This window comes from Marisediminitalea oceani (assembly GCF_003731635.1).
In the GTDB taxonomy this organism is placed as follows: Bacteria; Pseudomonadota; Gammaproteobacteria; order Enterobacterales; family Alteromonadaceae; genus Alteromonas; species Alteromonas oceani.
Genome location: NZ_RCUA01000016.1, coordinates 6,159 through 50,833 on the forward strand (window position 1 = coordinate 6,159; position 44,675 = coordinate 50,833).

40 protein-coding genes are annotated in these 44,675 nt (G+C 49.2%); 16 read left to right on the plus strand and 24 right to left on the minus strand.

Translation table 11 applies throughout. The features are described 5' to 3' along the window. Window positions 1-209: 209 nt before the first annotated feature. From ruvB to aspS, 5 genes are all read right to left on the minus strand, one after another. The gene (gene ruvB, locus D9T21_RS05860) at window positions 210-1,214 is read right to left on the minus strand and encodes a Holliday junction branch migration DNA helicase RuvB (RefSeq protein ID WP_123324145.1); all 1,005 of its coding nucleotides are present in this window, start codon (window positions 1,212-1,214) and stop codon (window positions 210-212) included. A gap of 62 nt (window positions 1,215-1,276) precedes the next feature. Continuing rightward, window positions 1,277-1,909: a Holliday junction branch migration protein RuvA gene (gene ruvA, locus D9T21_RS05865; RefSeq protein ID WP_123324146.1), complete on the minus strand. Its 633-nt coding sequence runs from the start codon at window positions 1,907-1,909 to the stop codon at window positions 1,277-1,279. A gap of 43 nt (window positions 1,910-1,952) precedes the next feature. After that, complete coding sequence (gene ruvC, locus D9T21_RS05870) at window positions 1,953-2,474, minus strand: crossover junction endodeoxyribonuclease RuvC (protein ID WP_241155643.1); 522 nt, start codon at window positions 2,472-2,474, stop codon at window positions 1,953-1,955. Further along, a complete protein-coding gene (gene nudB / locus D9T21_RS05875) occupies window positions 2,471-2,911 on the minus strand; it encodes a dihydroneopterin triphosphate diphosphatase (protein WP_123324148.1) in 441 nt (146 codons plus the stop codon). The genes ruvC and nudB overlap by 4 nt, the downstream gene beginning before the upstream one ends. Then, complete coding sequence (aspS, locus tag D9T21_RS05880; RefSeq protein WP_123324149.1) at window positions 2,911-4,674, minus strand: aspartate--tRNA ligase; 1,764 nt, start codon at window positions 4,672-4,674, stop codon at window positions 2,911-2,913. The genes nudB and aspS overlap by 1 nt, the downstream gene beginning before the upstream one ends. A gap of 196 nt (window positions 4,675-4,870) precedes the next feature. Between aspS and D9T21_RS05885 the strand changes: the two genes are divergently transcribed. After that, entirely contained in the window at window positions 4,871-5,758 is an 888-nt protein-coding gene (locus tag D9T21_RS05885) for a DUF72 domain-containing protein (RefSeq protein ID WP_123324150.1), read from the plus strand. Window positions 5,759-5,765: 7 nt separating this feature from the next. Here the strand turns inward: D9T21_RS05885 and D9T21_RS05890 are convergent, their stop codons facing one another. The 5 genes from D9T21_RS05890 to D9T21_RS05910 all read right to left on the minus strand — a co-directional run bounded on the left by D9T21_RS05890 (window position 5,766) and on the right by D9T21_RS05910 (window position 11,040). Next, a complete protein-coding gene (locus D9T21_RS05890) occupies window positions 5,766-7,109 on the minus strand; it encodes a hypothetical protein (protein ID WP_164464587.1) in 1,344 nt (447 codons plus the stop codon). Between the two features lie 248 nt (window positions 7,110-7,357). Then, entirely contained in the window at window positions 7,358-8,698 is a 1,341-nt protein-coding gene (locus D9T21_RS05895) for a sigma 54-interacting transcriptional regulator (RefSeq protein ID WP_123324152.1), read from the minus strand. Then, window positions 8,695-9,276, minus strand: a complete 582-nt coding sequence (locus tag D9T21_RS05900; RefSeq protein ID WP_123324153.1) for a hypothetical protein — start codon at window positions 9,274-9,276, stop codon at window positions 8,695-8,697. The genes D9T21_RS05895 and D9T21_RS05900 overlap by 4 nt, the downstream gene beginning before the upstream one ends. A 2-nt stretch (window positions 9,277-9,278) precedes the next feature. Beyond that, a complete protein-coding gene (locus D9T21_RS05905) occupies window positions 9,279-10,736 on the minus strand; it encodes a sensor histidine kinase (RefSeq protein WP_241155639.1) in 1,458 nt (485 codons plus the stop codon). Between the two features lie 55 nt (window positions 10,737-10,791). Further along, window positions 10,792-11,040, minus strand: coding sequence for an EF-hand domain-containing protein (locus tag D9T21_RS05910; protein WP_105936062.1), 249 nt, complete (start codon window positions 11,038-11,040; stop codon window positions 10,792-10,794). Window positions 11,041-11,423: 383 nt separating this feature from the next. Here D9T21_RS05910 and D9T21_RS05915 point away from each other — a divergent pair, with 383 nt between their 5' ends. Together D9T21_RS05915 and D9T21_RS05920 are read left to right on the plus strand one after the other, a co-directional pair. Beyond that, entirely contained in the window at window positions 11,424-12,581 is a 1,158-nt protein-coding gene (locus D9T21_RS05915; RefSeq protein ID WP_164464588.1) for a TonB-dependent receptor, read from the plus strand. Further along, on the plus strand, window positions 12,581-13,006 hold the full coding sequence (locus tag D9T21_RS05920) for a hypothetical protein (protein WP_123324156.1): 426 nt from the start codon (window positions 12,581-12,583) through the stop codon (window positions 13,004-13,006). The genes D9T21_RS05915 and D9T21_RS05920 overlap by 1 nt, the downstream gene beginning before the upstream one ends. Here the strand turns inward: D9T21_RS05920 and D9T21_RS05925 are convergent, their stop codons facing one another. The 4 genes from D9T21_RS05925 to D9T21_RS05940 all read right to left on the minus strand — a co-directional run bounded on the left by D9T21_RS05925 (window position 13,007) and on the right by D9T21_RS05940 (window position 17,638). Continuing rightward, complete coding sequence (locus D9T21_RS05925) at window positions 13,007-15,025, minus strand: putative bifunctional diguanylate cyclase/phosphodiesterase (RefSeq protein WP_241155640.1); 2,019 nt, start codon at window positions 15,023-15,025, stop codon at window positions 13,007-13,009. A gap of 75 nt (window positions 15,026-15,100) precedes the next feature. Next, window positions 15,101-15,541, minus strand: coding sequence for a tellurite resistance TerB family protein (locus D9T21_RS05930; protein WP_123324158.1), 441 nt, complete (start codon window positions 15,539-15,541; stop codon window positions 15,101-15,103). Window positions 15,542-15,638: 97 nt separating this feature from the next. Beyond that, a complete protein-coding gene (locus D9T21_RS05935; RefSeq protein WP_123324159.1) occupies window positions 15,639-17,315 on the minus strand; it encodes a fused response regulator/phosphatase in 1,677 nt (558 codons plus the stop codon). A 20-nt stretch (window positions 17,316-17,335) separates the two neighbouring features. After that, entirely contained in the window at window positions 17,336-17,638 is a 303-nt protein-coding gene (locus D9T21_RS05940) for an STAS domain-containing protein (RefSeq protein WP_105936067.1), read from the minus strand. Window positions 17,639-17,773: 135 nt separating this feature from the next. Between D9T21_RS05940 and D9T21_RS05945 the strand changes: the two genes are divergently transcribed. From D9T21_RS05945 to pheA, 3 genes are all read left to right on the plus strand, one after another. Further along, window positions 17,774-18,100 carry an SUI1 family translation initiation factor gene (locus D9T21_RS05945; protein ID WP_123324160.1) on the plus strand — a complete coding sequence of 109 codons (327 nt, stop codon included), beginning with the start codon at window positions 17,774-17,776 and terminating at the stop codon, window positions 18,098-18,100. A 57-nt stretch (window positions 18,101-18,157) separates the two neighbouring features. Beyond that, window positions 18,158-18,958 carry a response regulator gene (locus tag D9T21_RS05950; protein ID WP_123324161.1) on the plus strand — a complete coding sequence of 267 codons (801 nt, stop codon included), beginning with the start codon at window positions 18,158-18,160 and terminating at the stop codon, window positions 18,956-18,958. Between the two features lie 222 nt (window positions 18,959-19,180). Then, the gene (pheA, locus tag D9T21_RS05955) at window positions 19,181-20,365 is read left to right on the plus strand and encodes a prephenate dehydratase (protein WP_105936070.1); all 1,185 of its coding nucleotides are present in this window, start codon (window positions 19,181-19,183) and stop codon (window positions 20,363-20,365) included. Window positions 20,366-20,420: 55 nt separating this feature from the next. Here pheA and D9T21_RS05960 read toward each other — a convergent pair whose 3' ends face one another. The 3 genes from D9T21_RS05960 to D9T21_RS05970 form a co-directional block, all read right to left on the minus strand. Next, window positions 20,421-22,745 carry a methyl-accepting chemotaxis protein gene (locus D9T21_RS05960; protein ID WP_123324162.1) on the minus strand — a complete coding sequence of 775 codons (2,325 nt, stop codon included), beginning with the start codon at window positions 22,743-22,745 and terminating at the stop codon, window positions 20,421-20,423. Between the two features lie 81 nt (window positions 22,746-22,826). Next, window positions 22,827-23,978 (minus strand): bifunctional chorismate mutase/prephenate dehydrogenase, encoded by a 1,152-nt coding sequence (tyrA, locus tag D9T21_RS05965; RefSeq protein WP_123324163.1) that lies wholly within the window; start codon window positions 23,976-23,978, stop codon window positions 22,827-22,829. Window positions 23,979-23,981: 3 nt separating this feature from the next. Then, complete coding sequence (locus D9T21_RS05970) at window positions 23,982-25,073, minus strand: 3-deoxy-7-phosphoheptulonate synthase (RefSeq protein ID WP_123324164.1); 1,092 nt, start codon at window positions 25,071-25,073, stop codon at window positions 23,982-23,984. A gap of 332 nt (window positions 25,074-25,405) precedes the next feature. Here D9T21_RS05970 and D9T21_RS05975 point away from each other — a divergent pair, with 332 nt between their 5' ends. Genes D9T21_RS05975 through D9T21_RS05995 form a run of 5 tightly spaced genes read left to right on the plus strand, consistent with a single transcriptional unit; the run spans window position 25,406 to window position 30,494 of the window. After that, complete coding sequence (locus D9T21_RS05975; RefSeq protein WP_123324165.1) at window positions 25,406-26,083, plus strand: ABC transporter ATP-binding protein; 678 nt, start codon at window positions 25,406-25,408, stop codon at window positions 26,081-26,083. After that, window positions 26,080-27,069: an HlyD family secretion protein gene (locus tag D9T21_RS05980; protein ID WP_123324166.1), complete on the plus strand. Its 990-nt coding sequence runs from the start codon at window positions 26,080-26,082 to the stop codon at window positions 27,067-27,069. The genes D9T21_RS05975 and D9T21_RS05980 overlap by 4 nt, the downstream gene beginning before the upstream one ends. Continuing rightward, window positions 27,059-28,057, plus strand: a complete 999-nt coding sequence (locus D9T21_RS05985) for an HlyD family secretion protein (protein WP_123324167.1) — start codon at window positions 27,059-27,061, stop codon at window positions 28,055-28,057. The genes D9T21_RS05980 and D9T21_RS05985 overlap by 11 nt, the downstream gene beginning before the upstream one ends. Beyond that, a complete protein-coding gene (locus D9T21_RS05990; protein WP_123324168.1) occupies window positions 28,054-29,238 on the plus strand; it encodes an efflux RND transporter periplasmic adaptor subunit in 1,185 nt (394 codons plus the stop codon). Before D9T21_RS05985 ends, D9T21_RS05990 begins: the two co-directional genes overlap by 4 nt. Beyond that, the gene (locus D9T21_RS05995) at window positions 29,238-30,494 is read left to right on the plus strand and encodes an ABC transporter permease (RefSeq protein WP_123324169.1); all 1,257 of its coding nucleotides are present in this window, start codon (window positions 29,238-29,240) and stop codon (window positions 30,492-30,494) included. Before D9T21_RS05990 ends, D9T21_RS05995 begins: the two co-directional genes overlap by 1 nt. 1,122 nt (window positions 30,495-31,616) lie before the next feature. Here D9T21_RS05995 and D9T21_RS06000 read toward each other — a convergent pair. Continuing rightward, the gene (locus tag D9T21_RS06000; RefSeq protein ID WP_123324170.1) at window positions 31,617-32,558 is read right to left on the minus strand and encodes an RDD family protein; all 942 of its coding nucleotides are present in this window, start codon (window positions 32,556-32,558) and stop codon (window positions 31,617-31,619) included. A gap of 225 nt (window positions 32,559-32,783) precedes the next feature. Between D9T21_RS06000 and D9T21_RS06005 the strand changes: the two genes are divergently transcribed. Together D9T21_RS06005 and D9T21_RS06010 are read left to right on the plus strand one after the other, a co-directional pair. Further along, a complete protein-coding gene (locus D9T21_RS06005) occupies window positions 32,784-33,863 on the plus strand; it encodes a serine hydrolase domain-containing protein (RefSeq protein ID WP_123324171.1) in 1,080 nt (359 codons plus the stop codon). 77 nt (window positions 33,864-33,940) lie between these two features. Beyond that, complete coding sequence (locus D9T21_RS06010) at window positions 33,941-34,669, plus strand: glucosaminidase domain-containing protein (RefSeq protein WP_123324172.1); 729 nt, start codon at window positions 33,941-33,943, stop codon at window positions 34,667-34,669. A gap of 25 nt (window positions 34,670-34,694) precedes the next feature. Here D9T21_RS06010 and D9T21_RS06015 read toward each other — a convergent pair whose 3' ends face one another. The 5 genes from D9T21_RS06015 to rpsP all read right to left on the minus strand — a co-directional run bounded on the left by D9T21_RS06015 (window position 34,695) and on the right by rpsP (window position 37,243). Next, entirely contained in the window at window positions 34,695-35,201 is a 507-nt protein-coding gene (locus tag D9T21_RS06015; protein ID WP_123324181.1) for a maltose acetyltransferase domain-containing protein, read from the minus strand. Between the two features lie 102 nt (window positions 35,202-35,303). Next, window positions 35,304-35,663, minus strand: a complete 360-nt coding sequence (gene rplS, locus D9T21_RS06020; RefSeq protein WP_070174949.1) for a 50S ribosomal protein L19 — start codon at window positions 35,661-35,663, stop codon at window positions 35,304-35,306. A gap of 18 nt (window positions 35,664-35,681) precedes the next feature. After that, window positions 35,682-36,443 (minus strand): tRNA (guanosine(37)-N1)-methyltransferase TrmD, encoded by a 762-nt coding sequence (gene trmD, locus D9T21_RS06025; protein WP_123324173.1) that lies wholly within the window; start codon window positions 36,441-36,443, stop codon window positions 35,682-35,684. After that, window positions 36,444-36,965, minus strand: coding sequence for a ribosome maturation factor RimM (gene rimM / locus D9T21_RS06030; RefSeq protein ID WP_123324174.1), 522 nt, complete (start codon window positions 36,963-36,965; stop codon window positions 36,444-36,446). A 26-nt stretch (window positions 36,966-36,991) separates the two neighbouring features. Further along, complete coding sequence (gene rpsP / locus D9T21_RS06035) at window positions 36,992-37,243, minus strand: 30S ribosomal protein S16 (RefSeq protein WP_123324175.1); 252 nt, start codon at window positions 37,241-37,243, stop codon at window positions 36,992-36,994. Between the two features lie 271 nt (window positions 37,244-37,514). On the opposite strand from rpsP, the gene D9T21_RS06040 reads away from it, so the two are divergent. From D9T21_RS06040 to D9T21_RS06050, 3 genes are all read left to right on the plus strand, one after another. Further along, window positions 37,515-39,248 carry an ABC transporter transmembrane domain-containing protein gene (locus tag D9T21_RS06040; RefSeq protein WP_241155641.1) on the plus strand — a complete coding sequence of 578 codons (1,734 nt, stop codon included), beginning with the start codon at window positions 37,515-37,517 and terminating at the stop codon, window positions 39,246-39,248. A gap of 110 nt (window positions 39,249-39,358) precedes the next feature. After that, window positions 39,359-40,417 (plus strand): efflux RND transporter periplasmic adaptor subunit, encoded by a 1,059-nt coding sequence (locus tag D9T21_RS06045; protein WP_241155642.1) that lies wholly within the window; start codon window positions 39,359-39,361, stop codon window positions 40,415-40,417. Continuing rightward, window positions 40,410-43,517, plus strand: coding sequence for an efflux RND transporter permease subunit (locus tag D9T21_RS06050; RefSeq protein ID WP_123324177.1), 3,108 nt, complete (start codon window positions 40,410-40,412; stop codon window positions 43,515-43,517). The genes D9T21_RS06045 and D9T21_RS06050 overlap by 8 nt, the downstream gene beginning before the upstream one ends. Window positions 43,518-43,713: 196 nt before the next feature. Here the strand turns inward: D9T21_RS06050 and D9T21_RS06055 are convergent, their stop codons facing one another. Continuing rightward, entirely contained in the window at window positions 43,714-44,541 is an 828-nt protein-coding gene (locus D9T21_RS06055) for a MipA/OmpV family protein (protein ID WP_123324178.1), read from the minus strand. Between the last annotated feature and the right edge of the window lie 134 nt (window positions 44,542-44,675).

Here is a 44,675-nt window from a genome sequence, read left to right on the forward strand (position 1 = left end):
AAACCTGTGCAACCAAGCCTAGCCAGAAAGCCTGACAGTCTTGCTGAGTGGGCAAACTACTATGCGAATTGGTATTAACTTTATCTATGCCACCCACGTTTGCGTTCATTCGCTATCCTCCACTGATACGATATTGTCATCGTTATAGTAGATACGCTGGCAAATTAAATATTGATTAAAATCAGACTCTGGTTTTATTGGGCAGCAATTTAGCCGCCCACCTGAAATCCCAGATGCAGATAAGCGCGTTGGGTGGCGATGCGCCCGCGCGGGGTGCGCTGCAGGAAACCCTGTTGAATAAGAAAGGGCTCAATAACGTCTTCTATGGTTTCTTTTTCTTCACCAATGGCCGCAGCGAGGTTTTCCAGGCCCACCGGACCGCCATCAAATTTTTCGATAATCGCATTCAGCAGCTTGCGGTCCATGTAGTCAAAGCCTTCTTTATCCACATCGAGCATATCCAGTGCGGCAGCAGCTACCTGACCATTCACCGTACCATCAGATTTAATCTCAGCGTAGTCCCGCACCCGGCGTAGCAGCCGATTGGCAATACGCGGCGTACCACGAGACCGCTTAGCCACTTCAAATGCACCGCTTTCGTCCATTTCCAGTTGCATGTAATGAGCACTGCGGGCAACGATGTCGGTGAGATCTTTTACCGAATAAAACTCCAGTCGCTGAACAATGCCAAACCGGTCTCTGAGCGGTGAAGTTAGTGAGCCAGCCCTGGTGGTCGCGCCTACCAGGGTAAAAGGGGGTAAGTCCAACTTGATGGAGCGGGCTGCCGGCCCTTCGCCAATCATAATGTCTAACTGATAGTCTTCCATGGCCGGATAGAGTATCTCTTCCACCACCGGGCTCAAGCGGTGAATTTCGTCAATGAACAGTACATCGTTGCGCTCAAGGTTAGTCAGCAGTGCCGCCAAATCCCCGGCCTTCTCGAGTACGGGCCCGGACGTAGTTTTAATATTGACACCCATCTCATTGGCCACGATGTTAGCCAGTGTAGTTTTGCCTAGTCCCGGCGGGCCAAAAATCAGCAGGTGATCGAGCGCGTCTTCACGACGACGGGCAGCTTCAATGAAGATTTCCATCTGATCGCAGACATGTTGTTGCCCGGTATAATCCTGCAACAGCTTAGGCCGAATCGCCCGGTCAATCACGGCATCTTCGTCGCTTTCACTGGCAGATATTAAACGGTCTGCTTCAATCATTTATTGTTCTCTCTATCACTGCTGATATTTATTGCTGAATTCACTTCGCTACTGCCTGGCGTTTACAGAGCGGCTTTTAGCGCCTGTCGGATCAGGGCTTCGCTATCCATATCGTCCTGATACACCGCATTCACCATTTTGCTTGCCTGCGGCGGTTTATAACCTAACGCCACCAATGCGCTCATGGCTTCTTCTTTTACGTCGCTGAGTGCCACAATAGCGTTTTCGCCGCCATTGTCGATACCGCCAGCAACAAGCAGTTCACTGCCGGAAGTTTCCAGATTCTGAGTAAACTTAGCAAGCCGGTCGCGTAGCTCTACAACTAATCGTTCTGCAGTTTTCTTACCGATACCAGGCAGCTTGGTCAGCGAAGTTACATCTTCGTGCTGAACCACCTGTAAAAACTGCTTGGCTGACATTCCTGACAAAATGGCCAGTCCCAGTTTTGGCCCCACGCCATTGGCCTTAATCAGTTCACGAAACAGGCCACGTTCCAGTTTATCGGCAAAACCGAATAGCAGCTGGGCATCCTCACGCACCACAAAGTGCGTATATAAGGTGCAGGTTTCTCCCACTGCTGGTAATTGGTAAAAACTGGTCATGGGCAGTTGCAGCTCATAACCCACACCGCCCACATCTACCAACACATCTGGTGGTACTTTTTCCAATAGCTGGCCGTGAATACGTCCAATCATGTTATTCTTTTACTCCGTTTTTGCTTTGCCTGCTGTGAGGCGTTTACCGCAACCGGCCACGCACAGTTTTACGGGCCTGCCCGGCTAACTTCACCAGGTTTTGCTCACTGTGGGCATGGCACAATGCTACTGCCAGCGCATCGGCCGCATCGGCCTGCGGCGTGCCGGATAACCCTAACAAGTGTTTAACCATGTGCTGCACCTGGGTTTTATCTGCACCACCAGTGCCTACCACGGCTTGCTTTATTTGCCGCGCGGAATATTCTGACACATTTAAACTGGCCTGCGTTGCGGCAATCATCGCCGCTCCCCTGGCATGGCCCAGCTTTAACGCTGAGTCCGGGTTACGGGCCAGAAACACCTGCTCAATGGCCAGGCAACCTGGTTTAAACTGCTCGATTAACTCACTCACACCAATAAAGATTTTGTCCAGACGCGGCGCCAGTGGTTTATCGGTTAAACGAATACAACCGCTGGCAACATAATGCAATTTGCCCTGATGCCGACGGATTAAACCATAACCGGTAACGCGAGAACCTGGATCTATACCCAGTATTACCATTATTTTGACTCAGGTACAAATGCCAGAATGGCAGCTTGATTAGAAGGTGACCAAACACGCTCTGCCGCAACGGACTTTTCTACCCATTCGTAAGCGGAATGTTCGGTTAAAATGATCGGTGCCTGACTGCTGATTTGTACCACGAACACGTATTCTGTGTTTACAAAGGCATCGGGGGGATAGCGGTAGCGCCACTCGGGGCGGATCTCATACTGATTAATATGCTGGCAATCAATAATGTCGCCTGACTCGGGAGACAGCACAACGCCGGTTTCCTCAGCGACTTCACGGTAGGCTGTGGCGAGCGGCAGCTCGCCTTCTTCGATGGTGCCGGTCACCGACTGCCAGAAATCTGCATCATCATTGCGCTGCATAATAAGCACCTGGTTGTGCTCATTGTAGAGCACAACCAGGACCGACTCGGGACGCTTATAAGCCATTATTCGGCGTCTTTCTTCACTGTTGCGATGGCTAAATCGGCCAGTTGCTGCGGATTAGCCGGGCTCGGCGCATCGGTTAGCGGACAAGCGGCAGTGGTTGTTTTCGGGAACGCCATCACATCACGGATAGACGTAGCGCCGGTCATCAGCATCACCAGACGATCGAGGCCAAACGCCAGTCCAGCGTGTGGTGGTGCACCGTAGCGCAGCGCCTCCAGCAGGAAGCCAAATTTCAGCTCGGCTTCTTCTTCATCGATACCCAGAATGCTGAACACTGCCGATTGCATGGTCTGGTCGTGGATACGTACCGAACCACCGCCTAATTCAACACCGTTTAACACCATGTCATAGGCATCAGACAAAGCGGTAGCAGGCGCTTCTGCCAGTTGCTCCGGGGTTAAGTTGCGCGGCGCAGTAAACGGATGATGCAGCGCGTGCAACTGACCATCGGCTTCTTCGAACATGGGGAAGTCAACCACCCATAGCGGACGCCACTCACCTTCCAGCAACTCAAAGTCTTCACCCAGCTTCAGGCGCAGTGCGCCCATGGCTTCGGTAACAACCGTTGCATTATCAGCGCCAAATAACAGAATATCGCCATCTTCAGCGCCGGTACGGGCAAGAATTTCATTAACGATTTCAGCGTTAAGGAACTTAAGGATTGGCGACTGTAAACCATCCAGGCCGTTAGCTTTTTCGTTCACTTTAACCCAGGCCAGGCCTTTCGCGCCGTAAATGCCAACAAACTTGGTGTACTCATCAATTTGCTTACGCGACAGCGACGCACCGCCCGGGACGCGGATAGCGGCAACGCGTCCTTTCGGATCGTTAGCCGGACCACTGAACACTTTAAAGTCAACGTTGGCCAGCAAGTCTGCCACATCGGTCAGTTCCAGCGGGTTACGTAAGTCCGGCTTGTCACTACCAAAGCGCTGCATCGCTTCGGCGTAGGTCATTTGCGGGAAGTCGCCTAAGTCCACATCGAGCATTTGCTTAAACAAATCGCGGATCAGACCTTCGGTAATAGCCATTACGCCATCGGCACCTAAAAAGGTGGTTTCGATATCGATTTGGGTAAATTCCGGCTGGCGATCGGCACGTAAATCTTCGTCACGGAAACACTTAACGATTTGGTAATAGCGGTCCATGCCCGACATCATCAGCAATTGCTTAAACAATTGTGGTGACTGCGGCAAAGCAAAGAATTCACCTTTGTGGGTACGGCTCGGTACCAGATAATCACGAGCCCCTTCCGGCGTAGCTTTGGTAAGGATTGGGGTTTCGATATCCAGAAAACCTTCGCCTTCAAGGTAACGGCGTACTGCTGCGGTCACCTTGGCGCGAAACTGCAGTTTGTTGCTCATTACCGGGCGACGCAGATCAAGATAACGATAGCGCAAACGCTGCTCTTCAGAGTTTTCCTGGTTCCAGTCCAGTGGTAACACGGCAGACTTATTAAAGATTTCCAGGCCAGTACCAAGAATTTCCACTTCACCGGTGGTCATTTGCTTATTTACCTGGCCTTCAGGACGAGCGCGCACCGTACCGGTTAACTTGATACAGAATTCGGCACGCAGTGTATTGGCCAGCGCCTGCACTTCAGGTAAATCAGGGTCAAAAACGACCTGTACTAAACCTTCGCGGTCGCGCAGGTCGATAAAAATCAGGCCACCCAAGTCGCGGCGTTTGTTTACCCAGCCACACAGCGTGACTTCTTGTCCAATATAAGATGCGTTAATTTTCCCACAGTAATCTGTGCGCATGGTCTTCGACCCCTAATTACTTTGTTAGCTATTTTGTCGTTGCGTGAAGGTGCTGGCTATACCGACCTGAATCTACCGATAATCACCTGATTATTCCTTTACCTGCTTTACCGGCATGAGGATAATGACCGCCAACGCGTCTGTTATGTTTTAAATTTAAGGCCGCATAGTATAAACAAATGCTACCCAAAGCCCAATGACAAATATCCACTCAACAAGCACATTAGGCCCTGTTTTTATCGGTCTTCCTCAATGGCAGCACAGCAGCTGGCCAAAACGCTGGTTTGCTAACCGATCCGGCACGCAACTGGCCGATTACGCCAGGCAGTTAAACAGTGTTGAGGGGAATACCACATTTTATCATCTCCCCTCACCTCAAACCGTGGATAACTGGGCAGCGGCAACACCAACAGACTTTCGCTTCACCTTTAAATTTCATAGTGACATCAGTCACAAAAGCAGCTTACAACATTGCGACACCCTGGTAACGGAGCAACTTAACCTGCTGGCCCGCTTAGAGCATCGGCTGGGCCAGGTAATGCTGCAGTTACCCGCCGGATTCGGTCCTGCTCAGCTACCGGTGCTGGAGTCATTCCTCAAACGTTTATCGCCAGCTTTCAGCTATGCCGTTGAGGTTCGTCATCTGGCATTCTTTGCGAAAGGAGAAGAAGAAAAAGCCCTCAACAGGCTGCTCATGGCGCATGGCGTTAACCGCGTGATAATGGATACCCGGGCTTTGTTCACCGGGTCAGAGGATAGTGCGCTGACAGCGGAAGTACGTACCAAAAAACCACGGGTGCCCGTTAATGTTATTGCTACCGCCGAACAACCGGTGATGCGCTTTGTGGGTAACAATAACGATCAGGACAATGCAGCTTGTTTGCAACCCTGGATAGTTAAATGTCATCAATGGCGGGAACAGGGTAAATCCTGCTATTTATTCTTTCATCGTCCCGACAATCAGGACGCCCCCTGGCTGGCTCAGCAGTTTATTGCTGCTTATAATCAGCGTTTTCCGGATTCTGCCCTGCCAGCACTCCACTTTGCTCCCAGCCAGGATGACCTGCAGAGCCAGCTATTCTGATCAACCTTTAAGTACGCGAGCGCGAACTGCGCCGGCGACGTGAAGATTGCTTCTGGTTTTTGAGACGAATATAGAAGTAGCTTAAAACGGCGATGATGCCCATCAGTAAGCCAACAATAACAATTAACAGGTTATTAAATGTGGCTTCTTTGCCTACCGCTTCTTTCTCACTTTCGAGCGTTTGACTAAGCGACAGAATTTCCCGTTGAGTGCTCCGCTGCATGGCCGCAAAATCCTGCGAGATTTGATCCATGGTGAGGCTTAACACTCGGCTGCGCTCGGCGTCCATCCAGGCAATCAGCTCTTCATAGGCAGATGTAATACCGGCGATATTGTTGTTTGCTGCGGCAAGGCCAACCTGATTGAGTAAATGCTGGCGGGTTGTCAGATAGGAAAGTAACACGCCTTCGTCGCTGTCATCGGTTACCGACTCCTGCAATGCCTTCGCTGCAGACAGGTTACCGGATTCAATCAGATAGGTAATCTTGTTCAGGGTATAAAGTTTAGGTGCAACCAGTTGCGGGTGTTGTTCCAGCCAGTCTTCGATTTTACGGTTCCAGCGCACCACCAGATCCATATTCTGTTGCTGCACATTAACATGCATAAGCCAGTAGCCAGCAATAAACTGCCCTTTAATACTGCCACTTTCCGCACTTTCTTCCAGTAGCGTCAGAGCAACCGTCTCCATGTCCTGCCACTGATTATCTGCTGCCATAATGGCCAGTAACTTATCGTGTAACGCTAAACCGGCTTCGCCACCAACATCTTTTGAAAAGTCGACTAACTTAGTCACTTTCTCCAGTGCCCTGTCAAACCACTGCATGGCTACCAGTAACTCAATTTGCTGATTCACCACTTCACGCCAGCTAACGTAGTTACTCTGTGCCCAGAACGCTTCCTGCGCCTGATTAAAGTACTCCAGCGCCGACATGACATTGCCGGTCTGAATATCTGCCAGACCAATATCAAATAAGATTTGTGCTTTATCTTCATCGGATAAACGACGTGATAGCAGGCCAAGCAACTGTTGCTTGCTAGACTCAACGTCATCGGGGGAAGCGATGGCCTGATAGCGGAGTTTAGCCCGCAGGGTAAAAGCCTGTGAACGATAATCCTGACGTCTGACAGCTGTGGTCAGCACTTCATCGGCCATGCTGCGAACCGGTTCAAAGTTTTCCTGTTCGGCCGTAATTAATAGCTTATAAGCCAGAATAGCGTTTTCGACTGCGTCAGCGTGCAATGCATTGGCGCTGGCGAGTAATTCATTAATTTGGTCGATTTGCTGATTGGCGGGCGTATTTTTCGCGCGGATGATGTCATTTAACCGGGTGACAATCTGTGATTCTTTCATTGCCTGAGCCTGGGCAGGCTGCCCACAAACAATAACAATAAAGCTTGCTACAATAATCCAGATTTTAATACGTGGTTCCATCACTAGCGGTCAAAAGTTAGTTATCGTCCAATATCGACACACTATCCCACGACTGACTCACTTTGCCAACCCAAAAATGGGCGCTGTTTACGATTTATTAACTACCGGATGGCGGACCCGGAAAGCCGGAGAAAGCAATGTCCCCCGGCGTGACCAGATAATTCAGCCTAGCGGAAGTCGCCGGCGTCGAGGTTATGTTTTTTCATCAGCTTGTGCATATCGGTGCGGTTACGACCGGCCAGTTCTGCTGCACGGGTAACGTTGCCATCAGTCATTTTCAGCAACTTAAACAGGTATTTCTGTTCAAAGGCATCGCGGGCTTCGGTCAGGGTTGGCCAGCTCTGGCGAGTAGCAGACAGGGCCTGCTCGACCAGATGCAGTGGCACCACAGGCGTTTGCGTTAGGGCCACACACTGCTCCACCACGTTAACCAACTGGCGCACATTACCCGGCCAGTCACTTCTAACCAGTAACTGCATGGCATCTTCTGAAAACTGGGTCACTTTTACACCGTGGCGCTCAGCGCTTTGTTTAAGCAGGCTGCGGGCCAGCAGCGGAATATCTTCACTGCGTTGTTTAAGTGCGGGTAATTTAAGATTAACCACATTCAGGCGATAGAACAGGTCTTCCCTAAAACTGCCCTCTTCCATTTCCTTGTGTAAATCTTTGTGCGTAGCAGAAATCACCCGAACATCTATATCCACCGACTTACTGCTACCCACCGGGCGGATCTGACGTTCTTGCAGTGCACGTAATAGCTTCACCTGCAAAGTCATGGGCATATCGCCGATTTCGTCGAGGAACAAGGTGCCGCCGTGAGCTTCTCTGAACAGGCCCTGGTTAGCGGTAACAGCGCCGGTGAATGCGCCTTTTACGTGACCGAATAACTCTGATTCCAGCAGGTTTTCCGGCAGCGCACCACAGTTAATCGCCACAAACGGGTAATCCGAACGGTCGCTGGCGCGATGAATGGCATTGGCCAACAGTTCTTTACCCGTACCGCTGGCGCCGGTAACCAGTACACTGACTTCCCGCTTGGCAATGCGGTAAGCCTGGTCGAGGACATGTAACATATCGGGTGAGCGGGTAATAATTTCCTTGCACCACTCACCCGGCTCGGCAGCTTTTGAATGTTGCAGCGCTTTGCCCAGCAAATCCCGTAATTTATCGTGGTCTACCGGCTTGGTTAAAAAGCCAAATACGCCGCGCTGAGTTGCTTCAACGGCATCAGAAATGGTGCCATGGGCGGTCATCAGTATTACCGGAATATCAGAACGAATGGCCATAATTTCTTCAAACAGACTGAGGCCGTCCAGCCCCGGCATTCGCAGGTCACTTAACACCAGATCAAAGGTGCCGGTGTTAATTTTTTTGAGGGCTGCCTGACCATCTTCAACCGCGGTTACCTGAAACCCCTCGCTTTGCAAACGAATGGTCATTAAGCGTAACAGGCTCTGGTCGTCATCGACCAAAAGAATATGCGATGGCTGCTCTGCGTTATCACTCACTGCTGTGTCTCCTCTTCCTGACTCATCAGGTTTGATTCGATATTGAGTAATGCCTCAAGCTGGGCTTTTAACTCATTAATTTGGTTTTCCTGGGCCTTAATGGTTTTATCCTGGCCGTTATTCATTTTGCTAAGCAATGTCACTGCCGACTCAAACTCCAGCATGTGTTCACTCGGTTTATGAATAATCGCCTTCATGCGCTGCTGATTGGCTGGCGATAACGCCGGCAGCAGTTGTTCAAACCAGTGCTGAGCGCGCAATCTGGCTTTGTAGGGTGTATTAACCGGCTGCGATAAAATCACTTTTTGCAACAACATATCCGGGGCATCCCCGAGCTGCTCAATTAGTGATTCCCGTTTTGGCCAGGTCATCTGATCGACCTGCGCCCAGTAATCAAGCCAGAAGCTTAAATCACAGCGGGCCGGATCTAACTGCGCGTCTGACTCAAACACACAATCTTCATTGGTCAACTCTACAGCCGGTTGATAGTTGTCAGACTGAGTCTGCGGTTCCTTGTCCGGTGTTAACGTACAACCGGTTAAAATGAGAGCTGCACTCAGGGCAGCAAAGTGCTTCATTGTTATTGGTCTTCCTGCTGAGGGATTACAACCCGAAAACAAACTTCGGCGTAATCGACATCGATCACATTTACTTCTCCGTGCATGATCCTGGCGCAATCGGCCACAATGGACAATCCCAGTCCGGTGCCGATTACATTATCGTTCCGGACACCATCACCCCGCACAAAGGGTTCAAATAAATTATTAATTTTCTCCGGCGGTATTTTGCTACCGTGGTTCGCTACATCGATTAGCGCGGTATCATTTTCAACAGTCACCCGGATATAAATGGTTCTGTCTAACGCGCCGTGAGCCACCGCATTAGACAACAAATTATCGAATATACGGCGCAACAGCTCAGCGTCTGCGGTGATCGTGCTGGCTTCAATATTCACCGCTAATTTATGGTTCTGCAAGGCCAATTGATAATCTTCGATACACTGACTAACCATTTGGTCCACATCCACGCGGGTAAAACTGGCCTGGGCTTGCTGCAACAGCAGATTGTAATCCAGCAATTTCTCAATCAACGTGTTTAACCGCGACGTACTGCTGGCCAGTAAACTCATTACCTCTTGCTGGGGTTCGGATAATGCCCCGACCGTGCCATCGGTAAGTAATGCGCACCCTTCCTTTATACTCGCTAACGGGGTTTTTAATTCGTGAGCGGCGTGTCTTAGCAGCGCAGTGCGAATATGCTCCAGCTGCGCCAGGCGCTCACCCAGCCAGTGAAGATCTTTCTCTACACCCACCAGTTCTTTTGGAGCCCTGGTCGACAGCGGGGGTAATCGGCCCTGTTGTCTGGCAAGCATGCGGATAATTAATTTTAACTTACGCACCGGGTTGATAACCAGCTGACTGCCTAACAAAATCAGCGCCAGCGATACCGACACTAACAATGCGCTCAGCCAGGACTGTTGTGCCTGCATGTCCGCCACGTCCTGACGTTGTAAAGTTAAGCGCGCCTCAATGGCATCATCAACACTTTCATGGACATCCACCAGCGCTGTGCGTAATCGCCCAAGCCCGGGCGTTAAATCGGCCTCGCTGGTAAATGCCGTAAAGGATTTAAGTTCTGCCAAAACGGTATTAACCGATTCACAGCCATCTACGCTCACTTCAGCATCACATAGTGCCGCATAGCGTTCATCAAAGCGCGTCAGGGCATTTTGTACCAACCGTTCCGCGACGTCGTTTTTAAGTACCTGGTACTGGCGCAGAGCACGCTCAAGCACCACACTGGCACTTTCGAGTTGTTGCACTTTAGAGACGATCCCCGCGATTTGCTGAGTTTCATCAATTGTCATCCGGCTGACTCTGGTTAAGTCAGTGTGACTTTGCCACAACAAGGCGGCCAATGGGATGAGGGCAACTAAAAAGCTGCCAATAATGAGCTGACGTAACGACCCTAAACGCAAGAGCGAACCACTATCAATTAAACGTGACGCAAGCATCGCATAGCGTTGAGAGTTCGACAACGTGTTAACGCCTATTTGGCAAATTCACCGGACTAAATGGCTGCAAAACGCGGATTCACACTGACAGCGACAGTACTTCACGACCATAATCTGAGCTAATTAATTCGGCTTCACTGATTTTGCCATCTTCGTTGATGTCAATGTCACCAAACTCGCGCAACAAATCGGTGTTTTTTACCGCTTCACGCAGGGTAATAAATCCATCGTCGTCTGAGTCCATTTTTTCCATGAATTCCTGACTGGTTGGAATCGCTGCTGCTGAAAAGGTGGTTACCGCTGCTAAGGCCAGAATAATAGTACGCATGGCTGTCTCCGCTTATTGTCTTTATTCGGTTATGTCATCTGACTAGAGCAGAACTCGTACCAAAACGTTATTTTTATTAATTTTCAATTACTTACCTCAACGCTGGCGACATTACAGCGCTCTGATAACACTTTTTTGTTGCCATTAAGCAACAGTATTTTGTAAGAAAAGCCCGCTCACTTTGCAGCGTTTTTGTAATGACGGTAAAGCCACTAAGCTTATTTCAAGGCTCGCAGCCATGCACATGCAGCAAATAAAGCCGCGTGTAAACTTGTGAAAACCCAAGGCTTGGATTACTTTTAATGCATTAGTATGTTTGGTAAATGATAATGTGGTTTAAAAAGCATTTATCTCCTGTTGTCTGCCTGCTTAGCACCCTTTTTATGGTCGTTCCCGCTGCAAGTCAGGCAGACGTGGAGCTCGCTTCCGGTTTTAAAGTGTCCGGCTTCGGCCGTGTTATTGGCGGTTATCTGGATACCGGTGATGCCGCTTATCTTGATTATACCGATGAGACTAAATTTGACAGTCAGTCACTGGCTGCGTTGCAGATTGACTGGCAGGCGACAGATAAACTCAGCGTTACCTCGCAATTACTGGCTCATAGTAACTCTGCCCTGGAGTCCGGTGTTGAGTGGTTATACCTGACCTACCAACTTAACGACAACTGGCAGATCCGTGCCGGAAAACAACGTACTCCTTTTTTTCACTATTCCGACGTGCGCAATGTGGGTTTTGCTTACCATTGGATAAACCCACCACAACAGCTCTATAACGGAGTACTGTTTCCTACCTATGAGGGGGTGAATGTTAATTACCGGTTTGGTAACGAAGACATTCAGGCATCCATTGAAGCGTACTGGGGCAGTTACAATGATGAATACGAAATTGCCGATGTAAAAGTTAAGCCTGACGTAACTAACCTGCATGGTATTATTGGGCGAATAAATCGTCAGAATCTCCAGTTTACGCTGGCTTTTCACCGTGGGGATATCGATGTCACTCTGCAAGAGCTTACCGACTTTATATCGATACTTCGTGCAGTCGGCTACAGCGTGTCAGCTGATTCACTATCGCCTGTAGGGAAGGTAGAAGTCTTAACCACCGGGCTGTCTTATCACAGTTTTGACTATTTTATGGAAGCAGAGGTGATGAAACTAGTGGGTGAACCATCAGCATTTCCGGACATGCTTAGCGCCTACCTGACAGCCGGCATTTACAGCCCCCCCATGACTTACCATTTAACTCTGGCGACATCGTCGGTTTCATATCCGGAGCCTACTAACGAGATCCCCCTGGGTCTCTCACCTGAGTTAGACGTATTATCGACAACATATGAATCGATATTTGACCAGTTTAATCGTGATTCCCTGAACAGTCTTGCCATTGGCATGCGCTACGACTTTAATGCCCACTTTGCCATCAAAGGCGACATTTCTTTCTTACGTGGACAAGGTCAGCAACGGGCCTTTTTTGAAGTTAAAAATGCCAACTTCGACAATTCTGCCACGCTTTACCAGGTGGCTTTGGAGTGGGTATTCTGATGAAGCGCTTACTCCTTATTACCTGTCTGTTAGTAAACAGTATTATGGCTCACGCTAATAGTAATGACCACGTGATGGTTGTTACTCATCGCGACTCATCCATTAATACTATCAGTAAGTCGCAATTGAGAAACCTGTTTATGGGCAACCTGGCTTTGCCAGACGTAACGCCCATAGCACTGTCGCCGGGCGAAATGGCCCGCTCTATTTTTAATATCAGGGTTATCGGACTCACCGAGTCACGGATCCAGGCATACTGGGCTCAAATGCGCTTCAGCGGTCGGCAACAACGGCCAGAAACCGCAGACAGCATCAATGAGCTGATTTTAATGATAGAGTCATCAACAAACACCATAGGGTATCTGCCGGAGGGCACGCCATTACCGGAAGATATAAAGGTGATTTATCGTAGCTCTGTGCAGTAGCTAACCAGCCTGACGCTGATAGTCCGGTTGGTTTTTAATGTCGGCCAGTGGCCGGGGTTTGCTGAACAGGTACCCTTGTACTGTGTCGCAGCCTAATGCCTTGAGATATTCCCACTGCGAAATGGTTTCCACACCTTCGGCGCAAATCTTCAGTGACAGTCGCCGCGCGAGATCGATAATCGAGATGGTCACCAACCGGCTGCGTTCAGAGGTATCCAGCTCCATCACAAACTGACGGTCAATTTTGAGGGTATCTATCGTAATCTGGGTCAGATAACTTAGCGACGAATAGCCGGTACCAAAGTCATCAAGCGCGATGGTACAACCAAGATTGTGTAAGCGCTTAAATAAGGATTCGCTGGTCTCAAAGTTATCCAGGTAGGCAGACTCAGTCACCTCAAACTCGACGTTCTCCGGGTTAACTGAATGAGCCTGAAAGGCATTATATATCCAGTCAAATAACTCGCTGTGGCGCAAATCGTGCACTGAAAGGTTTATTGCCAGACGAATTTTCGGTGAATAAATGCTCATCAGCTCGGCCAGCTCTTTACTGGCCTGATTAAGTACCCATTGGGTGATAGCGGTAATTTTACCCGCCTGTTCGGCAACCAGGATAAACTCAGAGGGCATAACCGGCCCCAGCTCAGGGTGGTGCCAGCGAATAAGCGCTTCAAGCGAATCTATCTCGCCATTGAGGTTAATTTTAGGCTGATAATATAAGCTGAACTGGTTTTCTTCTATCGCCGCCTCAATGCTGTTGGCAATCAGGATCTTCCGCTTATGAGACTCCGACATCTCAGGGCTGAATATTGTGTAAACACCCCGCCCCCGCGCTTTTGAGCGATACATCGCAAGATCGGCATTACTCACCAGTTGACTGAGGTCATAACCGGCTTCGCGGGCTTTTGCCACGCCAATGCTCACGCCAACTCTCAGCGACAGGCCTTTTAGTTTGAAAGGTTCTACAAATGCCGACAACACCCGCTCCGATACGGTGGCCATATTCAGCTCGGTAACATCGCGATCCGGGATGATTAAAAACTCGTCGCCCCCCAGCCGGGCGAGAATATCACCGTCACGAAGAATGGCTTTCACCCGTTCAGCTACTTCGATAAGGATCATATCGCCGGTTTCATGTCCTAAGGAGTCGTTGATACCCTTAAAGCCATCAAGGTCGAAAAACATCAGGATCAGGTCGCTGTCTGCTCGCTTCGCCCGGGACAGTTCAATCCGAATCGTGTCCATTACAAACTGCCGGTTTGGCAAACCGGTCAGGCTGTCAAAGTTGGCCAGCCGGGTCATGGTGACCTGCTGCTCCATCAGTGTTTGAGTTTGCTGTTGGTTTATTGATAATTCATCTTCTATGGTCGCCATCAGGCGGTTGATATGTTCACCAAGGCGTTTGATTTCAGAGGTACCCTGCACATCATGACGGGAGGTGTAATCCTTGGAATCGATAACCATCTGAGTAAACCGGGATAACAGCTCCAGCGGCTTAAATGAGCGCCGGAGCATGATCAAAGAAAGGAAGATGGTCGCAGTAAGAAGCAGTACCACCCAGGGTGTTGTTCTGAAAATTAACGAACGGCGGCTTTCTGACAGGCTGGTGTTCAGATCATTTACGATCAACAAATAACCAACCGGGAATGCCTGTTCACCAATCCGTTCAAGACTAATCAGCTTGCCCTGTTCAATGTTAATTCCCAGTTCATAAACAGACGGGTCAATCGGCGGGTCCTGTAACCCCTGCTCAGTACGACGTGCGCCACGCCCTACGTAATGTTCAACCTGGTTATACTCGTTGTCATAAATGGTGGCATTAATCACATTGTTGTAGGGCTCCAGCCTCAACAAGACGATACTCAGCGCAAAACTGTCCCGCTCTGTCTGCTCCATGTAGGGCACCAGATCGTTTGCCATATTACGGGTTAACGCGAACAGGTTGTTCTTCTGCGATTCGAGAAATAGCTCTTCATGTTCAGCAACAGCGAGCCAAAGCACCCATGTTGAAGATGACATCACAACGATGCTCAATATCACGGCCATCGCCGTTCGGATACTACTGAACATTATAAAGGTTATCTCATCATTATCTTATTTCGTAGATTGCGCTTCCAGCTTGGCCTTAATGAAACGGCTATGTGGAATATAAAGCAGGTCGGCAATCTTACGTATTATATGTTCTTCATCCGGGCTCAGCGTTGCATCTGCGTAAGCAATCTGCCATAACCCTCTCATCACCCGCTCCTTGTGCTCTGCACTCATTCCCTCATTTAATGCTTTGGTAAACTGTACTAAATCTACGGCCTCTTCAGAACGTTTTTCACCCACACTGACAATATTTGTTATCTCTTCTTCAGTCAGATCAAAGTTTTCGCGAATTAATTGCTTAAGTGTAGCCAATTCACGCTCATCCGACAGGCTATCTGCTCTGACCACCTCACTCAGTAATGCCGCTGTAGCTATCTCCACCTGATGGGGGCTCTGGCTGTCTTCTGGTGAATCTTTAAACAAATTCAGGATGGATTTCAACATGCTTTACTCCACTTTGCTATTGTCCATTAGTTCATTAATTTGACCGCGAACTGAGCCAGGAAATCTCTCGTTAATCCTGCGTTTTGTAGCACTTAACCTAACTGGGGATATCGGCATCATCAATAACGGGAGTGATGGGTAGTATCACTTTGATTTGCTTGCCAGAATTGGATATTTGTAAGGACTGACATAATTCTCTTATAAGGACGAAACCGCGACCAAAGGTTTCATCTTCGCAATTATTAAGCGATGCAGTGTCAAAACCAGGGCCACTATCCTGCATACTAATTTCCAACACGTTATCTGGCATCAGCCGCTGCGCTGTGATCCAGATATCGCCCTGCTCCAGCTGCTCAATCCTTTCCCTGCGCTGTTCATAATATTCAATGAACCCTTCCGGTTCGGCTTTCAGGTCTGATGATAAGCCCAGAATGCCATGTTCAATAGCATTATTGGTAAGCTCGGTGATAACGGTAAACAGCTCAGAACGTATCGCGGCCAGACCCGGGATACTGTTTACGATAGCAACGACCTGGTCGATCACCTGCGCGTCTTTAATGTGTTGCGCGGTTAAATGAAAAGACAGATTAAACGGGATCGGCTCAGCCAGCAGCTCAGGAAGTTTAAACTGGAATGGCCGGCTCTTGAACAAGACAATTGTAATATCATCTTCTGCCGCCGCACCGGCGCGATAGAGTTCTGCCTTATCGACCAATAACTGGGCATTTACCTGGCTGTTGCGGGTAAACCACTGTTCCACCCCTTCTTCACCAAGCATCCCTAACTCTTTATGATGACTCTCCATCAGGCCATCAGTGTAGAGCAATAATGTATCGCCCCACTCGGTTTCAAAATACTGTGTCTGGTTATCAAATTCGTGCTCTTCGAGAATACCCAGCGGCATATGCTGAGGCTCAATTAACAGCCGAATTTCCTGTTCAGGAGTTTTCACCGCCAGCCTGGGCAAGCCACCACTCCACAAGGTAAAGTTTTTGCCATTAGCATGAATCTCGAGGATGCTGGCTACGCAAAACATATCCGCGGGTAATAAGTTAATCAGCAAACGATTAAGCCTGGAGGCCATCTCGCCCACAGCCAGGCCTTTTAATGTCATGGCCGTAAACAGCTGGGCCACCGGTATAGCACCAATCGCCGACGCCAGACCATGGCCGGTAAAATCGCCGATAAACAAATAAACGCCGCCCGACGGGCTTTGCTCACACAAAAACAGGTCGCCGTTAAATTGCGCTTCGGGCTGAGTATAAAAATCGAAGTAATCCGTAGTTATCGCATCGCGACCAATGGCATTATCAAATATATGCTCAACAATATGGTGATTTCTTTCCACTTCCAGTTGGAAATAGGTGAGCGACTGGTTTTTATCCTGAATTTCCAGACTCAGCCGCCGGGTTCGCTCATGGGCTTTTACCTTGGCATGCAGGATGATTTTCTCAAAGGGTTTGGAAATAAAATCATCGCCGCCGCTTTCCAGGCATTTTACCAGGCTTTGTTCATCATCCAGACTGGTAATAAACAAGATAGGTAAATAACAATCCGGTGACGAAGCTTTGATTTGCGGGGCTGCTTCAATGCCCGACATCCCCGGCATGATAACATCGAGCAAAACAATATCCGGCCTATGCTGCCGGGCAACTTCAACTGCTTCGCGGCCATTGCCGGCTTCGATAAAATCACTGTAGCCTGCTTCACTGAGTATTTCCCGCAGCATAATGCGGTTGATCTCTTCATCATCAACTATCAGGATTTTTACCATGCAGAGGCCACTACTCGTTTTTACTGAATATCAAACTTTTTATTAAATCGCGAAATCTGCAGGATCCGCGCAATTTGCGGCCGGGTATTCAGGATTCGGTAGGTTAACTGGCGTTCTGCCAGCACTTTTTGCATATTCAGCAACATGCCCAGAGCCGAACTGTCCATATACTGCGTGGCCGATAAATCAATGTCGATTTGGTTTACCCGGGGGTCGAGATCCTCGTAAGTATTACGAAACTCGGTGACCAGCGAGAAGTCGAACCGCTCACCAATTTTAATGTTGAAGGTCGAATCATTGACAACTTCAGCTTTTATACTCATTTGTGCTCCCACTCACAACTGGCGTTTGCTACTATTAATACTAGCAACGCGTTAATTTATCCACTGCAGAATAAGTTGTTACAACCACTTCGGCTTATTTGATTGTAGTCCAGTTTTAAAGAGTTACAGCAAAGTATGCAAAATTCGAGACTCGTTTACAGCACTGATGGCGGTAAAGTCGATCAGTCCCGGCAAGCTGCGGATACCCGCTCGGTTAATAAAGATGGAATCGCCCGTATTCAGCGCGAGACCAAAGGTCGCAAAGGTAAAGGGGTATCTATTATTACCGGGCTCGACCAAAATGCTGATGAATTAAAAGCGCTATGTACTGTACTGAAGAAAAAATGTGGCTGTGGTGGCGCGGTTAAGGCCGGCACCATTGAGCTGCAAACTGACGCCCGGGATAAAATTCAGCAATTACTCGAACAGCAGGGTATCAAATCCAAAGTGGCAGGAGGCTAGTACAAGCCTCATAGCCCAACAGAATAACAACCAGAATAAACAATAAAGAGAATTTGAATGGAAAAGTTATCAATCTCAGACCTGAATATCGTGTTGGTAGAGCCTTCCGATACACAGCGCAAGATTATTTCCGGCATGCTCACCAAAGAAAACGTGAAGCAAATCGACACTGCAGCCAATATTGCTGAGGCCAGAAAACTGGTAGAGCTGCACGGTGCCGACCTGATTGTCAGCGCCATGTATTTTGAAGACGGCACGGCGCTGGATTTACTCAAATTTACCAAAGAACATGCTTCCTACAAGCACATTCCGTTTATGCTGGTATCCAGTGAGTCGCGCACCAGCAAGCTTGAAGAATTTAAGCAAGCCGGCGTAGCCGCTATCCTGCCGAAACCTTTTGAAACCATCCATTTGCACCGGGCACTGAATGCCAGCCTGGATTTGCTCAACACCGACGAACTCGAACTCGACCTGTTTGACATCCATGAAGTTCGCGTCCTGTTGGTAGATGACAGTAAGCTGGCCAGAAATCATATTCGCCGGGTACTGGAAGGCATGGGCCTGCAAAAAATTAAAGAGGCAGAAAATGGCGCCATGGCCCTTACGCTGATTAAAGATGAGCAATTTGATTTGGTGGTTACCGATTACAACATGCCAGAGATGGACGGCCGTGAATTATCGGAGTTTATTCGTTTTAATCCGGAAACATCCCATATCCCTATTATTATGGTGACTTCCGAAGCCGCTAACAGTGTTCATATGGCCAACATTCAGCAAACCGGCGTGAATGCTTTGTGTGACAAACCCTTTGAACCGGCGGAAGTGAGAACCATGTTGGCCGCTTTGTTAAGCGACTAACTCTGTCAAGAACTGCCCATGAATAATATTACCTCACGCGTAAAAATGGGTTGACAGTCAGCCAGTGGCGAAATAAAGTACCGGTATGAAATTATGTAATCCGAACATCATCGCTCGCTTCTTCGTGTTTATCACCTTCATCTGAGGGAGGATACGTAGCGCGTGCGAACAAACCTCCCCTACGGGAGGTTTTTTTTTGCCTGAAGTGTTAAGAGAGAAATTATGTCTGCCCCTGAATTAGATCAAATTAGAGAGCGCATCACTGCGCTGGATACCGAGCTACTCAGCTTGTTATCTGAACGTCGCGGCCTGACCAACCAGGTTGCTGAAACCAAAATTAAACACCATATTCCGGTGCGCGATCAGGCGCGGGAAGAGCAACTGCTCATTCGGCTGATTAAAGAAGGTCAGCAAAAAGGACTGGATGCCCACTACATCACGCAGATTTTTCATGTGATCATTGAAGACTCAGTACTCAACCAGCAGGCGATGCTGGCCGAACGGGCCAACCCGGGCAGCGCCCTGCCCCTTAACCGTGTAGCGTTTTTAGGTGATCGCGGCTCATACAGCTACCTGGCCACCCAGAAATACTTTTCCCGTCGCCCTGGCGACTTGTTAGAGCTGGGCTGCCAGAGCTTCCGCGAAGTAGTGGGTAAAGTAGAAAACAACGAAGCTGACTATGCAGTACTGCCGGTAGAAAACACCACCTCAGGCAGCATTAACGAGGTTTATGACCAACTGCAGAATACCGAATTAAGCATCATTGGCGAACTGACTCACGCTATCAAGCATTCCCTGCTGGTGGCAAAAGAAACCACGCTGGCCAACATCAAAACGCTCTATGCACACCCTCAGGTGTTCACTCAGTGCAGTCACTTCCTGGCCGAACTGGGCAATGTTGAAGTAAAAACCATGGATGCCACTTCTTCGGCCATGTTAAAGGTTAGTGAGCTGAATCGTGACGATGTGGCGGCTATCGGCAGTGAAGCTGGCGGTAATCTGTATGGCCTGTTTGCCATCAAGTCGAACCTGGCTAACCAGAAAGAAAACCACAGCCGTTTCATAGTGGTGGCCAAACAGCCGGTAGTAGTGCCTTTACAGGTACCGGCTAAAACCACTTTTGTTATGTCAACCGTGCAAAAGCCGGGGGCTCTGGTTGAGGCCTTGATGGTGCTCAAGGAAAACAACATCAACATGACCAAACTGGAATCCCGTCCGATCCCGGGTAACCCATGGGAAGAGTTATTTTATATTGACGTGGAAGGGAACACTCAGGATGGGCCGGTACAGAGCGCATTGATTGAGCTTAAGCGCATCACCCGTTACCTGAAGGTGCTGGGTTGCTACCCGAGTGAAGAAATTAATCCCACTAAGGTTGCGGCTTCAAAGGCGCTGACAGCGGGCTAATTAACTCAAACAACGGGGCGCTCTGCTGCAGCAGAACGCCCCGTTTTATTACTGCTTATACTTTAAAGCGAGACACCATGGTGCGGGTATGACTGGCAATACCGGCCAGCTCCAGTGACGCACTGCTGATTTGCGCTGCCCCTGAACGTACTTCCGTAGATAAAGCGTTCACTTTGCTGACACTGCCGAGCACCATACGCGAGGTTTCATCCTGTTCGTGCGTTGCCTGTGCCACCAAATCTGCCATTTCCTGCACCTGATCAATTGTTGCGCTTAACTCCTTCATGGCTTTAGTCACCAGCTCCACCAGATGGATCCCACCGCTGGCCGCCGCTTCGGCTTTTTCCATGGCCTGTACCGATTTTACCGATGAGAGATTCATTTTCTCCACCAGGCGACCAATTTCTAAGGTGCTTTCCTGCGAGCGGTTAGCTAACGCGCGAACTTCATCGGCTACTACCGAGAAGCCTCTGCCCGCTTCGCCAGCTCTGGCGGCCTCGATGGCAGCGTTAAGTGCCAGCAGGTTTGTCTGGTCGGCAATGCTGGTGATCACGTTTAGCAAGTCGGTGATCTGACCCACTTCATCTTTCAACGAGCTGATAACATGAGAAGAGTCTTTAATGAGCTTTACCAGCAGCTGGATATTATCGGCCACATAATCAGCACGTTCCTGGTTTTCCGACAAGCTGGAAGTGGCCTCGACACCGTGGTCCCGGCTCTTGGCTGTAGACTTTGCCACCTCAGCTACGGAGCTGGATAATTGTGCAATGGCTTCATCCACCAGTTCGGTTTGTTGTACCTGGTCTACCGCATTCTGCTCTGACTGCTGGGTAACGGCGCTTAACTCTTCAGCTGCTGAAGCCAGTGAATCCGCATCGTCTTTCACCTGAGCAATAATGGCGCGAATTTGACCGATAAAATGATTAAATGGCTCAATAATCCGGTTAATTTCGGGGATATTCGACTTTTCCAGCACTATGGTTAAATCTCCTTCGCCCGACGCTAATGCCTCACAAGCATCACCCACCTTATGGAGCGGTTTAACCAGACGCCCGGCCAGCCAGATAGCGAGGATTGCAGCCACGCCGGCAATCATTATCACCGCGAATACAGTACCGCTAATCAGTTTATTACGCAGCGACACGGCAGGTTCCAGCGCCTCTGCAACATCTATTTCGGCCAATAAGGCATAATTGTGTTCCCCTATGTTTATAGGCGAATAATAAGAGAAGACTTCCACACCACGATAATCGGTGATCTTGTCGAAGCCAGACTGCCCGGCCAATGCTTTACTTACCGCTGATGTGGTAACCGGTTGGATACCCACGGTGGTTTCGGATTGTTTTACCTGTTGTGCTACATTTGGCAGGCTGGTTTGCAATGCGGCAAAATAGCCCTCGGGGTCTTCCAGAAAGAAACGGCTCTCTGTAACCAGGGTATTTTGTCTCGCTACAATATAAGTTTCACCTGAAGCCCCGAGACCAGCACTCTGCCACTCCTCACCATGAGTCATAATGTGACTGATTACATCCAGCGGGATCTGATAAATCAGCACCGCTATAGTATTGCCTCCGGCATCCACAACTGGCGATGAAACAAAGCCTGCCATGGCATTGTAGGAAGGCAGATAACTATCGAGACTACTATGTTTTACACTGTCGGCAGTGCCTGCCTGCAATGCCTTGCGAAAGGCATCACCTATACCGGTATTGGCATAAGGGCCGGTTTTTACACTGGTCGCAAAGTCCAGCTCCTTATACACCGAATAAACAATATTGCCGGTCTGCGCATCAGCGATAAAAATATCGTAGTAACCAAATTCTTTTAAAAAGGTTCTGAAGTAGTCGTGATACTGTTCGTGCAGAACCGCATAGTCAGTGCCATTGGCCAGACTATATAAGCTGTCTTTCTCGCCAATAGGAAATGCTGAACCGGCAATAAAATCATACTGCAGCGCTCGGGTGTTGGCAGACAGTGGTTCAACTAAAGACAACGGCCGTGGCAGGCTCTGGTTATTACGCTGTTGGTAAAGACTGGCAAAATCTTCACTGTAGTAGGCATTCAGCGAGTTCTGTTGGCTGCTACTTAGCGGACTACGCTGCGAAGTATACTGATTGAAAGCGCTGATAAAAGCGCTGGCGGCTTGCTCCACCTGTGACTCAGACGACATAATGCGGATCTGGCTGTCGACGGTATTAATATATCGCCTTATGGCATCGCCGGTCTGGCGATTTTCAATGCTGAGCTTTTCCTCAGCGACCGTGGTAAGTGCCTCGCGGGACTCACTAACGCCTAATTGCAGCGCAACAACCGCCATAATCAGGATCCCAACGACTACCAAAGGAATGATAGTCAGCAATAAACGTAACTTTAAGGTCATGGCGAACACATCCACTCAAACCAAAACAATAATGCAGTGCTTTGTTATCTTTCGCCGGCCAGGATATTACGCTGTTTAGAATCAGGTTCTCAGCATTTGATCATCATCAGCTTTTAGCAAAAGGCGTTTACTATCTATCAGGCAAGTTTTTGCATAATCACCAAACCACTCACCAATTTCGTTGAACTGGCGGATAAATTCGGCTTTGTCTCCTTTGTCCAAAATGGACAATGCTTCGCCAAAACGTTGGTGGAAGCGTTTCAATAATAAAAAGTTTTCAGGATTATTAAAGATAATATCGGCATAAAGTTGCCCGGATTGAGCAAAAAGTCGTCCAACCATCGCCAGTTCCAGCCTGTAGATAGGTGAACTGAGCTGAGTAAGCAGATTAAGGTTGGGGTTTTCACCGGCCAAATGGGCACCGTAAACAAAGGTATTGAAGTGGCGCATAACCTGAATAAACGCCATGGCTTTGTCGTGTTCCTGCGCAGTGACCTCAAACAGCGTAGCACCCCAGGTTTGCATTTGCCCCAGTAGCCAGCTGTAATGCGACGCTCCGCGTCCGTGACATACCACCACAACCTGTTTAATCATACCCGGTGCATCCGGCCCGAACATTGGATGTAAGCCGACTACCGGTCCTTTATGAGCCTGCATCATGGCATCCAGCGGCTTATGCTTGATACTGGTGATGTCGGCCAGAATACAGTCTTCCGGCAGGCTATTGAGTTTAGCCACCACGTCGACTGTAAGGTTTATGGGTACCGACACTAGTACCAGACTGGCTTCAGCAAACAGGCTGTCTGCCCGGCTCCAGTCGTCTTTTTCAAGAATTTCTACATTGTAACCACTACGCTCGAACAGGCCGACAAACACCTTACCCAGTGCGCCCGCCCCGCCGATAACTACAACTCGCTTTATCCCCGGGTTAATGCACCGGTAGCGATTGTTCTGAGTATGGTAGGATTCGCGCATGATACGGCGCATGAGATCTTCGATTAACGACCCGGAAACACCGCGCTCTGCGGCCTGCTCCTGGCGTTTTTCAAGCATTTGCGCTTCCCGTTCCGGCACATAAATGGGCATGCCGGTTTTGGCTTTAACTTCACCCACTTTACTGGTGAGTTCGGCGCGTTTTGCAAGAATGTCGATGAGCTGGGTATCCAGCTCATCAATGCCATGACGTAATTCACTCAGCTGCTGAGCAAACTGTTCGTGGTCGTTCTGTGACATAGATTAGGCTAATTCCGTACGCTTGTTTTGACGCAATGGTAGCACAGTAATCAGTTTGTCACGCATTTGATCTAACAAGCTTTCAGTGGTTTCCCAGTCAATACATCCATCAGTAATCGACACACCATATTCGAGGTCTTGAAAATCGACCCCGTCAGACTTCTGGTTACCTTCTTTGAGGTGACTTTCCAGCATGATACCGATGATCGACTGGTTACCCTCAAGGATCTGATTGACCACATTCTTAGCCACCAGCGGTTGACGACGATAATCCTTGTTGGAGTTGGCGTGTGAACAATCCACTACCAGACCAGCAGTAAGGCCGGCTTTATCCATCCATTCTTCGCATTCAGAAACACAAACCGAATCATAGTTTGGTTGCTTACCACCTCGCAGAATAATATGGCCATCGGGATTACCGGCAGTTTCGATAATACTCACCTGCCCTTGTTTGTTGATCCCCATAAAGCGGTGTGAAGACGCTGCTGAGCGTAAAGCGTTAACCGCAATATCCAGGCTGCCATCAGTGCCGTTTTTAAAGCCTACCGGCATGGACAGGCCGCTGGCCATTTCGCGGTGAGTCTGTGACTCTGAGGTACGCGCACCGATAGCGCTCCAGCTGAACAGCTCTGCCAGATACTGTGGACTGATAGGATCCAGTGCCTCTGTTGCAACCGGCAGTTCAAGCTCGGCCAGCCAGATCAGTAATTCACGCGCTTTACGTAAACCGGTTTCAATATCAAAGGTATCGTTAATATGCGGATCGTTAATTAACCCTTTCCAGCCGGTGGTGGTTCTGGGCTTTTCAAAATACACCCGCATGACAATATACAGGGTGTCTTTATAGCATTCGTGAAGTTCTTTCAGGCGCAGTGCATAATCTTTGGCCGCTTCAATATCGTGAATGGAACAAGGTCCACACACTACCAGTAAACGGTGGTCACGACGGTGAATAATGTCAGAAATGATCTGACGGGATTGTCGGATAACCTCCAGACCTCTCTCTGAGGCCGGAAGTTCTGCCGCCAGCGCGTCTGGCGTTACCAGTACCTTTTCTGCGCTAACGTGAATATTGTTAATAGTGTCCTTAATCATAGGGTCGCTCTTATTTGGTGAAAAGTCATTTCAATGCCGCTTCGACAAGGCCTCAGCCTTGTTATTAATTAAAGCAGAGCCGGGCAAAAAATACAGATGTACACTTATATTTACAATGAAATATTACTACATTGTTTTCAGGCGTTGACTTTTTACCAAGATTCTATAAGCGAAGCAAGTGAAAGTTCCAAATTTATACTTATTTGTAACGAACTGTTACCAGAGCTCATGTGGCGTATTTATTGGGTTGTATGACAACGCAGACACCACTAAAGTAGCATTCCGATGTCTGAGAATCTTATCTACGACACAATAAAAATGAGCGAAGACAGATGATTACACTCAAGGATATTCGTAAGAGTTTTACCAATGGTGAAGAAACCATTGTAGCACTCAACGATGTTTCTTTCTCCATTCAGGAAAATGAATTTGTAGCCTTTATGGGCAGTTCAGGTTCCGGCAAGTCAACCATGATGAATATTCTTGGTTGCCTCGATACACCCGACAGCGGCGAGTATTTGTTAAACGGCAATGCCGTGAATCAGTTAACCGATGAAGCTTTGTCAAAAATTCGCAATGAGCATATCGGCTTTATCTTTCAGACTTTCCACCTGCTGCCCAAATTGGATGCTATTGGCAACGTCAAGCTCCCCCTGCGCTACAGCGACGTGTCGGAGGAAGAAGCGACCCAACGTGCCGAGGCGCTGCTGGAAAAAGTAGGCCTTGGTCACCGCATGCACCACCGCCCTTTTGAAATGTCGGGCGGACAACGCCAGCGGGTTGCCATTGCCCGGGCATTAATTAACCGTCCCACCATGATCCTGGCGGATGAGCCCACCGGTAACCTCGACAGTAAGACCTCCGACGATATCATGGCCTTGCTCACCGAACTGCACCAGCAAGGGCAAACCATCGTGATGGTAACCCATGAAGAAAACATTGCCGACTACGCACAAAAGGTCATCACCATGAAAGACGGCCAAATCATCAGCGAGAAAACCAACTCATGAGACAATCAATTGTTTACTTATTGATGTGTGGCCTCAGCATGTCGGTATTGAGTGCCAAAGCAGAGGATACTGCCAGTCAGTTGATCGTGACCGGCAAAGTCACCTCTTCCAATGTACAGGTTGTTTCGGCACCGCGCACCGACCGCTGGAATATTCAAATCCAGTGGATGGTTGATGAAGGCAGCATTGTTGAACCGGGCGATACCATTGCGCTATTCGACTCCGGCAGTGTGGATGCTCAGTTGGAACAAAATGAGGATTCACTGAATACCCAGACCCTGGAAATGGAAAGTAAGCGGGTTGAGCTGGCTCAGGCCGTAGCCGATGCGCGCAGTGCTTTAAAAATTACCGATCTGGAAGTCGAAAAAGCCCGCATTGAAGCCGAAATTGAGAGTACCGATGTAAGCGATTACGACAAGGGCCAGTACAAACTTGCTCTGGAGCGTGCACTTGTGGAGCAGTTCAAAGCCCAACAGGCACTGGAACAAAAGTTAATAGAGCAGGAAAACACGCTGCAAAAGCAACAAATTGAAATCACCAAGCTGGAAGAGAACATCAATTACCAGCGCTATCAGTTAACCCGGCTGAAAGTAGAGTCGACTATCACTGGCGTTGTCAGCCATATGTACCATCCCTGGACCAACGAGAAAATCACTGCCGGCACTACTTTACAGGCCGCTATGAAAGTAATGGAAGTACAGGATATCGATGGTTTTAAAGTGGATGCCTGGGTACACGAAATGGATGCCGACCGCGTGGATGTTGGCCAACAGGCGCTGGTCTCTCTCGATGCCTACCCTGGCGAGAGTTATGCCGCCACGGTGACAAGTGAGGTCTCTCAACCAGAAAAGAAAGCTGGCTGGGGCGACAGCGCTTACTACCAGATTGAGCTGTCATTTACCGATATGCCCGACAAAAAACTGCTGCCGGGAATGAGTGTTCGGGTAGTTATCCCTGCGGCACAGGAGTTAAGTCATGCACGTTAAGTTTTATGTATTGCTATGTGCCGCATTTATGCTCGGCGCATGCAGCAACGAACAGGCGGTTGATATAGCATCCGAAAAAACGCTGAGCGCACCGCTCACCGCCTCCGGTGAAATTGTGTCGCTGGACAGTGCCAGTGTATCGCCGCCTTCCATTCGTGGCATGTGGCAGATGAAAGTGCAGTTTCTGGTGCCGGAAAACACCAATGTTAATGAAGGTGATATGCTGCTCAAGTTTGATGGCCAGCAATTACAAACCAAGCTGATTGAGCAACAAAGTGAGCTGGATGCTGAGAAAAAGAACTTTGAGAAAGAGTTACTTGAAAACGAGGCCCGGGCCGAGGAGTTAAAGCTGGCCCTGGCCGAAGCGCAGATGAATTACGAAAAAGAAAAGCGCCTCGCAGAAATTGTTGATATTTCCACCAAGCGGGTCGAAAAAGAAAAGCAACAAAAAGAGTTTGAAATAGCCAAAGCTAAACTCAACCAGGCTACGCAACAGGCCAAACAGTTTGCCGAAACCCGAGAGCTCAATGAGCAACTGGCACAAAGCAAAATTAACCGCTTGCAATCCAAGCTGGGGCAAACTCAGCGCGACATTGCCAAGCTCACGGTTAAGTCACCCAAGCCGGGCCTGATAATGTACAAAGCCGCGCCGGATGGCGAAAAGGTCGCGGTGGGCGATTCCGTATTTATGGGCCGAACCATTCTGACCATTCCGTCACTGGATAAGCTGGCGGTTAAAGCCCAGTTTGATGAGGCAGACACAGCTAAGCTAAGCATCGGTTCAAAAGTCAAAGTGACGCTGGACGCCTACCCGGAAGTCCCTTACGCCGGCAAGATAATCTCCCTTGGTGAAGCCTATAAAGAAAAGTCCTCCACCAACCTGAGTATTGTATTTGATGTGCAAATTGAACTGGAAAAAATCGACCCGACACGGATGCGCCCGGGCATGAAAGCAAATATTGAAGTTCAGGAGGATAACTTATCATGACTCCTAAATGGTTTACCTGCCTTACGGCAGTCATACTGTTGAGCGGTTGCGGCGAAACAGAACAAACAACCCCCACCTACCAGGTTGAACGCCAGCCCTTCGAACTGATGGTGCCGGTAAAGGGTGAGCTTGAAGCCGCCAGCGCAACGGCCATTGGCGCATCGAGCCGCCGCCCGATGACCATAGCGTGGCTGGAAAAAGAGTATACCAACGTTAAAAAAGGCCAGTTAATTGCCCGCTTTGATGCTGAACAGCTCAACCTCGATATGCGCAAAGAAATGCTCGCTATGATGCTCCTTGAGGAAGACATGAAACTGAACCGCTCTACCCTGACACAGGAAGAGCTCGACGTGGAAATGGACAAGGCGCTGGTAGTTAAGGAATTTGCTTTTGCAGACGAATTTACCATCGATGATTTGCGGGTCTATTCGCGCATCGAAATTATCGAAAACATGCAGAACAAAGAATACCTCGGTGCTAAAGACAACTACCTGGACTGGAAAAAAGAAAGCGTGGTTGAGCAAAACTCCAGCGCCATAGACGTATTAAGTATTCGCAAAAAAGGCAGTGAGCAGAAGTACAACCAGATTAAGTCGGCCATTGAAACGCTTGAGATTCATGCGCCATACGACGGCCTGCTGGTTTACGAATCTAACTGGCGTGGCGAGAAACCATCGGTGGGCGAAACCGTGTTTCCGGGGCGGCCTATCGCTAAACTCCCGGACCTGTCGAAAATGCAGGCCAAAGGCTATGTGCTGGATAAACAGGCCATCGGTCTGGCTCCCGGCCAGCCGGTTACCATATCCCTGGAAGCTTACCCTAACAAGGTATTCACCGGCACCTTAAAACAGGTGTCCGGCTTCTCCAGAACCATCGCCCGAAACGATCCCACCAAGTACTTTGAGGTGACGATAGACATTGACGATCAGGACTCGCCTATTCTCTCTCCGGGGCGCAAATTAAATGCCCGGATTGAAGTATCCAAAGGCGAAAGCAAGCTGATGGTGCCAATTCAGGCCATCTACAACGAACAGGGAGTCAACTACGTGTTTCGTAAAGATGGTACCGGCTTCAGCCGCCAGCAAATTGAAATTGGCCAGAAAAACCTCCACTTTGTGGAAGTCACCAACGGCCTCAGTGAAGGCGATAGTATTGCCCTGTCGTACCGGGAGCTTATTTAATGTTAAACCAACTTACGATAACCAAAACCCGGTTGCTGGTGAGCGACGCCTTACATGAACTGCTGGCACAAAAACTACGCACCTTCTTAACCCTGCTGGGCATGATTTTTGGTGTTGGCGCAGTAATCGCTATGCTCAACATTGGTAAAGGTGCCGAGCAGGAAGCGCTGAAAATGATTGGATCAATGGGGTTACAAAACCTGATTGTAGAATCCAAAAGCTACACCGCCGAAGAGCTCAAAGATATCAGGGAAGAGTCGCTCGGCCTCAATCTGGCCGATGTGGAAGCCGCCATGGCGACCCTGCCGTTCATTACTCACTACAGTGGTGAAAAACAGATTAAGCTATTTGCCCTCTACAGCGATTTTGCCAAAGCTGATGCATCTGCCGTAGGCGTTACCAGCAGCTACTTTGACCTTGCCAGTATGAGCGCTGCCCAGGGCCGATTACTCAACGATGATGATGAGTTACACGTATCACAGGTTGCAGTGCTCGGCGCCGATGTCGCCAACACACTATTCCCTGATAAAGACCCGCTGGGCCAGTTTCTTAAAATCAACCATGTGTGGTTTGAAGTCGTTGGCGTAATTGCGGCACCGGAATTTAATAAGGAAGCTTTTCAGGGCGTAAAAATTAACGGCGACAGAAACCGCGTGTTTATCCCGTTATCCACCAGCCAGAAAAAGCTCAACATGGAACCCCTCGCCAGCGAGCTGGATGTGGTGAAGTTTGAAGTCGAAGAGGATTACTCTACCGTACTGGCGGCGAAAGCCGTTACCCAGTTGCTTGCTCAACGCCATGGCGGCATTGACGACTATAGCCTGATCATTCCGGTGGAACTGCTGGCACAACAGGAAAATACCCAGCGCATCTTCAACATCGTAATGGCGTGTGTGGCCGGTATTTCATTACTGGTTGGTGGCATCGGCATTATGAACATTATGCTGGCAAACGTGCTGGAGCGTACCAAAGAAATTGGTTTACTGCGCGCAGTAGGTGCCACGCAGCAGGATATTAAATTGCAGTTTATCGCTGAGAGTTTTGTTATTTCAGTGATAGGCGGCCTGCTGGGCATTTTCTTTGGCCTGGTATTATCCGAGATTATCGGTTTCTACTCAGACTGGGCGGTAAGCTGGTCGCTGACAGCGATTGTGCTATCGGTATCGATTTGCCTGTTGGTAGGTGTTGGCTTTGGCGTATTTCCGGCCATAAAAGCCTCAAAACTAAACCCAATAGACGCCCTCCATTCAGATTAAAACCGGACATAGTCCGGTTTTATCCCGGAAACTCCGTAAGGGGTTATCCGGGATCTCCTCTATTACACAGTCCGGTTTTATCCCGGAAACACCGTAAGGGGTTCTCCGGGATCTCCCCTATTACATAGTCCGGTTTTATCCCAGAAACTCCGTAAGGGGTTCTCCGGGATCTCCGCTATTACATAGTCCGGTTTTATCCCGGAATCACCGTCATCCCGGCCTTCGAGCCGGGATCTCCTTATAAGGCTTACTAACCGAAGCTGACTTATTGAGTGAGCAAAACTTTTCAGGAGATACCGGATAGCAGCTAAAGCTGCTTCCGGAATGACGGTGTTGTTTAAAGGCTACAATGCAATGTTAAAACATCTGCTCTCTACCCGTTCGGTTATTGCGAACTATTGGCCAACAAAAAGTTCCAGGTAATCCGTAGGCTCGTCACGGACGACGAGCCAGGGCTGCGCGGGCAGGACGCCCGCTCAGCGCGTTAGGGTTGCCCTTTTTGTTGGCCAATAGGCTTTTCGCAATTTAGAACTGCGGGGGTCAAGGGGCGTCGCACTGCGCCCCTTGTTGCTGTCGGCAACCCGACAAAAAGTGGATACGACCTGGGGGTTTCAAAAGAAAATTTTAACCGAGTCAACCTTTTAAGAAGATCCCGGCTCGGCGGCCGGGATGACTGTATAATTCAGGCTGCATGACAATGTTGTTTGAAGACTACAATGCAATGTTAAAACATCTGATCTCTACCCGTTCGGTTATTGCGAACTATTGGCCAACAAAAAGTTTCAGGTAATCCGTAGGCTCGTCACGGACGACGAGCCAGGGCTGCGCGGGCAGGACGCCCGCTCAGCGCGTTAGGGTTGCCCTTTTTGTTGGCCAATAGGCTTTTCGCAATTTAGAACTGCGGGGGTTCAAGGGGCTCACCCGCTCAGCGGACGCACTTCGCCCCTTGTTGCTGTCGGCAACCCGACAAAAAGTAGAGATTACCTCAGGGTTTCAAAAGAAAGTTTAACCGCGTCAGCCTGTTAAAAAGATCCCGGCTCGAAGGCCGGGATGACTGTATAATTCAGGCGGGATGACGTGATGGGGCAATTCCTTAGGGCTCCCCCTGAGGGCAATCCAGGCTTACAAACCGGACGGATTAAACTCATAACTACCTACATCCCAGCTCGACCAGATACCAATGTCGTAGCCGTAATAGAGGTCGACAGAGATAACATCTTTGTCCATGGCATCGGGATAATGCACTAACACTTTTTCAGCTAACTCCCTGGCATATTCCATATCATCCACACGATTGGAATCGATATATACCGCCAGATCCACGCTGTTCTGCAAAGTATTTCCCTGGCCCGTGGGTTCGCCGTAATAGCTGGTTGAGCTGTCCATTATCCCTACTGTATTAACACCTGGCTCCTGCATTAATGCGGCCCGCGTTGCGAGCATCTGTTCAAATTCACTGTAGGAGAAAACTATGAAGATAAATCTAGGGCTGATAAAACCAACTATGAACAACAGTGCAACGATTACCAGGTGTGGCTTCCACACCTCTCTGACTTCCTCCTGTTGTGCACCTGCATAAACCACATAAGTACCAACAACCAGGTCGTGCAGGGATTGCCGTGTTCGCCGGTTAAACACGTACAAATACAGTATTGAGAAGGAACCGCCTATAATTAGTGCCCCTATGGGATACAGGACCCAGAAGTAGGAACCGTCTGCCGGCAGAAAATCAATCTGTAAAGCAACAGGGATACCGTAAACACAATATCTCAGCAGTGAACGCCCAAGCGAGATGGTCTGGTTATTACCGTCGACAACCCGAATACCCAGAAGCTTTTTACCCAACGTCTGGCCATCAGCGTAGCGACTGTTCATCACGCCAAAATAACCAAGTGAGATAAAGAAGCCTGTGTATACCGACCAGCTCCCCATTTGGATAAACACCGATTCGAGCACCACCCCAAGCGCAAATCCCCCCAGCGCCAGTAATATTGAGTCGACAATCAGTGCGACAATTCGCCGCCAGAATCCGGATATCCAGGGTAAATCAGGTTGCTGCGTCATTTTCCATTCCTTATGTGCTTTGACTGACTGGTTGGGCGCATTAAATGCCTGAGAAGCCGCTGCCCGGTAATATTGCTATTCGCTTTGCTAATCCAATATAGCAAGCATAATCAGAATGTTAAGCAAAAAACCGCCAATAAAACACCTTGTTACAAAGGCCGCTGGTAATCCGCCACAACTAGCCTTAGGCTATTCTTACTTAACTCATTACAAAGACATACGGCAATGCAACGTAAAACCGTTAATGCCTTACGGTTACTGGCACTGGTTGTTGTGATATCCAGCATAGCCTTGTTCGCGCCTGTTAAAGCGCTTTTCATTTATCTGGCGCCACAGTCCGAAGATATTCAGACCGAGCTCGATCGTGCCATCGATAGTGGCATTGCGGGTATGATCGTTCATGTAAACGCTGGCAGAGGTACGTTACCGCAAAGCTATGCAGCGGGCGTGCATAACAGGCAAACCCAACAACCAGCAAAGGCCGACGCACTGTTTAAAATAGCCAGTGTGAGTAAACTTTATGTCGCGGCGGCTGTGACCCGCCTTGCGGCAAACGGTCAGCTGGATCCCGACGCTTCGTTGCTCGAATATCTACCACAACAAGCCGCCCGGATAACCAATGCCGGTGATATTACCCTGCGTATGCTGGTGCAGCATCGAAGTGGCATTGCCAATTACACTGACGCCCCGGCATTTAACTGGTTTGAACCGTTTGATGAGGCCAGCGTTTACGAACAGAGCCTTACTTTGATTAATGATAAGCCAGCCTTATTTGAGCCGGGAACAGACTACGCCTACTCCAACACTAACTATCTGTTACTTGGCCGGATTATGGATAAAACGCTGGGTTACAGTTACCGTGACTATATCCAGCAAGAATTTCTCCACCCGCTGGGGTTACATCATACCTTTGGCGTTTTAAGTGCACCGTTACTCCCTTCATTAATGAGTGGCTATGTGCAAGGTTACGACGATGACCTCAAACACCTCGCCTTTATGAGCCCTGCTGGCGCAATGGTTGCCACCGCAGAAGACGTTGCGGTTTTTCTCAGAGCACTTAATGATGGCTCATTACTTACCCAGGAAGAACAAGCGCTCTATAACAGCCTCTACGTGAATAGTCATGATGGCTGGTTACCAGGCTATTTAAGTTTTGCGCGGTATGATGAACCAAGCGATACTGTGGTGGTGATGTTTGCCAGTACCAGCGGCGATGACCCCTGGCTGATTTGTGACATAATTTACCGGCGCATTCTGAAAATAGTCGACCAACGCAGACAAACCGCCAGCACAGGCCAAGAATGATCTGTTTTAGCCTCTGACTGCTATCAATGACTGGCGATATACATTTTCGCGCCTGATAAAAGCTATACGGGGAAAATATGATAAATCTTAAAAATAACAAAGTATTGCTGACTCTGGTTGCCATCCTGGTGGCTATTGCATTGTGGTTTGCCTTCTTTAGCCGGGTAACGCCCCCGGATTTTTCTCAGTACCAGGCTGGCCCTGAGCGTAAAACGGCATTTTTTGGCTACTTTGAGCCCCTGGTGGCCGATGTGAACAAAGAAATACTGGCCGACCGAGCCCAAGTGAAAGAAGTCTGTACAGCGGATGCCGAAAATAACGCTGCCCTTTCTGATCTGGCAGTGAAATACCGGGTGGATAAAACAGATGTTGAGGCTGAGTCACTGTGCACAGTATTACTGCGCAGAGTAGATATCGTGCCGGCTTCGCTGGCGCTGGCTCAGGCTGCCAATGAAAGCGCCTGGGGCACCTCACGGTTTGCCCAGCTAGGGAATAACTTTTTTGGCCAGTGGTGTTTTGTGAAAGGCTGCGGCATCGTGCCTAACGATCGCGGTCAGGACCAGGTGCATGAAGTGGCGGATTTTCGCTCACCCCGTGACTCCGTGGCCAGCTATATGATGAACCTGAATAGTCACGATGCCTACCGTTCGCTAAGAAACATCCGTCAGTCATTACGTAAACAGGATGCTGATATCACCGGCATTGAACTTAGTCACGGCTTAAACAGTTATTCAGAGCGCGGCGAGGAGTACGGCAAAGAGCTCAGAGCCATGATTAACTTTAATAAACTCACGCAGTACGACTAACACCTCAAACAGCTTAAGCAGCTAGCTACCGGGTAACCACTTTACCCGGTTCGATAACCGAACCTGCCGGGATAACAGCCCCCGGTAGAACCGTGCAACCTTCACACAGTACCACGTTATCGCCGATTTTAACGGGGCTGGCCTGTTGCCACCCTGCTTTACGTTTTGCCGCTTCCAGCGGGTGCCTGAGCGACGCAATCACAACGCTATTCTCAACTCTAACGTTTGCGCCAAAAGACACGGGCGCGGCATCCAGGATCACTACCCTGTCGCCCATAATGACCGGTGTTTCAGCATAAATATTAATCCCGTAGTCACAGGCAAAGTCACTGCCGGTAGCGGCACTATTGGCGTTAGGTAAAAGCTGGCTGATAAGCGCCTGGCGCTTGGCCTCATCGCTCACCGGTAGCTGATTAAGCTCTCTGCATAGCCTCTTGGCTTGCTCGCGCGCCTGGACTAATTGTGGATGGTGGGTCTGATACCACTGGCCGCTGTATACCTGCTGCCAGATTACACCCTGAGGATCTGTCATAGTAAGATCGGTTAAATGAATATTGCCCGATGGTAAGCCACAAAAAAGCCCGCAACAAGTGCGGGCTTTTCGAAGTTAACAGTAACGCAAGGATTAGTAATCTTAGTTAAGCTTCTCTTTGATACGTGCAGATTTACCTGAACGCTCACGCAGATAGTAAAGCTTGGCGCGACGAACTGCACCGCGACGTTTCACTTCAATAGAAGATACCGCCGGGCTGTGTGTTTGGAACACACGCTCTACGCCTTCGCCACTTGAAATTTTACGTACTGTAAAAGACGAGTGAAGACCACGGTTACGCTTAGCGATAACAACACCTTCGTATGCCTGAAGACGCTCTTTGTCACCTTCAGTTACACGAACTTTAACAATCACTGTGTCACCTGGGCCGAACGCAGGAACATCAGCTTTAAGCTGTGCTTGTTCAATTTTTTTGATGATATCTTGACTGACTTTGCTCATCATATCCTCTCATCCTAGTTAACTGTCATCTTGCTGCAACGACGCCTGAAATGCTTCCAGTAACCGTTGTTGCTCCTCAGTCAGAGCTAGGTCGTTTAATAACTCAGGGCGACGCAACCAGGTTCTACCTAAAGATTGTTGCAGACGCCACTGTCTGATTTTTTCGTGATCACCGCTTCTTAATACACCTGGTACCGCTTTACCGTCGAGTATTTCCGGGCGGGTATAGTGTGGGCAATCCAGCAAACCATGGGTAAATGAGTCTTCAACTGCAGAATCGCTGTGACCGAGTACTCCCGGCACTAACCGTGCAATTGCGTCCATCATCACCATGGCTGGCAGTTCGCCGCCACTTAACACGTAATCACCAATTGACCATTCTTCGTCAACATGGCTTTCAATTACGCGCTCATCCACCCCTTCGTACCGGCCACATAACAAGATTAACTTGTCGTTGGCTGCCAGCGACTTAACGCCAGCCTGGGTTAGCGGTTTACCCTGTGGAGAAAGGTAAATCACTTTACTGTTTTCACCGCCCGCCTGTTTGGCTGCGGTAATTGCGTCAGTTAGCGGTTTAACCATCATCAGCATGCCAGGACCACCACCATAAGGGCGATCATCGACAGTGCGATGACGATCGTGTGTAAAGTCTCGTGGGTTAAAGTGTTCAACTGCCAGTGTGCCGTTCTTCACTGCCCGCCCTATTACTCCTTGTTGAGTAAAAGGTGCAAACATTTCAGGAAACAAACTGATAATGCCGAACCATTTTTCCGCGGTCACTTAAAACCCCGGATCCCATTCAACCGTAATCACCCGCTCGGTTTTATCTACCGTTTGTACAACAGAGTCGAATACAAACGGTATAAGTCTTTCTTTCTGACCAAAAGCGTCATTTGCCTTTGCCTTAACGCGAATCACGTCGTTGGCGCCGGTATTAAACACTTCTTTAACCACACCCAGCTGATAACCTTGCGTAGTTACCACCTGCATGCCGTTAAGCTCACGCCAGTAAACCTCATCGTCACCCAGTTCAGGGAGTTGCTCAGCGTCGATACTGATATCCAGGTTTTTAATGCGCTCGGCATCATCCCGGCTATCGATATCAATCAGCTTTGCTACGATGGCTTTGCCATGCGGTCGCCATTGATCAATCTGATATTCTTTTCCATCAGCCAGTAACCACGGGCTGTAGTCGAAAATACCCTCTGGTACCTCGGTATAGCTGTTGATTTTGACCCAACCTTTAACACCGTATGGTGCACCGATTTTGCCAATAACCACTTTGTCAGACGCTTGACTCATCTAAACCTACCAGAATTAAGGACAGCTTATGCTGCCGCTTTTTTAGCTTCTTTTACCAAGCTGTTAACGCGCTCAGATAAGCTTGCGCCAACACCAACCCAGTACTCTACACGCTCAAGATCTAAACGCAGACGTTCAGCCTGACCTTGTGCAGTTGGGTTAAAGAAACCGATGTTTTCGATGAAACGACCGTTTCTTGCACGGCTGCTTTCTGCAACCACTACTTGATAAAATGGACGCTTTTTGGCGCCACCACGCTGTAAACGAATAGTAACCATAAATGCCTCAAACTCGTTGTAGCGTTACCGTTAACTTACCTTTTCAAACCCTGAATGAAATACATACAAGGCGAAAGGCCGCGGAATTATACGTATACGCAATGAAATTGCAAGGCTTATCAGCGATTAATTGCCCTGAACAGGCGGAATAAAACGAGCCCGAAAGTAACCTGGCTGGTCCTTTACACTTCTTAACTCATCTTAACTGGGCATTCGCCGGTCTCTCACCCATAATGCCATCCACTGAACAATCACTTCTGTGGCATTTTCATTGATATTAACCAAAGACGTACTGATATGGCTGGCTCAGTTGCTAAAGCCTTATAAGCTTAAAGTAGTTTGTGCGGTTATCGCACTTACTGTTGCGGCTGCCGCCTGGCTGCTGCTCGGCCAGGGCATTAAGCTGACTGTTGATGAAGGGCTCAGCGCCGGCAACATCAACCGGCTGGATGCAGCCATTGGCTGGGTTATCCTGTTTGCCGTAGTTGGTTGCCTGGCAACGTACTTTCGCTTTTATCTGATGACCTGGCTTGGCGAACGTATCAGCGCCGATATTCGTATTCAGGTTTACCATCACCTGCTCACGCTAACACCGGGCTTTTTTGCCGAAACCCGCACCGGCGAAGTGATCTCGCGCTTTACCAACGATACCAGTGTGATTCAAACCGTTGTGGGCATGAGCTTATCCATGGCCCTGCGTTCGTTAGTGGGATTTGTGGGCGCACTTATACTAATGACCTTTACCAGCCCTATGCTGACATTGTGTGTACTGGTGGCCGTGCCCTTTATTCTGGTCCCCCTCAAACTCATTGCGCCTAAAGTGCGTCATTATTCACGCCTTAGTCAGGACCGAATTGCCGATATGGGCTCTCAAATAGATGAAACCCTGCACGAAATCATGGTGGTGCAGGCATTTAATGCAGTATCCGGCGAACAACAAAAATTCACCCAGAAAGTTAGCTCTGCCCTGCAGGCCGCTGCCACGCGCATCCATTACCGCTCGATGTTAATCGGCGTTATTATGCTGGTGAGCATGTTATCGGTTATTGGCATTGGCTGGCTGGGGATCCGGCAGGTCATGAGCGGCGAAATCAGCGCGGGCCAACTCTCTGCTTTCTTATTTTATGCGGTGCTGGCCGGCAGCAGTATTGCCACCATCAGCGAAGTCCTCGGTGATATTCAGCGTGGTGTGGGAGCCAGTGAACGGCTGCTGGAACTGTTAGCCACAAAAGCTAATAACAATTCTGGCCAGGTGGTGCTGCCAACACTCGATTCGCCGCCGCAAATCAGTTTTGAGCAGGTAAACTTTGGGTATACCGAACATGCCACCTTATTCAAAGACTTCTCTTTGAAGGTGCAGCCGGGCGAGTGCGTGGCGCTGGTAGGCCCAAGCGGCGCGGGTAAATCATCTTTATTTCAATTGCTCCAGCACTTCTACCCTATTCAGGGCGGCGCCATCAAACTCAATGACAGCCCGGTCACCGAGCTCACCCTCGACAGCCTGCGTCAACAAATTGCTCTGGTACCTCAGGAACCGGTGATCTTTGCCAGTACCGTGATTGAAAACATTCGCTATGGCCGGCCCAGCGCCAGCGAAGCCGAAGTGATTGAAGCGGCAAAACAGGCGTTTGCCGATGACTTTATTAATGAGCTGAGTGACGGTTACCACACTCAACTGGGTGAACGCGGCGTAAAACTCTCCGGTGGTCAGCGTCAGCGTATCGCGATTGCCCGGGCGTTTCTGGCTGACCGTCCGGTGCTGCTGCTTGATGAAGCCACCAGCGCGCTCGACGCGGTGAGTGAACATAAAGTCCAACAGGCACTTAAGTACCTGATAAAAGGACGCACCACACTGGTGATTGCTCACCGTCTGGCCACGGTACAAATGTGCGATCGCATTGTTGTAATGGATAACGGTACGGTCAGGGGCTCGGGAAAACACGAGGAATTGATGAAAAGCGACACCCTGTATAAGGAGTACGCCGAGTTGCAACTCATTCCCTAGCCCGCCATCACACCTTTAGCGATAATACGAATTATTAACAATAAAATAATAATGCTCCCTCTTTGTGTTAACTACGTAGCAGTTGATGATGGAGGTATTCAGGAAGCGACATGATAAAAAATTTGAAAAGAATGCTTTGTATAGGTGCCCTGGCACACCTGGTGTTAATCACAGCGCCAGCCTCAGCACAGAGCTGGGGTGGCAGGGGTAACAGTGCCAAGCTGGTAGTCCTCAATAAAATTGAATTTATGCACGAACAGAAAAACGTTGAGGCTGTGGGTACCGCCGAAGCGGTTAAGTCTGTCACCCTCTACCCCGCGGTGGCTGATGAGGTGACCGCGGTAAATTTTGTGCCGGGACAAAAAGTCAATAAAGGCGATATTTTGCTAACCCTGGACGATCGCCGTCAGGTAGTTGCGGTGCGCCGCGCTGAATTGCAGCTTGAGGATACTGAGCGGGCGCTCAAGCGCCTGGTCGATAGCCGCGACCGCGGCGCAGTGGCAGAAAGTGAAATCGATATCGCCCGCACCGCCCGCGATCTGGCAAAGGTGACCCTTGATGAAGCCAAAGCCGATCTAGAAGACCGCCACATTGCCGCGCCTTTTTCTGGCTATGTGGGCTTAACCGACGTGGAAGTTGGCGACCGGGTAACCACTACAACGGTAATTACTACCCTCGATGACCGTACCAGTTTATATGTGAATTTCCGTGCGCCGGAGTCTGCCGTGTCTCTGCTAATGTCAGAGACCTCGGTAACATTACAACCCTGGGCTTCACGGGATGTCTCGCTAACCGCAGATATTGCCCAGTTAGACTCGCGTATAAATAATACCGATCGCACCATGGCGGCCCGAGCTTTACTGCCCAATGAGCGTGATCTTTACCGCCCGGGCATGAGCTTTCGGGTTAAACTCAATCTGCAGGGTGAGCGTTACGCGGCAATCCCTGAAGCCGCCTTATTGTGGGGTGCTACCGGCGCATATATTTACACCGCGGTGGATAACAAAGCCAAACGTGTGGATGTGAGTGTGCATCAGCGTCTGCGCGGAACCATTCTGGTAAGTGGCGATTTAACTGACGGCGATCTGCTGGTTGCAGAAGGTATTCAGTCGCTGCGTGAAGGCCAGTCTATTACTACCTCATTGGCGCGGAGAGACAGCAATGAGTAACCTTGCTGACAATCATAACGACCTGCCGTCGTTATCGATTCGCCGTCCGGTACTTATCATTGTTTTAAACCTGCTGATTGCCATTGCCGGCTATGCCGCCCTAAACGGACTCGAAGTACGTGAACTGCCCGATGTGGATACGCCAACCATTACGGTCAGTGCACAGTATCCCAATGCGTCACCAGAAACCGTGGATGCTGAGGTTACCGCCCACCTTGAAGGTGCGGTAGCCCGGGTTAGCGGTGTGAAAAATATCTACGCGCAAAGTGAAGAGAACTCAGCCCGCGTTCGGGTGGAATTTCGCCCCGGCATCAACCTTGACGATGCCGCCAACGAAACCCGTGAATCGGTCAGCCGCGTACAACGGCAATTACCCGATGAAGTGGAGCAAGTCTCTATTATTAAGGCAGACAACGATGCTCAGGCCGTTGTCAGCCTGGCGATTTCCAGTGAAACCCTCGATGCCGAAACCCTTACCGAACGGGTAGATACCGATTTAGCGCCGCTATTTTTAAGTATTCCCGGTGTAGCCGACGTCACCCTGAACGGCGACCGCGAACGAGTGCTGCGGGTATCTGTGGATCCCTTGAGACTTACCAGTTTTGGGTTGTCGATGACAGACGTAGCCAATGTGCTGCGCACTGCCCCGTTTGACGTACCGGCTGGCAGTATCCAGTCAAGCGATCAGATGCTCATTGTACGGGCCGATGCTACCTCGCTTACCGCTGAAGATATCAAAGATATTGTGATCACCGGCGATACCCGCATTGGTGATGTTGCCAGTGTATATTTCGGCCCGGCCGACTCTACAAGCGCGGTGCGCCTCGACGGCAAACCGGTTATTGGCATTGGCGTTATCCGTCAGGCCAGCTCAAACACCATTGAGATTTCTGATGAAATTCTGGCCATGGTCGACACCTTCGATGAGCGCTTTCCTGAAATGCAAATTCAGGTTACCTCCGACGACGCCGAATTTATTCGCGACTCTGTTGAAGAAGTCGCCTTTTCCCTGGGTTTAACCATTATTCTGGTGGTCTTCACCCTGTTGTTTTTCATCGGTTCATGGCGAGCAACCATTGTACCAGCGTTATCCATTCCGGTATCCCTGACCGGTGCCCTGGCAATCATCTGGCTGCTCGGTTTCTCGGTAAATATTCTTACCCTGCTGGCACTGGTACTGGCCACCGGTATGATTGTAGATGATGCCATCGTGGTATCAGAAAACATTCAGCGTCGCCGTGCTATGGGCTTAGGTGCCAGAGCTGCTGCCGTAATTGGTACACGGGAAGTATTTTTCGCAGTTATCGCCACCACAGCAGTGTTAGCGTCGGTATTTATTCCAATCGCTTTTCTGCCTTCAACGGCCGGGCGATTATTCCGCGAGTTTGGCGGTGTATTAGCTGGCTCAGTGATCATCTCCTCTTTTGTGGCCTTGTCATTGGTGCCCGCGCTAACCGCCCGACTGCCGGTTAAATCACAAAAAGCCAATAAACGCAGTTTGTTTGATGCCACGCTGGGACGACTCGGTCACTATTGCCTGCAGTTTTATAAAACCACGTTGGTATGGTCTTTAAAATACGCCTGGTTGGTGCTGGCTCTGTGTTTACTGGCTGCTGGCGGCGCTTACTTTACGTCACAGAGCATTGAAAACGAGTTACTGCCCAGCGAAGACCGCGGCACCATTCGGATATTTGCCCGCGGACCAGACGGTGTTGGACGCAACTTTATGGACCGTCAGGCCATGAGTATGGAAAGCCTGCTGATGCCATACGTGGAAAGTGAGGAAATCGCTTCTATTTACACCGTGGTAGGCAGCTGGGATCCGAACATCGTATTTATTACCGCCGATTTAAAACACTGGGATGAACGTGACAAATCAGTTCAGGAAATCATCGGTGAGATACGCCCCAAACTGCAATCAGTGCCTGGCGCACCGGGTAATGCCTTTGGTGGTAACAGCCTTAACCTGCGCGGACAGAGCGGCGGCCTTGAGCTGGCGCTCACTGGTGACACCTACGAGCGTATTTATGACGCCGCGCTAATATATGCTGCAGCCATTGAAGAGCAAATGCCGGAGCTGGGTGCGCCGCGCATCAGCTATAAACCCACCCAGCCACAACTACGGGTCAACATCGACCGTCGCCGTGCTGATGAGTTAGGTGTACCACTTAGTGACATATCCTCAACTTTGCGCGCCGCTATTGGTGGTAATGACATCATTGATTTGAATATTGGCGATCAGGCTATCCCTATTATTCTGCAAACCAATGACAGAAATACCAGCGATCCGTCTGACCTTACCAACCTGTATGTGAAATCGGATAATGGCAGTCTCATACCACTATCCAGCGTCGCCTATATTACTGAGGAAGGTGTGGCAGCGGAGCTAGAGCGTCAGGCCCAACGCCGCGCAATCAAACTCGACATGAGCATGCCGGAAGATATCACCATCAATGATGCCGTAACGAAGCTAAGAAACATTGGTGATGAAGTGCTGCCGGAAGGTATTGGTACGATTTTCCTCGGCGAGGCACAGGCCTATGAGGAAACCTCCCAGCAGGTCGCCATGACTTACATCCTGGCGTTTGTCATCGTGTTTCTGGTACTGGCCGCGCAATTCGAAAGTGTTAACAGCGCCGTGGTTGTTATGCTGACCGTACCTTTTGGTATCGCTGCAGCGATTTATGCCCTTTATCTCACGAATACTTCAATCAATGTGTATTCGCAGATTGGTCTGGTGATGCTGATTGGCCTGCTGGCCAAGAATGCCATCCTGCTGGTTGAATTTGCCGACCAGTTGCGTGACCGTGGCTATGATGTTTACGAGGCGATTGTTGAAGCCGGTAAGGTTCGCCTGCGCCCGATTATGATGACGCTGGTTTCCACGATTTTAGGTGGCTTACCGCTCATCCTGTCCAGTGGTGCCGGCGCGGAAGCCCGTAATGCCATTGGTTGGGTTGTCTTTGGCGGACTTGGGATTGCGGTAATCTTTACCCTTTACCTAACGCCGGTTATCTACCTTGGTCTTGCGCGTTTTACCAAACCAAGAGCCGATGAAACCAGGCAGCTTGAGGATGAATTGGCTGCTGCCGAGGTATAAAGCGGTTTAACAACGAGTAAACAGCCCGCTTAATGCGGGCTGTTTTTATTGCGAAGGACAAATTTGTAGCTTACTGTCCACGACAGCTATGAGCGAGGAGCGGACGTTCATCTTACTAGCACTACGAGCTTATACCTCTATCGTATCAGTCGATAAATTTAATTACTCTCGAAATCACCGCTCTTGTCTGATGGAACTAAAATTTATAAATAACTCCAACACCCACTTCAGCTTCGTAATCACTTCGTGCAACAGGGCTATCTCTGACTTCACTGCTAAAATACTCAAATAGTGCTTCGCCATAGATTTGCCAATCACTGTTAATGTTTTTTCGGTAGTTATAATCAATACCAAACGAACGTAACCCACCACTTAAATTTGTTTCCTCTAAGCCGGATGACGCTGATTGCACAGCATCAATTCCAAACCCTTTATTAGCGTAATCGCTGTCGTGTAAAACAACAACAAGATTAACTTCAGAACCTGTCCCGTCAGTTTGCTCTCCGAATCGACGACCAATACCAAATAATGCTAGATTTCCTTCATCACTTGCAACTAGACGACTAACTAACCAATAACGCCAATCAGGGGTAAATGAGCGGCGAGCTTGTAAAACCAGTTCAAATCCTTCTTCTTGATTACCCAGGCCACCTAATCTGCCATCGTCAGAGTCACTTTCTTCTCGACCTTCTTCAAATCCAATCAAGGCTCCTAATAGCCACTTGTCATTGAATAATCCTCGCCAGCCAAATGCTTCGCCTGCAAAGTAATAAATATTATCACCACTGCGCCATTGCACGGCACCGGCAGGCTGTGCCTCAAACCCAAATTCATCAGAGCCTTCGTAAGCAGATTCATATTCAACACCTACCCCTATGCCGAATGCCCAGCCGTCTTCACCTTTGGTGAAATCATCAACAGACGGGAGGGGAACTAAAACAGGGTTATCTTCTTGTGCCATTACTGCGTTATTAATGGTAGTTTGTATGAGCAATAACACGATGAGATATATTATTTTTTTCATATGTCTATTTCTGTTTACTAAATGGGTTGTAAAAGTAAACAATTATACGAGTTCGCGGAGAAAGTGGTTTATTACTACTTTTGTTTTATCTTTTAATACAGCGTTTTCACAAGAAGGACTGATGTCCGCTTTTG

Coding starts and splice junctions, on each gene's coding strand:
- D9T21_RS05990 (WP_123324168.1), top strand. CDS start 28,054: ATGACTCCTAAATGGTTTACCTGCCTTACGGCAGTCATACTGTTGAGC.
- D9T21_RS06010 (WP_123324172.1), top strand. CDS start 33,941: ATGATAAATCTTAAAAATAACAAAGTATTGCTGACTCTGGTTGCCATC.
- D9T21_RS05960 (WP_123324162.1), bottom strand. CDS start 22,745: ATGACCTTAAAGTTACGTTTATTGCTGACTATCATTCCTTTGGTAGTC.
- D9T21_RS05970 (WP_123324164.1), bottom strand. CDS start 25,073: ATGATTAAGGACACTATTAACAATATTCACGTTAGCGCAGAAAAGGTA.
- D9T21_RS06015 (WP_123324181.1), bottom strand. CDS start 35,201: ATGACAGATCCTCAGGGTGTAATCTGGCAGCAGGTATACAGCGGCCAG.
- D9T21_RS05985 (WP_123324167.1), top strand. CDS start 27,059: ATGCACGTTAAGTTTTATGTATTGCTATGTGCCGCATTTATGCTCGGC.
- D9T21_RS05915 (WP_164464588.1), top strand. CDS start 11,424: ATGGTCGTTCCCGCTGCAAGTCAGGCAGACGTGGAGCTCGCTTCCGGT.
- rpsP (WP_123324175.1), bottom strand. CDS start 37,243: ATGGTTACTATTCGTTTACAGCGTGGTGGCGCCAAAAAGCGTCCATTT.
- ruvB (WP_123324145.1), bottom strand. CDS start 1,214: ATGATTGAAGCAGACCGTTTAATATCTGCCAGTGAAAGCGACGAAGAT.
- D9T21_RS05885 (WP_123324150.1), top strand. CDS start 4,871: ATGACAAATATCCACTCAACAAGCACATTAGGCCCTGTTTTTATCGGT.
- D9T21_RS05920 (WP_123324156.1), top strand. CDS start 12,581: ATGAAGCGCTTACTCCTTATTACCTGTCTGTTAGTAAACAGTATTATG.
- D9T21_RS05995 (WP_123324169.1), top strand. CDS start 29,238: ATGTTAAACCAACTTACGATAACCAAAACCCGGTTGCTGGTGAGCGAC.
- D9T21_RS06000 (WP_123324170.1), bottom strand. CDS start 32,558: ATGACGCAGCAACCTGATTTACCCTGGATATCCGGATTCTGGCGGCGA.
- D9T21_RS05910 (WP_105936062.1), bottom strand. CDS start 11,040: ATGCGTACTATTATTCTGGCCTTAGCAGCGGTAACCACCTTTTCAGCA.
- D9T21_RS06055 (WP_123324178.1), bottom strand. CDS start 44,541: ATGAAAAAAATAATATATCTCATCGTGTTATTGCTCATACAAACTACC.
- D9T21_RS05945 (WP_123324160.1), top strand. CDS start 17,774: ATGCAAAATTCGAGACTCGTTTACAGCACTGATGGCGGTAAAGTCGAT.
- D9T21_RS05950 (WP_123324161.1), top strand. CDS start 18,158: ATGGAAAAGTTATCAATCTCAGACCTGAATATCGTGTTGGTAGAGCCT.
- D9T21_RS06045 (WP_241155642.1), top strand. CDS start 39,359: ATGATAAAAAATTTGAAAAGAATGCTTTGTATAGGTGCCCTGGCACAC.
- D9T21_RS05925 (WP_241155640.1), bottom strand. CDS start 15,025: ATGTCATCTTCAACATGGGTGCTTTGGCTCGCTGTTGCTGAACATGAA.
- D9T21_RS05940 (WP_105936067.1), bottom strand. CDS start 17,638: ATGAGTATAAAAGCTGAAGTTGTCAATGATTCGACCTTCAACATTAAA.
- D9T21_RS05890 (WP_164464587.1), bottom strand. CDS start 7,109: ATGAAAGAATCACAGATTGTCACCCGGTTAAATGACATCATCCGCGCG.
- D9T21_RS05930 (WP_123324158.1), bottom strand. CDS start 15,541: ATGTTGAAATCCATCCTGAATTTGTTTAAAGATTCACCAGAAGACAGC.
- ruvA (WP_123324146.1), bottom strand. CDS start 1,909: ATGATTGGACGTATTCACGGCCAGCTATTGGAAAAAGTACCACCAGAT.
- nudB (WP_123324148.1), bottom strand. CDS start 2,911: ATGGCTTATAAGCGTCCCGAGTCGGTCCTGGTTGTGCTCTACAATGAG.
- D9T21_RS06005 (WP_123324171.1), top strand. CDS start 32,784: ATGCAACGTAAAACCGTTAATGCCTTACGGTTACTGGCACTGGTTGTT.
- aspS (WP_123324149.1), bottom strand. CDS start 4,674: ATGCGCACAGATTACTGTGGGAAAATTAACGCATCTTATATTGGACAA.
- tyrA (WP_123324163.1), bottom strand. CDS start 23,978: ATGTCACAGAACGACCACGAACAGTTTGCTCAGCAGCTGAGTGAATTA.
- pheA (WP_105936070.1), top strand. CDS start 19,181: ATGTCTGCCCCTGAATTAGATCAAATTAGAGAGCGCATCACTGCGCTG.
- D9T21_RS05900 (WP_123324153.1), bottom strand. CDS start 9,276: ATGAAGCACTTTGCTGCCCTGAGTGCAGCTCTCATTTTAACCGGTTGT.
- rplS (WP_070174949.1), bottom strand. CDS start 35,663: ATGAGCAAAGTCAGTCAAGATATCATCAAAAAAATTGAACAAGCACAG.
- D9T21_RS05975 (WP_123324165.1), top strand. CDS start 25,406: ATGATTACACTCAAGGATATTCGTAAGAGTTTTACCAATGGTGAAGAA.
- D9T21_RS06050 (WP_123324177.1), top strand. CDS start 40,410: ATGAGTAACCTTGCTGACAATCATAACGACCTGCCGTCGTTATCGATT.
- D9T21_RS05935 (WP_123324159.1), bottom strand. CDS start 17,315: ATGGTAAAAATCCTGATAGTTGATGATGAAGAGATCAACCGCATTATG.
- D9T21_RS05980 (WP_123324166.1), top strand. CDS start 26,080: ATGAGACAATCAATTGTTTACTTATTGATGTGTGGCCTCAGCATGTCG.
- rimM (WP_123324174.1), bottom strand. CDS start 36,965: ATGAGTCAAGCGTCTGACAAAGTGGTTATTGGCAAAATCGGTGCACCA.